Origin of the sequence: Sphingomonas sp. Leaf21 (assembly GCF_916858675.1) — a bacterium.
Taxonomy (GTDB): domain Bacteria; phylum Pseudomonadota; class Alphaproteobacteria; order Sphingomonadales; family Sphingomonadaceae; genus Sphingomonas.
Genome location: NZ_CAKASM010000010.1, coordinates 57,392 through 109,759, shown reverse-complemented (window position 1 = coordinate 109,759; position 52,368 = coordinate 57,392). Strand labels below are relative to the sequence as shown.

39 protein-coding genes and 3 pseudogenes (1 of these 42 running past the window's edge) are annotated in these 52,368 nt (G+C 60.8%); 18 read left to right on the top strand and 24 right to left on the bottom strand.

Annotated features, from left to right (window positions below; genetic code table 11):
* Positions 1-679 precede the first annotated feature (679 nt).
* The 8 genes from LRP66_RS10365 to LRP66_RS10335 form a co-directional block, all read right to left on the bottom strand.
* Positions 680-1,654 (bottom strand): FecR family protein, encoded by a 975-nt coding sequence (locus LRP66_RS10365; protein WP_230482464.1) that lies wholly within the window; start codon positions 1,652-1,654, stop codon positions 680-682.
* The gene (locus LRP66_RS10360) at positions 1,647-2,192 is read right to left on the bottom strand and encodes a sigma-70 family RNA polymerase sigma factor (protein WP_230482463.1); all 546 of its coding nucleotides are present in this window, start codon (positions 2,190-2,192) and stop codon (positions 1,647-1,649) included. The genes LRP66_RS10365 and LRP66_RS10360 overlap by 8 nt, the downstream gene beginning before the upstream one ends.
* Positions 2,193-2,284: 92 nt before the next feature.
* On the bottom strand, positions 2,285-2,914 hold the full coding sequence (locus tag LRP66_RS18360; protein WP_443026684.1) for a TonB family protein: 630 nt from the start codon (positions 2,912-2,914) through the stop codon (positions 2,285-2,287).
* A gap of 80 nt (positions 2,915-2,994) precedes the next feature.
* Positions 2,995-3,411 (bottom strand): ExbD/TolR family protein, encoded by a 417-nt coding sequence (locus LRP66_RS10355; protein WP_230482461.1) that lies wholly within the window; start codon positions 3,409-3,411, stop codon positions 2,995-2,997.
* Positions 3,412-3,459: 48 nt separating this feature from the next.
* The gene (exbB, locus tag LRP66_RS10350; protein ID WP_230482459.1) at positions 3,460-4,245 is read right to left on the bottom strand and encodes a tonB-system energizer ExbB; all 786 of its coding nucleotides are present in this window, start codon (positions 4,243-4,245) and stop codon (positions 3,460-3,462) included.
* Entirely contained in the window at positions 4,242-6,047 is a 1,806-nt protein-coding gene (locus LRP66_RS10345; RefSeq protein WP_230482457.1) for an ABC transporter ATP-binding protein/permease, read from the bottom strand. Before LRP66_RS10345 ends, exbB begins: the two co-directional genes overlap by 4 nt.
* Complete coding sequence (locus LRP66_RS10340) at positions 6,047-8,716, bottom strand: M16 family metallopeptidase (protein WP_230482455.1); 2,670 nt, start codon at positions 8,714-8,716, stop codon at positions 6,047-6,049. The genes LRP66_RS10345 and LRP66_RS10340 overlap by 1 nt, the downstream gene beginning before the upstream one ends.
* A 59-nt stretch (positions 8,717-8,775) precedes the next feature.
* The gene (locus LRP66_RS10335; protein WP_230482454.1) at positions 8,776-11,274 is read right to left on the bottom strand and encodes a TonB-dependent siderophore receptor; all 2,499 of its coding nucleotides are present in this window, start codon (positions 11,272-11,274) and stop codon (positions 8,776-8,778) included.
* Between the two features lie 2,137 nt (positions 11,275-13,411).
* On the opposite strand from LRP66_RS10335, the gene LRP66_RS10325 reads away from it, so the two are divergent.
* Both LRP66_RS10325 and LRP66_RS10320 read left to right on the top strand, forming a co-directional pair.
* Positions 13,412-14,881, top strand: a complete 1,470-nt coding sequence (locus LRP66_RS10325) for a ricin-type beta-trefoil lectin domain protein (protein WP_230482452.1) — start codon at positions 13,412-13,414, stop codon at positions 14,879-14,881.
* Between the two features lie 269 nt (positions 14,882-15,150).
* Positions 15,151-15,417, top strand: coding sequence for a transposase (locus tag LRP66_RS10320; RefSeq protein ID WP_443026682.1), 267 nt, complete (start codon positions 15,151-15,153; stop codon positions 15,415-15,417).
* Positions 15,418-15,697: 280 nt separating this feature from the next.
* On the opposite strand, the gene LRP66_RS10315 is transcribed toward LRP66_RS10320, so the two are convergent.
* From LRP66_RS10315 to tnpA, 4 genes are all read right to left on the bottom strand, one after another.
* Positions 15,698-15,949: a hypothetical protein gene (locus LRP66_RS10315; protein ID WP_230482450.1), complete on the bottom strand. Its 252-nt coding sequence runs from the start codon at positions 15,947-15,949 to the stop codon at positions 15,698-15,700.
* Positions 15,949-17,619, bottom strand: a complete 1,671-nt coding sequence (gene tnpC / locus LRP66_RS10310; protein ID WP_230482449.1) for an IS66 family transposase — start codon at positions 17,617-17,619, stop codon at positions 15,949-15,951. The genes LRP66_RS10315 and tnpC overlap by 1 nt, the downstream gene beginning before the upstream one ends.
* Positions 17,620-17,707: 88 nt before the next feature.
* Complete coding sequence (gene tnpB, locus LRP66_RS10305; RefSeq protein ID WP_268992453.1) at positions 17,708-18,055, bottom strand: IS66 family insertion sequence element accessory protein TnpB; 348 nt, start codon at positions 18,053-18,055, stop codon at positions 17,708-17,710.
* The gene (tnpA, locus tag LRP66_RS10300) at positions 18,052-18,411 is read right to left on the bottom strand and encodes an IS66-like element accessory protein TnpA (protein WP_230482445.1); all 360 of its coding nucleotides are present in this window, start codon (positions 18,409-18,411) and stop codon (positions 18,052-18,054) included. The genes tnpB and tnpA overlap by 4 nt, the downstream gene beginning before the upstream one ends.
* 224 nt (positions 18,412-18,635) lie before the next feature.
* On the opposite strand from tnpA, the pseudogene LRP66_RS10295 reads away from it, so the two are divergent.
* Positions 18,636-19,171: pseudogene (locus tag LRP66_RS10295) on the top strand (IS3 family transposase); the annotation flags it as partial.
* A gap of 584 nt (positions 19,172-19,755) precedes the next feature.
* Here LRP66_RS10295 and LRP66_RS10290 read toward each other — a convergent pair.
* The 5 genes from LRP66_RS10290 to LRP66_RS10270 form a co-directional block, all read right to left on the bottom strand.
* Positions 19,756-20,769 carry a sugar kinase gene (locus LRP66_RS10290; protein WP_230482443.1) on the bottom strand — a complete coding sequence of 338 codons (1,014 nt, stop codon included), beginning with the start codon at positions 20,767-20,769 and terminating at the stop codon, positions 19,756-19,758.
* A complete protein-coding gene (kduD, locus tag LRP66_RS10285) occupies positions 20,766-21,518 on the bottom strand; it encodes a 2-dehydro-3-deoxy-D-gluconate 5-dehydrogenase KduD (RefSeq protein ID WP_230482441.1) in 753 nt (250 codons plus the stop codon). Before kduD ends, LRP66_RS10290 begins: the two co-directional genes overlap by 4 nt.
* A gap of 277 nt (positions 21,519-21,795) precedes the next feature.
* On the bottom strand, positions 21,796-23,085 hold the full coding sequence (locus LRP66_RS10280) for a DUF2264 domain-containing protein (protein ID WP_230482440.1): 1,290 nt from the start codon (positions 23,083-23,085) through the stop codon (positions 21,796-21,798).
* Entirely contained in the window at positions 23,082-24,008 is a 927-nt protein-coding gene (locus LRP66_RS10275) for a DUF4861 family protein (protein WP_230482438.1), read from the bottom strand. The genes LRP66_RS10280 and LRP66_RS10275 overlap by 4 nt, the downstream gene beginning before the upstream one ends.
* Entirely contained in the window at positions 24,005-27,235 is a 3,231-nt protein-coding gene (locus LRP66_RS10270; protein WP_230482436.1) for a glycoside hydrolase family 2 TIM barrel-domain containing protein, read from the bottom strand. Before LRP66_RS10270 ends, LRP66_RS10275 begins: the two co-directional genes overlap by 4 nt.
* Before the next feature lie 172 nt (positions 27,236-27,407).
* Between LRP66_RS10270 and LRP66_RS10265 the strand changes: the two genes are divergently transcribed.
* From LRP66_RS10265 to LRP66_RS10235, 7 genes and pseudogenes are all read left to right on the top strand, one after another.
* Entirely contained in the window at positions 27,408-28,157 is a 750-nt protein-coding gene (locus LRP66_RS10265) for a FadR/GntR family transcriptional regulator (protein WP_230482430.1), read from the top strand.
* A gap of 108 nt (positions 28,158-28,265) precedes the next feature.
* On the top strand, positions 28,266-29,564 hold the full coding sequence (locus LRP66_RS10260) for an MFS transporter (RefSeq protein ID WP_230482474.1): 1,299 nt from the start codon (positions 28,266-28,268) through the stop codon (positions 29,562-29,564).
* The gene (locus LRP66_RS10255; RefSeq protein WP_230482429.1) at positions 29,561-30,715 is read left to right on the top strand and encodes a glycoside hydrolase family 88/105 protein; all 1,155 of its coding nucleotides are present in this window, start codon (positions 29,561-29,563) and stop codon (positions 30,713-30,715) included. Before LRP66_RS10260 ends, LRP66_RS10255 begins: the two co-directional genes overlap by 4 nt.
* Before the next feature lie 54 nt (positions 30,716-30,769).
* Positions 30,770-31,603, top strand: coding sequence for a 5-dehydro-4-deoxy-D-glucuronate isomerase (gene kduI / locus LRP66_RS10250; RefSeq protein ID WP_230482428.1), 834 nt, complete (start codon positions 30,770-30,772; stop codon positions 31,601-31,603).
* A 155-nt stretch (positions 31,604-31,758) separates the two neighbouring features.
* On the top strand, positions 31,759-34,050 hold the full coding sequence (locus LRP66_RS10245; RefSeq protein WP_230482427.1) for a TonB-dependent receptor: 2,292 nt from the start codon (positions 31,759-31,761) through the stop codon (positions 34,048-34,050).
* A 195-nt stretch (positions 34,051-34,245) separates the two neighbouring features.
* A pseudogene (locus LRP66_RS10240) lies at positions 34,246-35,314 on the top strand (IS3 family transposase).
* A 153-nt stretch (positions 35,315-35,467) separates the two neighbouring features.
* Complete coding sequence (locus LRP66_RS10235; RefSeq protein ID WP_230482425.1) at positions 35,468-36,247, top strand: UTRA domain-containing protein; 780 nt, start codon at positions 35,468-35,470, stop codon at positions 36,245-36,247.
* Here LRP66_RS10235 and LRP66_RS10230 read toward each other — a convergent pair whose 3' ends face one another.
* Together LRP66_RS10230 and LRP66_RS10225 are read right to left on the bottom strand one after the other, a co-directional pair.
* Entirely contained in the window at positions 36,248-37,276 is a 1,029-nt protein-coding gene (locus LRP66_RS10230) for a YeiH family protein (protein ID WP_230482423.1), read from the bottom strand.
* Positions 37,273-37,533: a DUF6356 family protein gene (locus LRP66_RS10225; RefSeq protein ID WP_230482421.1), complete on the bottom strand. Its 261-nt coding sequence runs from the start codon at positions 37,531-37,533 to the stop codon at positions 37,273-37,275. The genes LRP66_RS10230 and LRP66_RS10225 overlap by 4 nt, the downstream gene beginning before the upstream one ends.
* An 83-nt stretch (positions 37,534-37,616) precedes the next feature.
* On the opposite strand from LRP66_RS10225, the gene LRP66_RS10220 reads away from it, so the two are divergent.
* Complete coding sequence (locus tag LRP66_RS10220) at positions 37,617-38,120, top strand: Lrp/AsnC family transcriptional regulator (RefSeq protein WP_443026681.1); 504 nt, start codon at positions 37,617-37,619, stop codon at positions 38,118-38,120.
* A gap of 11 nt (positions 38,121-38,131) precedes the next feature.
* Here the strand turns inward: LRP66_RS10220 and LRP66_RS10215 are convergent, their stop codons facing one another.
* Positions 38,132-39,469: a formimidoylglutamate deiminase gene (locus LRP66_RS10215; RefSeq protein WP_230482420.1), complete on the bottom strand. Its 1,338-nt coding sequence runs from the start codon at positions 39,467-39,469 to the stop codon at positions 38,132-38,134.
* Between the two features lie 75 nt (positions 39,470-39,544).
* Between LRP66_RS10215 and hutI the strand changes: the two genes are divergently transcribed.
* Genes hutI through LRP66_RS18355 form a run of 5 tightly spaced genes read left to right on the top strand, consistent with a single transcriptional unit; the run spans position 39,545 to position 44,949 of the window.
* Entirely contained in the window at positions 39,545-40,741 is a 1,197-nt protein-coding gene (gene hutI, locus LRP66_RS10210; protein WP_230482418.1) for an imidazolonepropionase, read from the top strand.
* On the top strand, positions 40,738-42,258 hold the full coding sequence (gene hutH / locus LRP66_RS10205) for a histidine ammonia-lyase (RefSeq protein WP_230482416.1): 1,521 nt from the start codon (positions 40,738-40,740) through the stop codon (positions 42,256-42,258). The genes hutI and hutH overlap by 4 nt, the downstream gene beginning before the upstream one ends.
* Positions 42,255-43,064, top strand: coding sequence for an N-formylglutamate deformylase (gene hutG, locus LRP66_RS10200; protein ID WP_230482415.1), 810 nt, complete (start codon positions 42,255-42,257; stop codon positions 43,062-43,064). The genes hutH and hutG overlap by 4 nt, the downstream gene beginning before the upstream one ends.
* Complete coding sequence (gene hutU / locus LRP66_RS10195; protein ID WP_230482413.1) at positions 43,061-44,716, top strand: urocanate hydratase; 1,656 nt, start codon at positions 43,061-43,063, stop codon at positions 44,714-44,716. Before hutG ends, hutU begins: the two co-directional genes overlap by 4 nt.
* The gene (locus LRP66_RS18355; protein WP_443026680.1) at positions 44,674-44,949 is read left to right on the top strand and encodes a HutD family protein; all 276 of its coding nucleotides are present in this window, start codon (positions 44,674-44,676) and stop codon (positions 44,947-44,949) included. The genes hutU and LRP66_RS18355 overlap by 43 nt, the downstream gene beginning before the upstream one ends.
* A gap of 741 nt (positions 44,950-45,690) precedes the next feature.
* Here the strand turns inward: LRP66_RS18355 and LRP66_RS10190 are convergent.
* The 4 genes from LRP66_RS10190 to LRP66_RS10175 all read right to left on the bottom strand — a co-directional run bounded on the left by LRP66_RS10190 (position 45,691) and on the right by LRP66_RS10175 (position 49,255).
* The gene (locus tag LRP66_RS10190) at positions 45,691-45,915 is read right to left on the bottom strand and encodes a hypothetical protein (protein ID WP_230482412.1); all 225 of its coding nucleotides are present in this window, start codon (positions 45,913-45,915) and stop codon (positions 45,691-45,693) included.
* 93 nt (positions 45,916-46,008) lie between these two features.
* The gene (locus LRP66_RS10185; RefSeq protein ID WP_230482410.1) at positions 46,009-47,223 is read right to left on the bottom strand and encodes an ROK family transcriptional regulator; all 1,215 of its coding nucleotides are present in this window, start codon (positions 47,221-47,223) and stop codon (positions 46,009-46,011) included.
* Positions 47,220-48,380, bottom strand: coding sequence for a hypothetical protein (locus tag LRP66_RS10180; protein WP_230482409.1), 1,161 nt, complete (start codon positions 48,378-48,380; stop codon positions 47,220-47,222). Before LRP66_RS10180 ends, LRP66_RS10185 begins: the two co-directional genes overlap by 4 nt.
* Before the next feature lie 119 nt (positions 48,381-48,499).
* Positions 48,500-49,255 (bottom strand): DUF6528 family protein, encoded by a 756-nt coding sequence (locus LRP66_RS10175; RefSeq protein WP_230482406.1) that lies wholly within the window; start codon positions 49,253-49,255, stop codon positions 48,500-48,502.
* Positions 49,256-49,419: 164 nt separating this feature from the next.
* On the opposite strand from LRP66_RS10175, the gene LRP66_RS10170 reads away from it, so the two are divergent.
* On the top strand, positions 49,420-52,146 hold the full coding sequence (locus LRP66_RS10170) for a TonB-dependent receptor (protein ID WP_230482404.1): 2,727 nt from the start codon (positions 49,420-49,422) through the stop codon (positions 52,144-52,146).
* A pseudogene (locus tag LRP66_RS18350) lies at positions 52,146-52,368 on the top strand (acid phosphatase); its annotated part runs 383 nt beyond the window's last position; the annotation flags it as partial. The gene LRP66_RS10170 and the pseudogene LRP66_RS18350, both read left to right, overlap by 1 nt.

The following is a 52,368-nucleotide window of genomic DNA, read 5'->3' as shown; positions in this document are numbered from 1 at the left end:
GCAGCGGCATGAAACCGGCGGACGCTCCACTTAGCAATCGCGTCGAGCTGTTCAGATGAACCGAGCCACCTCTCTGCTTCAAAACAAACGCGCTCTGCGCCTCGCTGAACTTCGATCTCTTCATCGCTGCCGCCGTCACCTGACCCTCAGTCCTAAATTGGAATTTTTCAGCTCAAAACGGTCCAGGAAACGGGCAGCAGGTCATAGCAGGAACGGGACCACGCCAGCCGCGCGGTCCAAGACCGGGTAACAGTTCAATTCCATCCGGCAGAAGATATTGCCTCTCGTGGGGCGGTTCACAAGGATTTGTGAACACTCTGTAAACTTATCAGTGATACCTTAGCAAACGACTGGAAATACCGATTCCCTGGAGTGATGAATGCCGACCGATCGCGACATGAAATGCCAGACAGGGCACCCAATCAATGGCTCTCGTGTGGAACGCGCTCGCTATTTTATCGCCTTAAGTCGCTGGGCGCGCGGCGGCGAAACTGAGGTAAATGACCAAGCCGATGCCTCGACAAACATTTCTAGCGGATAGCGTGCCGCACCCAGTCGGAGAAACGCGGGGCGCACCGTCGGGACTCGACAGGTACAAAGTCAGTCTTTTGCTTCTCGGATATCCGGAGGGATATCAACGTGCGACCCTCAGTTCGCTCGAAGGGACCACGTGATGCCCTCAGCGGGCTAGCCCACCCGGGTCGAAACCGATGCGAGTGACGAGATTTCCCAGAGTCATGATTCGGATCGGCAACAGTTTGCGCACCAAATCCAGAGCTTCCTCCATTTGGCCTAGGTCGAAGACGCCGCTAAGGCGCTGCTGTGCAACTGCTTCGGCAAGGAAGATCAGGCCAGAACAATAGGGACGGTAGGCATCGATCATGTCCGCGAGGGTTCGGTTCTGCAGAATAAGCCGCCCCTCGCTCCACGCCGATGCGCCCTGCGTTTCCTCCCGGGTCATGCGGGAAAGCGTGACCCCCCGGACAGCATATCCCTCGCCAGCCTTTAGCGCGAACGCAAAACCGCCTCGAATGCCCATTGCGGCATCTCCCCGGACATTAATCACCGATGCGATGGTGGACCGACGCGTCACTATTGACTCGCCATGGTCGACCTTGACGTCCAGAATGCCGCTTCGCACGAGAAATGGCGAAGCTCCTGCTTCAATCGTGACCATCGCCGTGCCTTCCAGCATGTCGATGCCGCGGCGGTCACCATCGAAGTCGAAATTGCAACGGCTTCGAGCATTAAGTAATAGTAGGCTTCCGTCCGGAAGTTCGACGCGCTTTCGCTCCCCTGTCCGGGTGCTTGCATCGGCGATCAGACCGTCCAGGGGATAGACACGTTCGGTGATTGCCAGCGCCGTCGCCGAACTGCCGATCACGGCAGCCGCACTTAGCAGTTCACGTCGCGAGCGCTTGCGGTCTATCACTTCGACTAGGCTCCCCCCCAATCCCGGCACTCGGTCTACGACCTTGAAAGGCGTAAGCGACTTCTGGAGGCTGTCCCAAGCCGTGCGGTGGCGAAGATCGGCATCGAGCCACCGCTGCAGGCCTGCGCTGGCCTCTTCGTCGGCCTGTCCGTCCTGAACAAGGACCATCCAGGCAACGGCCTCATCGACAACGGGATCGTCGACCGCGACGCGCTCATTCATGGGTCAGATAGTCCCGATAGCAGGCCTTGAAACCAGCCGCGATATATTTGCGTACCATGCTGACTGAGACCCCGAGCGTCATGGCGATTTCAGCATGGCGCAAGCCGTCGATCTGGCTGAGGAGAAACGCGGATCGCGCCTTGATCGGCAGCGTTTTCAGGATGGCGTCGACCCGCAGCAGGGCCTCTTGGATAAGGAGCCGGTCTTCAGCCGACGGCTCCAGTGAGGCGGGAAGGTTGGCAATTGTCGACGCATAGGAGCTTTCCACGTCGCTGCGCGCGCGCAGGTCGATCAAAAGTCTGCGGGCGATGGTCGTCATCATGGCCCGGGGTTCCCGGATCGCTTCGCCCGCCGAAACGCGAATCATCCGCAGCATCGTCTCCGCCGCGACGTCTTCGGCAAGGCAATCGGCGGGTGTCCTCCGGCTCAGCCAGCGATTGAGCCAGCCGTAATGCTCACGAAATATCGCATCGACGACGTGTGGACGGGCCGTGCAGTCCGTCGCAATCATCGATTCACTACCGGACACACGATCCACGCCGCGACTCCCTTGCTGTCGCCAGAGCAGACATCCTCCCCCCACCGGCATAGACCCTTGCTTCCCGAGACACACTCCGCATGCCACTTGACCTACTGCCGATTCAAAGTGAACTCGATTGGTACCGTCATCGTCAAGGCCATATCTGGGACGGCAGCAGGCGGAGCCGGCAGGCGGACGCGACGGAGCAGCGATCGGACTTCGCCATCGAGGTCAGGGTACCCGCTGGACTTCACCAGCTCGGCCTGCACCACAGAGCCTTTTCGGTCTACCACGAAACGCGCGTATATCGTCGCTTCCTGATGAGCGAACCGAGCCGAGGCAGGATAGCGTTTTGCGCCTTCCAGTCGTGCGAGGACCGCCGACTCCCATGTCTCCCGCGCTTGGGGATTAGCACTTGCGTCCGACGCAATGCGATTCTGCTCTGCTTGGGCGACGGCAGACGCACGTGGCGGCGTAACAGGACTGTCTGGCCGGGGCGGGGGGGTGTCGTTCGCGCGCGACGGGACGGGTACAGGTACAGGTACAGGGATCGGATCGAGCCCCCGAGGGACGGTAGGTACGTCCGGCGTCGCGGGCCGGGGCCTGGGTCGATCATGCGGCTGAGATGTTACGGGCTTCGGCTGCGCAACCGGGGCAGGAGGTGCATTCAGCAATTCGATCGAAAGGCTCGGCGGAGCCGGTTCGATGCGCTGTGCAGGAAGGACACGCACGAACAGCATGACGAGGACCGCGGCATGGAGCAGCGCCGTTGCCAACACGGCGACCTGCCAGTCGCGTCTAGAAGACCCGGTTGTCGGCGTCATTTGGTCTGCTGCGCGCCTCTGCCCACGAGCCCTACCTGAGAATAGCCTGCTGCTCGAAGGGCATCGAATGCATCCATTAGCGATTGGTAGGTCAGTGTTTGGTCGCCCAAAAGCAGGATGCGATCATCATGCATCGCGTGAACTGCAAGCAACGCCTCGCGCAAGCCGCTTGGCGCAACTATGTGGTTTCCGACCACGAAGGAGCCATTGGCCTTGACCGTCACCGTGATTGGCTTCGGCTTGATCAGCGTGTCAGCCTTTGAAGACGGCAGGTTGACATCCTGCGACACGGCGCTGGTCTGCGCGGCGACCATGAAGATGATGAGCAGCACTAAGATGACGTCGATGAACGGGGTCAGGTTGATTTCGCTGAGATCCTCCATGTCGTCTTCAAGTTTTTCAGCGATACCCATTCGTGATTCTCCCGTCTAATTGCAATCTGGATCGAAGGTGACGCAAGCTTACCGCGAGATATGCCTGCTTTCGACTTCGCGGCCGGTCAGACTGTTCACCATCGTCGCCATGTCGGCAAGGCGATGACGATATTCGGCCAGTCGACGGTTGAGCAGATTGTACATGATGGTTGCCGGGATTGCGGCCACCAGTCCTAGCGCGGTGGCCAGAAGCGCCTCTGCGATCCCCGGCGCCACGACCGACAGGCTCGTCGACTGCGACTTCGCGATCCCGACGAAGCTGTGCATAATGCCCCATACGGTGCCGAAAAGCCCTACGAAAGGCCCGACCGAGCTGACCGACGCCAGGAACGGCACGCCGTTGCGCATCTTCGCGACGGCGTTGCTTTCGACCCGCGATATGCGATCAGCGACGCGTTCGCACGCCCCTGCCGTCCTCCCCTGCAGGATCAGGGCCTCCGACTTGCCGAGTTCCTCCCGGGCGGCTTCCACCATCGCGTCCGATGGCGCGTCGGCGACGTCGATGCTCGCCAGCGTGCGTGCGATGCGCACTGTTTCCGTCGCATCCCCGACTGCCCGACTGCCTCGCGAAATTTCCCGCATCTTGGCGACGAACACCGCCCAAGTGGCGATGGACGCCATCAACAGCAGCATCATGACGGCTTTGACGACGGGAACGGCGGCCCAGAACATTGACGCCGGATCGAAGTCGGTATGATCGATGCCCTGCGCCAAGGCGGGCGACGGCGCGCAAACGAGGAACGCCGCCGTTGTGGCGATCATCGCCAGGCGACGCGATATCGGCTTGTATCGATGACAGGTTCGCATGGTCATATATCCGGTGAAGAGGGAGGGTCGGTGGCAGGGGCAGAGACTGGCCTGATCGACCAGCCGTCCTCCCGGAGATCGAGTATCGAGTCATGGAACGGAATCACGCTGGCGCGATGTGCGACACTGACCATCGTCGCGCCGCTGTCGAGCAACAGGCCATAGAGGTGAGCTTCCATCGGCTGATCGACCGCGCTGGTCGCCTCGTCCAGGAAGACATATTCGGGTGCGTTGACGATGACCCGGGCAAAGCCGATCCTTTGCTGTTCGCCCAGCGAAAGTATCCGCCCCCAGTCCTTTTCGGCAGCCAGGCCCCCGTTGCGTTCCGCGATCCGCGGCAGACGGACGGTATCGAGCGCCGCCAACAGGACGTCATCGCCCACGCTGCCATCGTCCTGCCTGGGATACAGTATCTGGCTGCGCAGCGATCCGAGGGTCATGTACGGCTTCTGCGGCATGAACATCGCACGGTCTAGCGCGGGCATGTGGAGTACCCCTGTGCCGCGCGTCCACAGACCCGCCAGCACGCGGAGGAACGAGCTTTTGCCGACGCCCGTCTGCCCCACGATGAGCATTCGTCGGCCTGGCCGCAGTTCGAGCGAGATGTCCTTGACCAGACTCAGTTCGCCACCCGGCGTCTGGTAAGAGACGTGATCGAGACGGATGGCGTCCGCATTTCCCCGCACTTCGATGCCCGCATCGCCGTGGGCCGAATTGCGATCGCGGCGTCGCTGCTTGAGCGCCTCCGTCTTCTCCAAGATCTGTGCGACGCGGACGATGTTGGGCGCGATTCCGGTAAGCCGAGGAAAGAGATTGATAACGTTGCTCAGGTCGCTCGAGATGAGGAATGCCGCCGCCCCCGCCTGCGCGATGGCTCCAAACTGGATCGTCCCGTTAAAGAACAGCGGCACGACAAAGAGAAAAGGCAATACGAACCAGGCCAGCCTGAATATCTCCATGATTACCGAGATCTGCAGGTCGAACACGATCTTGCGCATTGCCTGCCGGATCACGTGCTCAATACGGGCGGCGAGGTGTTTGCGCTCCGCCGCCTCGCCACTGTAGAAGGCGATGGTTTCAGCATTGTCGCGGACATTCAGGATACCGTAGCGAAGGTCGGCTTCCGCGATCTTCTGGTCCCAGCTGATCGCGATGCCTGGCCGATACATGTACACGCTCGCCGTTACGTGAAGAACGACGTACGCCAGCACCGCAACCGTCATACGTGGCGATATCGCCATCAGAATGCTGATCTGGATGACGCTGGAAAAGCCAAGGCTGAAGATAGTGCGCGGCACCGAAACCAGAACCTCGCACATCGGCCCGACCTCCTCCTGGATCCGCTGGTCGGGATTGTCGATGTCCTGGTCGATGTTGATATCGTAGTAGGAGCGCTGTTCCAGATAGCGATCGATCAGGTCGCCCGTGAGCCATTTGCGCCACTGCGCCACCAGATAGGGGGCGACCGCACTGCTGGTCATTCCGATGAGGAACGTGCCGACCATCACCGCGACCATCAGCCAGGTGGTTGACCAGAACACGTCGACATTACGCCCAACGATCGCGTTCGTCTGCTTGCCCGTCAGGATCGTCATCCAGCCGGAGAGTAATCCGCTCACGGCGCTGATCGCGAAAGTGTAGCCGAACATCGACCACGCCGTCCACGATCCTCGCCGCCACCAGTAGAGCCGGCAAACGAGCAGCATCCGTCGAAAGAACTTCGCATCAATCCGTCTGTCATGCGGATCGATGTAGATGCGCGAGCGCGCCGTCCCGCTTTCGGGCTTTAATCTGGCTTGGCGCGCCATCAGTCCGCCCGGGGAGCGAGCACGGGTGTTGCAAGGTCTGCCGCTCGTAGACTTGCTTCGATCAGGTCGCGATTGCCCGACACCGTTCCGGCCAGCCTGCCACGCTCGGGCAGCAGGCGGAGCGCCGCCGCAGCTAGGAACGCTGGGCTTAGTTCCTCGACGGCATGGCGATAGGCATGCAAATCTCCCTTTCCTGCCCGCTCACGCGTATGCAGATCCTGCATTGTGGAGACCGCCCTTCCGGCGTTTTCGTTCAGGCGGGATAGTCGCTGACGCTCCTGGCGGCGGAAAGCTTCGATCTCCGCATCGGTTGGAGGGGCATCTTGACGAAGTCCGGCGAGCAGATCCTCTATGGCGCGAACCGCCTCACCAACCGCGTCCAGCGACACGTTCGTGGTGATCCGCGCACTCATTGGCCCAATACCGGGCGTCGGTTGACCAGCGCTGCCATTGACGCCGTAGGTCAGGCCTCGCTTTTCGCGAAGAAGCGCATTGGCGCGCGACCCGAAATCGCCGGCCAGGGCATGGACCAGGCATCCCAATGCAGCTTCGTCAGCCAGGCCTTCGATCGGGGCGATCCAGGCCAAGGTTACTGCGACGGCATCGCCCGAAGATTCGACGATGCGAATGCCTGGCGTTGCGGGCGAAACATCGAGCCGCTGGGTCAGCGCCGGCACATGGGTCGATGCCCAGCCCTCCATCATGTCGTCGAACATCTCGCAGACTTCGGTGACGTCCACGTCGCCGGCCAGCAGCACCACCGTGCTCGCTGGGTCCCATGCCTGCGCATGAAAATCAGTAACCGTGGGAACGGTCAGATTGTCGATGAGGTTGGGCGATGCTCCAGCGACTGCGGCGAGACGGTGGCGGTCGCCAAGAAGCAATGCGTATAGTTCGCGCTGCGCTTTCTGGCCGGGGGCACTTGCACCCCTTGCTTCCGTAGCGAGCACCGCGACGCGCCGTTCATAGTCGTTCGAACCATAGCGAGGCCGCAGGATCGCGTCTGCAGCGATTGCCGCCGCAGCGGGCAGCGCAGCAATCAGCCCGCTGACGTCCAGCCAGAGATTCGTCGAAGCGGCGTTCATGGCCACCGACAAACCGGCACGCGTAACGCGTTCTCCGAAAGCGGCGGCGTCGTCCGGTCCTGCGCCGATCAAGGGCACGGATGTGACGAGCGACGCCAAACCCTCCAGGCCTTCTGGTTCGTTCCCTTTTCCCATGGCGCTGAGGACGCGCAGGTGGAAGGCGGGATCGTTTGGCCGGCGCGAGATGCGCAGCCGCGTCCCGTTTCTAAGTCTGGTCTCCTCCCATGCGGGGACGTTCACACGAGTCACTGCGGGATCGCCGGGTTGGGGGACGGTCGTAACCCCGACGGTCACAGCGGGATACGTCCCGTGGGGAAGCACGATCAGCGTCATGGATGGCAGCCGGAGCCATTTGGCCGCCGCGGCACGTATCTCGCTTTCGTCCATTTCGGCGACGAGCCTGGCTTCGTCGAGGAACCAGCCTGCATTGCCATAGAATGCCTCGCTGCTGCAAAGGCGCGCCGCCACCTGCTCGAATTCGCTCATCGAACGGGTCGCAGTGACAAGCCGCCTGATCCGAAGCCGGTCCAGATGCTCGGCATCGACAGGGGTCGAGACGAACGCGTCGATGACGTCGTCTATCTGTCCCTCAAGGCGCGCGCCTTCGGTCGCCAGGGTCGCCTGGGCCATCACCATGCCGTTGGCCCGCCCCGGGGTCAGCGTCACGGCGGCGGCACTCGCCAACCCGAGTCCGTTGACCAGTTTCCGGTGCAGTGGGCTCGCCGTTCCGCTGCCGATCAGGTCCGCGGCCAGCGAAAGGGCAAGGTTTTCACGCGGCGAGGCGACCGCGGACGCGGTATTCCACGTCTGGACATGAAAGCCCGGTCCGTCGATCCAGTCATATGCCCGGACGACGCTCTGGACGGGAGGCGCCTCCACCCGCGCCTCCGTTCTCGGGGGCATCATTCCACCGGGGATCACCCCGAAAAAGCGTTCGATCAAGGCGAACGTCGGTTCTACGTCGAACCCGCCGGTGACCACCAGCACCGCGTTACAGGGGCTGTAATGGGTGGCGTGCCATTCCCGCAGCGACTCGGCCGTATAATGTGCGATATCCGTGGCATGGCCGATCACGGGATGCCGATATGGATGCCCGGCGGATAGCATTCCTTCGGAAAGCCATTGATTTAGCCGGCCGAGGGGACGCCCCTCGTTCTCGCGCTTCTCCTCGATCACCACCTGGCGTTCACGTTCGATGATGGCGGGATCCAGACTGTTTGCGAAGTCGGCCATGCGGTCTGCCTCGGCGAACAGCGCCAGTTCGACAACATGGGACGGCACCGTCTGGAAGTACCGGGTGATATCCCGCATAGTCATCGCGTTTACCTGGGTCGCGCCGGCGTCCAGCATTCGCGTCATGTAGCTGCCCGGCAGGGCCCGGGTGCCCGCGAACATCATGTGTTCGAGAAAATGCGCCAGGCCGCTCTGCCCTGGCCGTTCGTCCATCGATCCGACCCGGTATGCCACCGAGATGTGGGCAAGGGACGTCGTCGTGTCGGGCTGCAAGAGCACCGTCAGTCCGTTCGACAGAATATGGCGCTGGAAGGTGTGGCGCGCCTCGATCAGTGGCATGATGTCGGGCACGCGCAGACGCCATCCCCGAACCGTATCCACCCCCTTCGGTATCGTCGACATGTCGTGCCTCACAACGTACCTCGAAGCGTGAACATCACCGATCGGGGCTCTCCGTAGAAGTTCAGCCCGGCATTGTTCACGATCGCATAGTACTTCGTGTCTGTAACGTTGTTCAGGTTGACCTGCAGATCCACGTTATCGTCGATCTGGTATTTGACCATCAGGTCTCCCCGGACATAACCCGGCCTGTTGGTCGGGATGTACGCGTTGGTGAATGCGCCGTTCGAGAACGTGGACAGAGCACTCCAGGGGTTGATTGACGTCTCGGCGTGCAGGCCGCCGCCGATGGTGAGGGCATCGTCCAGGACAGGCGGCTGCCAGGCGGTCCAGATCTTGATCAGATGTTCGGGCGTGATGCGCTGCGCCGGAAAGCCCGACGACGCGCTTGCCGCCGGGCCGGGCCGCTGTCCGAGCTGGGTATAGGTATAGGACGCATCAATCTTCAGACGGGCCGTCAGGGCGCCTTGAGCCTGGAGTTCTCCGCCGGTGCTGGTCTGATAGGATCCATCGATGCGATAGCAGCAACTCGCACCGGTAGTCGCATTGTTCGGCAGGAAGGTGCTGGGATCGAAAACGGGCGTGTTATTGGTTTCGATGTAGAACAACGATCCCGCCACGTTCAGGGCACCGCCCGCGAACGTGCCCTTCAGGCCGCCCTCGATGTTCTTGCCGACCATGGGTGGCAGGTAAGCCCCCTGCGCGGTGACATAGTTCGCCCGGTCGAAGATGGTGTTGTAGTTTGCGTAGGCTGAAAACCGCTTCGTCAGATCGACAACTAGGCCGAGGTTCGGTACGGTAAGATTGTCGTAGCTGATCGCCGTGTAGCGCTCACTCCCGGAAGGCGCCCGGGAGGTCAGATTGAGGTCGAACTTTGAATAGCGGTCGGATATTGTCAAATGCAGCCAGTCAGCTGGTGAAATTCGCAATGATCCATAAATTCCCAGCTGCCGTTGACTAGAACGGGGGAAGGATCTCCCCGTGAAACCCGGCGTTGCCCCCGCGGGAATCGGAGGAAACGCGTTGGGGTCGAACGGCACGACCGTGTAGTTCCTAAGGAAAAACGTTTTGAGCGGAACGACCGTACGCTGGGTGATGGACTGGGAGTTGCCGCCAGCGGTCAGGTCGACCTTCACCCCCAGGACATGGAAGGTGCCGTCGATGAATGAATCGATGATCTGCTGATTGGACGTCGTCGGGCCGCGCGTGACCGTCAAAACGCCCTGGTTAGGCCCGCCTGGCGTTACACCGATCGTACCCGGCGTGTTCCCAAAGTTAAACGCATCGGCATTTCCGTTCTGCCAGTTGAACGACGAGTTCACTTTGAACGTCCAGCTTTGCCCGATTTTCTGGGCAAGTTGCGCAAATATTTCTCGCGTTTTTGTCGATGAATAGCTCCAAGGCGTGCACAGGCATGTGGCACGTGGCAGGTCCAGCAACTGCCCCTTGTCATTTGCGGGAAGCCCGAAAAAAGGCGTACTACGCTGATAGCTGATCTTTCCGCCGATATTGATTCTCGTCGATGGCGCTGGCTGCACTTCGGTATTCAAATAGAGCTGCCAAAATTTCCGATGCGCGGTGTCATAGAAGAAATCGTTGCTCTGCGCGGTGAACACCCCACGAGCCTTGACCAGTCCGTCCAGCAGCACTGGCGACGACACGTCCACGATGCCGCGGAAATTGTTCCATGATCCAGCCTGCAGGGTGGCTTCCAACGCGGCATGATCGAGCGGGCGCTTGCGTTCCAGGCTCACGGAGCCGCTGGCGCTCCCCACGCCTGTAAACGTTCCGGCGGAGCCACGCTGCATGCTTATGCTGTCATAGATCGAAAGGTCGTCGAGTACGGTGTATCGCGATGCGAAGTTCTGGGTGGTCCCGATCGCCAGTGGCGATCCCCCGTCGATCTGGATGTTGGTGATGCTGTAGCCGCGAGACGTGAGTATGCCGCCCGTCGAAGTGACGCCAGGCAGGACGTCGAGTCCCGCGTTGAACCCGGTGATCACGCGGTCGTCGAGTTGTTGCCGCGTCACCACCGATACCGCAGCGGGCGTGTCCTTTAGCGCCAGCGCACGCTTGGACGCGACGATTGCGCCGTTCGTCGTATAGCTCTTGGTGCCCTCCGTTGCGATCGGATCGCTGCTCCCGTTAGCACCCACGTCAGCGTTTTCGGACGTGCTTGCCGCCACCCGAACCGTGCCCAGCACCTTTCCGCCTGCGGAGATCTGGTCCGGAGCGAGGTCGCGAACGACGATCCAGTTCCCCGACTTGTCCGGTCGCGCGGAAAGTCCGCTACCCTGCAGCACTTGCCGAAGCGCGGCGTCGGCCGACATTGCGCCCTGCAGCCCTGGGACGGTGCGACCTTCGACAATGGACGGATCGAATACAATGCGCCGGCCCGACTGCGCGGCGATCGAGATGAGGGCCTCACCCAAAGCACCTTGGAAAATGTTGAAGTGTACAGTCTTTTCAGCAGCGAAAGCAGGCGTTGATCCTGCCATTATGGCGATCATTGCGCTCGTCGCTCCCCGAAGTTGCTTGCTCCACATTGCGTCCACAGTCGTCCCCCCCCCCCAGCGGCAGCGACTGCAAAAGTCGCTCCACCATGTTTGACGGACGATTACGAAAAAGTGACACTCGGAAGCGTGAGTTTTTTTGCGGGATAGCGCAGGCTGAGCAACCTCCACCGGTCCGTCCGGATAGCTAATTATTGTATTGTCGCCTCCGCCGCCATTGCCGGGCGTAGGTTGAGCGAAGCAGAACCGAAGGCCGGAGCGGGGACCGAATGTCAACTCTTGGGCGATCGTGTTGAAAATGCCGGCCTTAGCGCAGGGTGGACCTGGGCTTGGAAACCGAGGCAGGCGTTCCCGCCGTCCAAGTCGAGAGACCAGTGCTGTTTGAGTCCTTGCGGGATCGCCATAGGGGCTCGCGTCCCAAGCGCGCGCTTGCGGCCGCCACGCGTGCGCACCATCAGCCGCTCCTCACGATACCGCCGGGCTGGTCCGCCGCACCGGAGATGCATTCCACCAGTCGATGTTCTGCTCGCAATCGGCTGAATGCCCGCACCCTGACGTTCAAGCTCGCGATCCGGTCTCTGGAGGACGGCGTTCACTACCGCCGATCTTTAAAACATGCGGTCGATGCGTTGCTTGCCGCAGGGGGACGCGACGTCCGTAAAATATTCCTGAATTTGGCATATAGGTCCGACTATTTCCGCATCGATAACCATTTTCCTACACCATCCGCCCTTGAATCTGTCATACACATTCTTGTGGGCTGCTAGTTTATGAGCCATATTCTGACGGATCCGGCGTCAATCGGCTCCAGTTTACGGTTAGATCGAAGCATGAAACTCATTGCATTTTTCAAAGGCTGGTGGCGGCCGCTTCCCCTATGGCTAAAAGGGGCAACACTTATAGCCGCCTATCCGGCTTGGTTCCTCCTTCTGTATTGCATTCTGACCGGCCAGGCGAGAAACCCCTTAACCGTTGTCGCGTTTGGCATTTACTTGATTGTTGCGCTCCTACACCTCGCATATAATGCATGTGACTGATTTCGTGCCTTCGCTAACACGCCCGGAGCGTGAGCCAAATTGGGTATCGAATCATAGCAGGCAGAGCTTACGACCGCGAAAATCGAATTCGGTGCCGCGCCGATAGCAAAGCCAATCGGGTCACGGAGCCTCACTCGATCGATGCGCTGATCACCAGTGATTTCGACGAGTGCAAATCATATGATATTTGGCATATAGATTCATACCCTTTTACTATTGCCCCCTTGGATCAGGGATTCTGCCGCTAGATATGTAGTATATGTTCTTGCACCGTGATAGCTTTTCGGTCATATTCTGATAAAGCCGGCCTAAGTTCGGCTGCTAATTTAGGGGACTGGCATGTCTTTTTTCAGCTCTACATTCATGGCTCACTCCCCGAATTTCCCCTTAATCATGGGTGGCGCGGATTTCGCTCCAGCTGCTTTCGTCTCCCCGTGCTGCGGCGGCGCAAATAGTCGATGGTTGACGATTTAATGCTTGGGCCGGCCCAAAGGCGCGGATCGTTATCGATCGGAGCGGTCATCGCCAGTATCACGCTGGCGATCGTTTGCGTCACCTTCCTGGTCCGGCGTGGGACCGATGACAGGTCTACCGACACCGACTCGATTACCGTGGTTCATGGAGCCGCGCCGGTGAGGACGACCGACAGCATTCAGATCCGAGGTGGCATTCGAGCTATGCCGCCCCCGCCTGCGGATGAGGTCGCCTTAATGGAGAAGGAGATGGCAGCTAGCCCTCGGGATCAGCGTGCCGCAAGCGATGAAGTCCGCCTTCGCGACATCGTCAAGACGACGTTACCAGGTCTGCGTTCCCCGGTCATCTTATGCGCTGGGCTAACCTGTCGCATATCTGGTGACATGCCCACAGCTATCGATGGACCGCGGGGGGGGTATTTTCGATCGGTCAGCTTCTACGACGCGATCTTCGCTCTGGGTTATTCACCCGGCCCGGACCAATTTAAGACGCAGGGCGATGACACCGCCGTCCTGCTGTTTTTGAAGCACGAGATTTAAGCATCTGCCGATTACCTTCTTAGTCGAGTAAATAGCGTTCCCATCAAAGGAAAATAAAGCAAAGCTTTAGAGAGAGGCGAGAAAATGGCATTATCTTCTTTAGAAATAGCCCAACGGCGTTGTATCGGGCGCCCCCTTATTGGCACCCTATTTGCTATACTATTAGCTTTTTTGGGCTTTGCGACGCCCGCTGCGGCGACAACATCGCAGTTCCGCGGGATGAACTGGGCACAACCGGGCGACAACTTCAGCAAGAGCCCGCTGGTGATCGACGGACTAGCAAGCACCGATAGCTACGCCACCGTCCAGGCGAAGGCCAACGCGCTGTATGACGACATGCAGTCGTCTCTTGGTATCAACACCATACGCCTGCCCATCAACACCCATACGATCAGCTCCGCCTGGTGGAATAATTATCGCGGCGCGATCGACGCCGCGACGGCGCGCGGCTGGAAAGTCATCCTCGCCTATTGGGAGGACGGTGCCGCCTCGGGAGGACGTGTCAGCAATCTGGCTGCGTACAACGCAATGTGGTCGACCGTGATCAGCCAGTACGGCTCAAATAATTTAGTCTACTTCGAACCGATGAACGAGCCTCACGGCTATTCGCCGACGGATTGGCGGAACTTCGCGGCGAACTGGCTTTCGACGCATTCGGCGGCGGTGCGCGGCCGGGTGCTGATCGGTGGCACCGGTTATAGTAACGACCTGCGAGAGGTTTGCAGTGATCCCCGTTTCTCCGATACCTTGTTCTCGTTCCACCATTATGCCTTCTTCTTCGGCACCAACACCTATGATGGGTGGCGCTCGAGCGTCATCAATCGTCTGGGCAATTGCGCTTCCCGTGCGGTCGTAACGGAGTTTGGTGCTCCCATGAATAGCGGGCTCAACTATCGCGACCCGAACAGCACCAATAACTTCGTGAGGCACATCCGCGCGCTGACGCAGGTGATGCGCGAAAACGCCATGGGCGGATCGTACTGGCCGGCACTCGGCGGCAAGCCGGGCGCGATCGGCTACGACTGGTACTCGATGTTTGCCAAGAGCGGCACCGGAACCGATCTCAACTTGGCGCTGCGTAACCCTAATGGCGGAGTCCGGCTGCGCTACGCGTTCGGCGACGCTGTGAGCGGTGACGGCGGTATCGGGACAGGCTCGCTCATCAACCAGAATTCAGGCAAATGTGCTGATATTGCTGGAGGCTCGACCGCGAACGGTGCCGAAGTCACTCAATACACCTGTGGGGCGGGGGCGAATCAGCGCTGGTCGTTGCGGGATGTCGGCAACGGCTACTACCAATTCGTGTCGGGATTGACAGGCAAGTGCCTGGACGTCATCGGCGCCTCGAACGCTGACGGCGCGAAGGTGGCGCAGTATACTTGCTCTAGTGGCTCAAATCAGCAGTGGCAACTCCGCGCGGTTGGGTTATACTTTCAGCTCGTGGCGCGACACTCGGGCAAGTGCCTTGATGTTCCGGCGGGCTCCACTGAAAACAGCACCCGGCTAAAGCAGTATGAATGCAATACCGGCACAAACCAGCGATGGACCATCTGACCTATGCGGGGGAATCGAGGAATCCCCCGCGACTTTCATCGTACGGGGGCCGTTATCGACCGTCCTCTCATCAACCGTGTCGTTTGCTGTCCAACACGGAATTCCGGCCCTAGTGAAGCAACGGGTGGGTTTAAACCCACCCGTTGCTTTTCGAGTTTCGAGTTCGGTGGCGAACGCTGCGGGTGTGGCGTAGCGAGCGAGGAGTGAAGCCTGATCATGGACGAAGTCCAGGCTCCAGCGCTGGTTGGGTAGCGCGAGCAGGAGGACAGGTGGCCCGCGTACTGACGTCCTACCTGTTTTTTAGCCAATTTGAGCGAGAGTTTTCCGGCCTTGAGAAGCCTTCGGGCAAGGAGCTGGGAATGAAGAAATCTAGGTACACAGACGAGCAGATTGCGTTCGCGCTGAAGCAGGCCGAAACCGGCACGCCGGTAGCCGAAGTCATCCGGCGGATGGGGATTTCGGAGCAGACGTTCTACCGCCAGAAGACGCTGTACGGCGGTCGGGGTCGGCGAGCTGAGGCGCCTGAAGCAGCTTGAGGATGAGAACCGGCAGCTGAAACAGCTGGTTGCCGACCTGAGCCTGGACAAGCACTCCTGCAGGACGTTTTGGCAAAAAATGTATGGCCCGCCCCCGTCTGGCAAACATGAAACGCGATAGGCTGCTCAATCTGCGTAAATTAATCCGGCCTGTTTGTGAGACATCTCGATCCCTGGCCATGATGGGATACGCGCACGGTCGTCCTAACAAGCTGGTTCAGCCTTCGTACGCATCCGATAGGGGCCGCGGATTGACGGCTATCGGAGCGGGGCTGGTGCGTCAGTCCTTGTCGAGGAAGGCCTCGAAACCTTCTTCGGCCAGCGCGCTTTGGAAGGCTGCATCAGCCTGCCGATCGGTTTCGAACTGATCGTCCCAGACGATCGAGGTGTTGTGATCGTTGACCACTTCGAGAGACCACCCTCGCTCAGTTGCTAGACGGACGATGCGGACTTCCAGTCGCCTGCCGCCTCGCTCGATCGTCCGGTTCAGCGAAGATTCGATCAGTTCGGGTTCGGGTTGGGGATCAGTCATCAGGCAGCCTCTTGCACGAGCGGCGTTTTACGAAGGCGGGTCCATTCCCAAGGCAGCAACTCGTGAAGCCGGGATTGCGGCAGATCGGCGATACGGACAAGTACGTCGGTAAGCCACGCGAGCGGATCGACGCCGTTGAGCCTGGCGGTGCCGATCAGGCTGTACATCATCGCAGCGCGCTCACCGCCGCGATCCGAGCCGACAAACAGCCAGGCTTTCCTGCCGCGGGCTACGCTGCGCAACTCTCGCTCGGCCGCGTTATTCGTCAGGCAGATCCGACCGTCCTCGAGAAATGTCGTGAATCCGGACCAGTCGTTGAGCAGATAGGCGATCGCTTTGGCGACGGCATCGTGACGCGACAGAATGCCGCGCTTTTCCCGCATCCAGGTTTCCAGTGCTTGGATCAGGGGTGCGACGCGTTCCTGGCGCACGCTCAGGCGCTCGCCGGCAGTCAGCCCGTTGATCTTTTGCTCGATCGCGAAGATCTGGTCGATCCATTCCAGCGCCTCCTTCGCGAACGGCGAAACGAGCGGCACGCCGCCCTTCTGGCGCTTGAGCTGACGCGCCACATCGGCCAGCTCGAAGAACTGCCGACGAGCGTGAGCCCAGCAATTCGCCCGCGTCATCGGTTTGTCAGCCCAGCCATCGCGGAACATGTCGTTGAAGCCGGCATAGCGGTCGACCTGCAAAATGCCGGTATAGCCAGCGAGATGGCCGCGGGGATGTTCGCCTTTCCGGGTCCGCGAGTAATAGCACAGCACTGCCGGCGGTGCTGGACCGCCGAACGGGCGGTCGTCGCGCACGTAATCCCAGATCCGCGCGACGTCGGTCTTGTACTTCGCCAGCCGCGGGACGGTGGTGTCATCGCCGTGGAGACGCTCGGCCGCCAGGACGTGCGCTTCAATTAGCAGGAACAAGGGCCTGGCAGCTACGCTCACTGCGCCGATCTGATCTGCGAGCGTCGACAGGCTCAAGGAGATGCCCTCGCTCTCGAGGCGATCGCGCTGACTGTTGAGCGGCTGGTGCAGACCGTATTTCTGAAAGACCAAACTGGCCAGAAAGTGCGGCCCGAACATGCCCCTCGGGGTGACGTGGAACGGCGCCGGTGGCTGGCTGATCTTCTCGCACCGACGGCAAGAGACCTTTTCCCGCACGGTCTGAATCACCTTGTGGCGGGCGGGCACCTTTTCGAGCGTCTCGGTGATGTCGGCCGGAAGATGGCTAAGGTCGGCAGACCCGCAGCAGGGGCACAGCTCGGGCGCCGGGATGACGACCTGTTCGCGCGGCAAGCCTGGATCGAAGTCGCGACGGGTGGACCGGACGCGGGTGAACGCGGTCACCGTCGTCGCTTTAGCGGCGGCTATTGCGCCGAGGCTCTCGGCTTCGGCAGCGTCCGCCTCGAGTTCCTCGAACGTCAGTTCCAGCTGGTCGATCAGCCGACGGCTGCGCTCCGAGCTGGCGCCGTATTTGTCGCGGCGCATCTTCTCGTTTATCAACTCGAGATGAGCATTGCGGGCTAGCAGATCGGCGTTGATCGCTCTGACGCGCGCCGCTTCGGCTTCGGCTTCGGCATTGAGCGCGTTCGCCTGGCCCTTTTCCGCGAGATCACGAGCGACCGCCAACTCAGTGCGAAGCTGCAAAAGCTCGTCGGAGGCATCGCTCGAAAGCATGCCCGATTATACCAGAACACCTTTGAGGAACCTACGATTTTTGGCAGATTTCAGCCGCTTTTGTCATCCCGGCTGCCGCTGGAATTTGTTACCCAACGTGGGTCGGACGCCACGTTTCCTGCGGGTTGCGCCAGTCGATACCTTCGAGCAGGCATGCCATCGCCGAGCCCGAGATCGCGACTGTGCCGTCCTTTGCAGCTGGCCACACGAAGCGGCCGCGCTCCAGCCGCTTGGCATACAGCGACATGCCCAGCCCGTCATGCCAAAGGATCTTACACAGCGCCCCGCTCTTCCCGCGGAACACGTACAGGTCGCCGGCGTGGACGTCCTTGTTCAGCGCTTGTTGAACCTGCAATGCGAGCGAACGCATGCCACGCCGCATGTCCGTGTGACCCAACGCCAGCCAAACTTTCGCGCCGTTCGGAACAGGTATCATCGGATCACGGACTTGAGCACCGCGGCCACCTGATCGGGCGACGCTGATGCAAAGACGCTCACGCGTCCGCCCCGCGCCAGATCAACGACGATGGTCGGCTGCACGATAGGCAATTCGACAGGGCAATCATCAACGACCACCGCTTCGGCGAAGCCGGCGACCGCAGTCGTCGCATCTGACCGTCGGCAAAGCTTGCGGCGCCAGGTATAGATCAACCCCGTCGAAACATCGTGCCGCCGAGCAACCTGCGCAACAAACGCACCCGGTGCAAAGGCCTCCGCCAGGATTTGCACCCGTTCCTCATCACTCCACCGGCGACGGCGCTCAGGCCCGCCAAAAACCGTGATTTGACCCACAATACCTACTCCTAAGCGTACTCTTAAGAGCGCGCTTAAGACCGGTCCTTCGCCTGACCGGCAAGGCGGCCGCTACCGGAGGCGTACCAGCCTTCAACGGCTGCATTTTTGCTCCGGCTTGGACCGTATCGCCATCGACTGTTTGCCATCACTCCTCGTGCTGCAGACCTGGGTGTTGCGGTTTGAGCGTCAGGCGGCGATCGGCATGCGAGGCCGATACTCTACCCATGGCGTTGGCGCCGAACGAGATGTGGTCGATGGATCTCGTCTCGGACGCCCTGTTCGATGGCCGGCGGTTACGAGCGCTGACCGTGGTTGACGCCTTCACCCGCGAAGCGCTGGCGATCTACGTCGACCAGGGGATCAAGGGCGAGCAGGTGGTCGAGGCGATGGCACGGATCTCGTTGACCTGCGGCGCGCCCAAGACCATTCGCGTGGACAATGGGCCGGATTCATCTCGAAGGCTATCGACCGCTGGGCATACGAGAACGGCGTCACGCTGAACTTCAGCCGACCGGGCAAACCAAGCGACAATGCGTTCGTAGAGTCGTTCAACGGTCGCCTTCGTGACGAGTGCCCGAACGCACATTGGTTCCTATCCATCGCGGACGCTCGAGCCAAGATCGAGGCCTGGCGACGGGACTATAACGAGAGCCGCCCTCACACATCGCTTGGCTGGATGACGCCGGTCGAATATGCTGCTGCAGCGGCTGCCAAGGCGACCGAACGAACGCCGGAAACTCATCCTCAGGTTGGATGAGAAACCGGGGGACCCTCACTATTATAGGGTACTTCCGTCGTCGGTCGCTACAATAAGGGGGGGGGGGGCGGGGCGCGTGCGATAAATAGTGCGTATAGAAAACTCCAAGCGGTCGCGTTTAGCACAAAGTATGGTGCTTGATGAAAATCATCAGAAACCTGCCTCCTCTTGTAGAGAGTGCCATCTTAGTAGCAACAAGGAGTCTTGGATCATGAAGTATATCGCCATGCCAGGTGGCATAGAATTAAGATAGAAATCAAGCATTTTATAAGGGCGCGCGCGGAGTGGATATCATATATAATATTATGATCAGTTCATTGTAGATCTAACTTCCGATACAGTTATGATTTTTACGATATATGCTCGGTGTGAATCTTTTTCATGGTCATTACCAAGACCTACTTTGGATAATGTACCCGAACGAGCGTTTTATTACAATCAGTTAGCCCGCGAAGCAGCGCGTTAAGCTTCGGCATATTTGAGAACCGCCAATATAGAAACCGACGCCCCCGAAATCCTTTGCCTATGCGGCTAAACCGGCGTAATTTATTCGATCAAGTAGATCGTAAGAAGCTGAAAATCTATCAGCGACGAACATCCAGTTGACCAGCGAGATAGGCATCCAGATCGGCCTGTTGGAATAACGAGGCATCGCCTGGCAGCGAATGTTTGAGCGTTGCGAGAGCAAGTCCCGTTCGCGCGATTCCCGCGATGCCTTGTCCGCTTTCCAGCGCGTGCAGCACACCGGCGGCAAATGCATCCCCACCACCAATTCTGTCTACGATGCCAGCAAGTGGCACCTCTTTTTCTTGAACACATTCGGCGCGGGTATCGATTCGAGCGGACAGTCGGTGCCGATCGACATGCTCTATTACTCGCTTCGTCGAAGCTATCATCTGCAACCTTGGAAAAGCAGCAAAAGCTGCCTCTGCAGCCCCACGACGCGGATCGGAGCCATCCCTTAAGAACTCATTGCGGCCCAAGAGCATCTCAATGTCACGATAGTCGCCGAACATAAGATCAGCATATGCAACGATCTCCGAGAGAAATTGACGCGGGTCTCCGTCCCAACGCGCCCATAACTTGCCACGCCAGTTGCCGTCGAATGAAACAGAAATACCGCGTGCCGACGCAGCTTTGACCGCTGCAAGAGCGGTGCGTGCCGAAACTAAACCCAATGCAGGCGTGATTCCGGATAAATGCAGCCGGGTGACGCCCTCTAGCAGGGCAGCCCAATCCCAGACAGTCTCCGGCGCCTCGGCAAAGGCGGACCCCGCACGGTCGTAAAGGACGTCCGTAGCGCGCGAACCTGCTCCTGAAGTGACGAAATAAAGACCGATGCGCTCGCCGCCATAATGGATACCCCGCGTATCGACGCCGTGCCCGCGCAGCGTTGTGATGGCTGCCCGACCAAGATCGTTATCGGGTACTCGGCTGGCAAAGGACACGGCATGTCCGAGCCGAGCCAACTGCGTTGCGACATTAGCCTCTGCGCCCGCTACCCAAACGTCGAGACGGGGTGTCTGCATCAGTAATTCACGCCCCGGAGGTGACATACGCAGCATGATTTCGCCGAATGCAAGAAGTCGGCGACTCATCGCGCGAGCCACCCACCGTCGACCGCAAGGATGTGGCCCTGCACATACGCTGCCGCGTCTGAAGCGAGGAACACCGCAGCACCGCCAACATCGTGGGGATCGCCCCAACGCCCTGCCGGGATCCGGTCGAGGATCGCGGCATTGCGCGCAGGATCGTCCTGCAAAACCGCGGTATTGTTGGTTGCGATATAGCCTGGCGCTATCGCGTTGACCGTTATGCCGTGCTTTGCCCATTCGTTGGCGAGGAGTTTGGTAAGGCCGCCAATGCCTGACTTCGATGCGGTATAGCTCGGTACACGGACGCCACCCTGGAAAGTAAGCATCGACGCGATGTTGACGATCCGGCCGCGACCATTCGCGATCATGTGGCGACCGGCAGCTTGGCAGAGAAAGAACACCGACTTCAGATTGGTATCTATGACAGCATCCCAATCTTCTTCGGAGAAATCGACTGCATCCGCGCGGCGTATTATACCGGCGTTGTTGATGAGAATGTCGAGGCCTCCAAGGCCCGAGACTGTTTCATCGACAATGCGCTGGACGGGATCGATGCTGGAGAGATCCGCCGAGACGATCTGCGCGCGTCGCCCAAGACTGCGGATCGCCAACGCGGTGTCCTCAGCTGGGGTTCGCCCGACGAGGGCAATGTCGGCACCGCTTGTGGCCAATGCGATCGCAATCGCCTGACCGATTCCGGTATTTGCGCCAGTGACGACGGCGATGCGGCCAGAAAGATCGAAGGGGTTCATTGCTGCTCCTGCTTTCCTCCCTGGAAGGGAGTGTGCGGTTTAGGAAGATACGAAGAATATAGTAAATTGGCCGGGTCGCACGTTATCGTAGCATAGCTTCGTTCGCGTCATTTCAAGTGACGCTACCCGAGATTACAGACTGCAAATGCCTGATCCGATCCATCGAGATTATTCTAATACGGGTTCTCACATACCTGTATGGTAGGCAGGACCATCTACCTGAAGTATCTTTGTGCTATCAATAGATAGTGTTTCTGCATCAGAATGCCTAAATCTCTTAGTAGCTCACGTAGTAATCTTTTTGGAAATCTTTTCCTTCGTAGGCTAGCAACATTGTCCACGGCTTCGGCGTGGTCGTCCAATAGATGTCGTCTGCTGGAAGGCCTAGGGAGAGCAGACTTTCAGCAGCAATATACATGCTACCAGCGTTAGAATACCAATCGCCCAATGATGGTTGGTGTCGCGTGAAACCGATCGTCAGAAAGCCGTCAGCGTCAAAATTGGACGGGTCGGCGAACACGCGCCGTTGGGCAGCGACTGTTGCGGCGCGCACTTGACCTGCGGGAAGCGTTGCCGGCAACATTCGGCGCCACGCGAGGAGCCCAATAGGTTGATGCGCGGCAGTGCGATAAGTCAACGATCTGCCGATAGCCGCGTATGCACCGTCTGGTCCGATTGCCCGTTCGATTTGCGCTGCATAGCGCTGCATCCGCTTGATCTGGATCGGGAGCCGATCCTTTGGTTCAAGGCTGTTGAACGGGGCGTTGGTGTTGACCAGCACTTCCAAAATTTGTGTCAGCATCGGGTGAATGACGTAGCTGTTGTAATAGTCGAAGTGGAAATGGACACCGTCGGCATACCAGCCGTCCCCGACATACCATTCTTCGAACTTCCGGATCGCGAGGTCGAGACGCACCGGATCCCATTCCGCGCCGACCGCTAGAAGGAAGGCCTCGTTCATCGCTGCAAACAGGAGCCAGTTGGTATATGGCGGAGAAATTCTGCGAAGGCCCTGAATTTCCGCAATGATCCTGGCCTTGGTCTTAGCGTCAAGAGGCTTCCACAAGGCATCGGGCGCGCGCAACAGCGCGCTCGTGAAATAGGCGGAGTCGACCAGCGGCTGACCTACACCTTGCCACAGCAGATAATCGGGACTCTTGGGATCGACGGCATGCGCGTAGCTTTGCAGCGCTTGCTGTCGTAACTGGCTGCGCATGCGCCCTTCAGGCGTTGTATCGTCGGGGAGCGCAAGCCACGGCGCGATGCCGTCGATCAGTCGACCAAACCCTTCGAGATAGCCAACCCGCGGGTCGCGTCCATCCCATGTCGGACTCAGCTCGAGCTTCCATTCGCGCTGCAGTCGTCCGCGCGCCATGCGTCCAAGTATGGGGCTAGCCATCTTCTCGAGCAACGTAAGCATATAGGCACGATCGGCTGCGCCTCCGGGCAGGGAGGAGGTCAGCTTGTCCGCCTGCGCTTCGGCAGGGGCTGCGTTGAGCATCGCCCCACCCGCCAGACCGCCAGCGAGCGCGGCGAGAAAGCCGCGGCGTTCCAGTCCCTCGTTCATTTGGTATCCTTCGGTACGATGAAGTCTAGCCGTTCACTCGAGGCATAGGCGTCCCAGGCGGCCCGGGTGCGGAAACCGCTGACGCCCTTGTCCCACGTGGAACCTGCGTAATAAACGAATGGCTTGCCCGGGGTGGCCTTTACCAAAACCAGATGATTGTCGGCGTCGTCGCGAACAGCCACGATAGTGGCGGGGTTAACACGGATGGCGATGCCCATCCGACCATGCTCTCCGTCCTGCGGCCCCCACCAGGAAAGGACCCCCGTGACCCGGTCGACAGTCAGGTCGCCACCGGCACCGGTCGTGCGCTTTCCGATACCGATGCCAACAATAATGTCGCCCGGCTTGTCGGAGGACAGGGTCGAAACCATTCGGGTGAAATTGGTGCCGAGCGGCAGAGTAAAGCGTCGCGTCTCCCAAACCTTACGACCGACATCTATAGGCCATGGTGCGTACTCAACCTCGAAATCCGCTGCGGTAGGGCCATCCGACAGGATGCGGTAGGTGCGGTAATTACGTGAGGTCCAAAGCTTGTCGTCATACCAGATGCCAAGGCCACCCATGCCGCGCCCGGTGCCGACATTATAAAAGTCGATTCCCTCGCCGTGGTAAGCGTGCTGGTCGCCGGTACGTAGCTGCCGGTCTGCGAACGGCCAACGCACGTTCTTGCCCCAGGCGTCTATTCCTGATCCTGACGGCGGCTCAGCGGCCTCAAGCGCATGGCCGTAGATGCGGTGAGCGGTACGATCGTTTTCCCAGAGGAGGTCGTCGTAACGATAGTCCGCTAGTGTAACGCGCGACGCGGGTTCGCGTTCGGTGCCGACAGGCGGCGTCAGCGGCTTGGAGATTGGCGGCATGTCCTGCGCATGGGCAATGGCCGCGACCGCGGTCAGCAGCAGCAGCGGCGCAAGCCGAGCAATCATTGCACCACCGTTGCGCTGGCCGGCTGTGCCATGGCAGGCGTTGTGCCGTCGCCAGTGAAAGGATGCAGTACAAAGCCGAAGCTGCGTGGTGCCAGAGAAATGCGATAGGTCATCAAAGGCCTTCCGGTTGCGTCCCAGTTGGTGTTGCCGCCAACGCCGGACTGCGCGGCGTCAATGAGCAGGGTGTTATGGTCATGTGGGGCGATATCGCTGCTCCGCCGTGTACCTGGCGATCGGCGCGAAAGATCATCATACGGGAAGGCGAGGGCGTTCACCGACAGCGGGGCGTTGCCGGTGACGCGCAGTCCGTCGACCCCCGCCTGCGACAACTCCATCCATCGTACGTCTGTCTTGTTACCGGTTTCCTGCGGGCGCATGTAGTCATGGTTCTGGTCCGCGATCCGCCCGCGCCACAGGCCGACCGCTGCCCCCGTCTTGCGATCGGCATAACTTTCATGTGGCCCTCGACCGTACCACTCCACCGTGTCGATCCGCGATGGCATGCTATAGGCAAGTCCGATACGAAGCGGATCGGGCAAACCGGCTTTCAAGGGCGTGAAGTCAGTTTCGACTGCTACCGATCCGTCTCCGCGCATAGTATAGCTGGTGACAAAGCGGGCTGCACCATTACCGAGCGTGTAGCGGACGGTAACGGTAGCGCCACGCGCCTCGATGCCCTCGACGTGGCGCGTATCGGACGCAACCCTCCAGATGTCGTGGGTCTTCTCGACGCCGGTGCCGATGTCGTTGTCGATCAGCGCCCGGTAAAAATTGGGAGAGCCCCCCGTCAGCATCGTGCGGCCCCGGGCGCTATAATCGACAACCAGCCCTGTGTTGCGATCGATCGTTAACGTTGCACCTGCGGCGCTAAGGCGGATCGCCTTGCCCGCGTTCGACAGTACAACCGCTCCTGCCGACGCCACAGCCCGTGCGGGAACAGCATGCCCCCATGCGAATTGCTCCCAACCGATCACCTGCCCGGCGGGTACCAGCGGCACACTATCCGCTTTGGCACGGGCACGGAGCATTAACAGGTATTCGGCGCCAGGCTTGCGTACAAGCGAAGGTAGCTGGAGTGTCACCGCCTCGCGCCCGTGGGCGGGCGTACGCAGCGTCGGCAGCACAGCGTGTGCGACCGAGACACCATCCTCCAGCACGTCCCATGACAGTTCGTAGTTGGAAAGGTTGACGAAGTCGTGTCGGTTGAGGATCATCACCCGGCCACTAACCGCGTCGAAGTCGGCGAACTGGACCGGCGAATAGACCTTTTGTACCTCGAACAGCTGCGGGTTGGGCGTGCGATCGGGCTGGAGAAGACCGTCGCCGAACTCAATGTCCCCGCCTGGATTAGGGCCGTACTCGCCCCCATCGCCCCAATAAGGCTTCCCGTCAGGGGTCGTTCGGTTCATTGACTGGTCGACCCAATCCCAAATGAACCCGCCCTGCATCCGGTCTGGATGCGCATAGATGACGTCCCAATAGTCTTTCAGGTTGCCGCCCGAATTACCCTGCATGTGCGCGTATTCACAAAGGATCAGCGGCTGGCGGTAATTCCAGTTGACCGCATAGTCGACCATCCGCTCCGGGGTGTCGTACATCGGCGCATAGATATCGGTGTAATCGTTGGGCCTGGGATCCCCGACCCACGTCCCCCAACCGAGATAGCTGAGCAGTCGATCCGGATCGCGTGTCCGCGCTGCGGCAGCGGCGTGTGCGAAGGCAGGGCCGATCCCGGCTTCGTTGCCTAACGACCAGAAAATGATCGACGGGTGATTTTTGTCACGTTCGACCATATTGACGACGCGACTGAGGTGCGCGGCATCCCAGGCTGGATCGAAGCCGATCTGAAACTGGCCGCGAACCTCTGGATGCTTGTTGGCATAGTCCATGTAACCATGGCTCTCGATGTTCGCCTCATCCATCACATAGAGGCCGTACTTGTCGGCGAGTTCGTATAGTCGCGGATCGTTCGGGTAATGCGACGTGCGGAGCGCGTTGATGTTGTTGCGCTTCATCAGCTGCACATCCCGTTCCATCGTCTCTGGCGACACAACGTGAAAAGTGTCAGGATCGTGTTCGTGACGGTTAACGCCGCGGATCGTGATCGGTTTGCCGTTGACGGTCACCAGCCCCTTAAGCATCGCGACCGTGCGAAAGCCGATCCGGCTATACGTCGACTGAATGATTGCGCCTTTGGCGTCGTAGAGTTCGACCAGTAGCATGTAGAGCGCGGGGGTTTCGGCGGTCCACGGACGCACACCGGGGACGGTGCCCGTCAGCGTGGCCGTGCGCTCGAAAGTACCCGCGACGATCGGGGCGGAGCGCGTAAGCACAGGCTTGTCGCCATCCAGCAGCGTCATCCGCGCGGAGGTCGCCGCACCAGGTGTCACCGCGACATCGACCGCGAGCGTGCCGTCGCGGTAGCTTGGGTCGAGCCCGGCATGGACGAAGAAATCACGTACCCGCGTTCGGGGCGCCGCCATCAGGAACACTTCGCGTTCGATCCCGGACACGCGCCAGAAGTCCTGGTCCTCCAGATAGCTGCCATCTGACCAACGATAAACCTGGATCGCAATCGTGTTGCGCCCGGGCTTCATGTGCCGAGTAACGTCAAACTCTGACGGCAGCTTGCTGTCCTCCGAGTAGCCGACCTTCACTCCGTTGACCCAGACGTAGTAGGCAGATCCCGCCGCGCCGATGTGTAGGATCACATCGTTGCCCGACCAGTGCGCTGGCATGTCGACGTCGCGGCGATACGATCCGACCGGATTGGTCGCATGTGGGATCAACGGTCGATTGGCAGGGAAGGGGTAGGTGATGTTGTTGTAGCGCGGCTGATCATATCCCTCGGCCTGCCAGTCGGCGGGAACCTTAATCTGCTTCCACGCTGATACGTCGTAATCCGATCGCTCAAATCCGGCGGGCGCGGCATCTGCGCTGGGCGAAAAGGAAAAACGCCACATTCCACTGAGCAAGAGGAAACGGTCGGATTTCGTGCGGTGGCCGGCGATTGCCTTCGCCCGCGTTTCAAAAGGGAAGCCGGTTGCGCGCGCCGGCTCCTTGCCGATTGCAAAGACCGACGGGTTCTCCCACTCAGGGCGTACGGGGGAGGCTTGAGGTTGTATCGGCGGGGCGGGCAGATTCTGCGCGACCACGGCATGCGTTATCGGGACAATAGCAATTACGGTACCTACCAGAATCCGTCGCAATCGCCCCGTTGACCGCATCGCACTCCCTTCCGTAATCGACCTCGTCGTGCGGCAAAGCCACCCGCGAATATTGATAATAAGACAGGGTCGACGCGCTCCTCGTCCACTGTTAAATTGGTCATACAAGAAGAAACATATAATACAAGTGTGCCAGGTAAATCTGCAGACTTCGCTTGGTAAGGAAACGACATTGCCCGGACGCACCTCCTCGCTGACAGACGATCTGTTCGCAAAATTCGAAGCCCGTATCCGTTCAGGCGAGATGCCTCCAGGATCGCGCTTCCCGGCTCAAAAGGACATTTGCGCTGCCGAAAACGTCAGCCGCACGGTCGTGCGCGAAGCCTCCGCAAGGCTTGCAGCGCAAGGCCTGACGACATCGCGGCAGGGATCGGGGGTATTCGTCGCCGAAAATGCAGCTTACCGAGCTTTCCAAGTGACTCGGGAGGAACTTGGCGAACTTGCTGACGTCATCAAGCTGCTTGAAATGCGACTGGCGGTGGAAACGGAGATGGCGTCGTTGGCCGCAGCGCGCCGAACCACCGCGAATATCGGGGAGATCCGTGAGGCTTTGCAGCGAATGGCTGACGTAAGTGACGATCCAGCCGCTGCAGCGCAGGCTGATATCGCCTTCCACTTGGCGATCGCTCGCTCGACACAAAACGATTACTACGTGCGCCTGATCGACTTTCTGGGATTGCGGCTGGTTCCTCCGCGCAGCCTTTACCTGCGTGATCAGTCAACCGAGGCTCATCAGGCATACGCAGCCTTGGTGCGCACAGAGCATGACGCGATCCTCGATGCGATCGTGCGTATGGATTCCCAACGGGCACGCGACGCCGCGCGCCATCACATGCAGGAGAGTCTCAGCAGACACAGTGAACTTAGCCAAACAGCTCAAATGCGCGACGGCGCGATTGACGGGAAGATCGAGGGGTTATAGTACAACATCGTCAGCGCGGCATCAGCTCTCGCGACCAAAAGGAGGTTCGGGGTGGATCAGCGCATCAGGACGAATGACGGCGATGCCGCGCATGCGCCGCCCCCAGATGTGATTGCCCAGGCCGTGCACCGTGCCGGTTCGTATCGCTGGGTAATCTGCGGTCTTTTGTTCGCCGCGACCGCGATCAACTACATTGATCGGCAGATGATCGGGGTACTCAAGCCGCTGCTTCAAAGGGACCTCGGTTGGCGCGAAAGCCAGTATGCCGACATTGTTTTCTGGTTCCAGGCGGCCTATGCGATCGGCTACCTTGGCATGGGTCGGTTCATCGACCTGGCCGGTGCCCGCTTTGGCTACGCCATCACCTTCACGCTGTGGACACTCGCTCACATGGCGCACGGACTGGTCGCCACTGTCGGTCAATTCGGTCTTGTACGGTTCGCACTCGGTATTGGTGAAGCAGGCAATTTTCCTGCAGGGCTGAAGGCCGTGACCGACTGGTTCCCGCAACGTGAGCGCGCGCTCGCGGTCGGCATTTTCAACGCGGGCGCTAACGTCGGCGCAATCGTGACGCCGCTGATCGTCCCCGTAATAGCGCTACGCTACGGATGGCGTGCTGCGTTCCTCGCAACGGGGGCGTTCAGTGTCGTCTGGCTCGTCGCGTGGTTGGCTATCTACCGCCGGCCGGAAGAACATAAGCGGCTTGGTTCACAGGAACTCGCACTGATCCGTAGCGACCCGGTGATGCCGGCGCGTCCTTTGCCGTGGCGGCGGTTGTTTTCGGTCCGGGAAACCTGGGCCTACGCCATCCCCAAATTTTTGACCGACCCTATCTGGTGGATGTTCCTTTTCTGGCTGCCTGATTTTCTCGGCAAGCGTTATGGTCTAGATCTCAAGAGCTTTGGCCCACCGCTGGTCGTGATTTACGTGCTGTCGGATCTTGGCAGCGTGGTTGGTGGTTGGGCTTCGTCACGAATGATCAAGGCGGGTCGCAGCGTGAATGCCGCCCGCAAACTCACAATGCTCGCATGTGCTTTTGCCGTGCTACCGATTGTCACTGTGCAATACATCGACTCTCTTTGGGTCGCTGTGCTGCTGATCGGGCTGGCGACAGCGGGGCATCAGGCATTCTCGGCCAATCTGTTGACGCTACCATCCGATCTGTTCCCCCGTGCCGCGGTGGGATCTGTCGTTGGCATTGGCGGGACAGCGGGGGCGATAGGCGGCATGGTCATCGCAAAGTTCGTCGGTTACGTCCTGGACCTTTCGGGTAGCTATGCATCGATTTTTGCGGTCGCGGGCGGTGCTTATTTCGTTGCCCTGCTCGCGCTTCACGTTCTCAGCCCAAGGCTTGCTGCCACGCGTGCAGGTCTCGATTCCATTCCGACATCGGAGACACTCGCATGATCATGCGATCCATTGCCGTCATTGCTTTGCTTGGCGTGGCCACGCAATCAATTGCACAACCTTCTAGCGTGCGATCCGCCCCGGTACGCGGTCAGCCGATAGCCTTGGCGGTGCAGCTTGCGACGTGGCAATTAGCCCGGCTCGACGCCGCGCACATATCGCGAGTCACCACGGAAACAAAAAACCCCCGTGCCTGGGAACAAGCGGTATTTTGGATTGGTATGACGGCACTTGCCGACGCCGGTGGGCCACCTGCGATCCGGCAGGCAGTGCTCGAAATGGGGAAGCGCAATCAGTGGCTGCCCGCGTCGCGGCCCTATCATGCCGATGATTTGGTTATCACCCAAGCCTATCTTTGGGGGGCGCGCAACGGTGCGGGGCCAGCAGCACTGGCACCGACGCGCAAGGCCTTCGACTTTATTCTCGCCAACCCCCCGCGGGTCGGGCTGCCGTTCTACCAGCCGCCTAGCGGCTATGATGATACCGAGTGCTTGAAGCGCTGGTGCTGGTGCGATGCGCTGTTCATGACGCCCCCCGCGATGCTGGAACTGTCTGCGCAGACCAACGACTCACGTTATCGCGACTACGCGATGCGGGAATATTGGGCGACGGTCGACTTCCTGTTCGATCCCTCAGAGCATTTGTTCTATCGTGACAGTCGCTTCTTCGAACGCCGCGACGAGCGGGCGCGCAAACAATTCTGGTCTCGGGGCAACGGTTGGGTCTTCGCCAGCATGCCGCGGTTAATTCCACTATTGCCGAGGGAAAGTGCTGACCGTCGGAGGATGGAGGCGCTGTTCGTCGAAATGGCGGCGCGGCTGAAGGCGTTGCAGAAGGCAGACGGCTATTGGGCGCCGTCGCTTCTTGCCCCCGAAGGATCCCCGCCTGAATCAAGTGGCACGGGATTCTTCACCTATGGCATGGCGTGGGGCATCAAGGCCGGACTACTGGATGCGCGAACCTACCGACCAGTGGTAAATCGCGGCTGGGCGGCACTCGAACGCGCGATCCAGCCGGATGGGCGGCTCGGATGGGTTCAGCAAGTCAGCGATCGGCCTGAAAAGGTCGAGGCAACCGACACGCAATATTACGGTGTAGGGGCGTTCCTGCTTGCCGCGACCGAAGTAGCCGCGCTCGATCAAGATCGATGAGGGGCCCAGACGGCACTCGTCAAAGACAACATTCAAAGTGATAGGAATTCGTTAGTGTACGAGAAAACTTATTACGCGACGCATCCTGATATGATGGTGGATGCTTCCACTTCGGATTTGCGCGATCGATATCTGGTCGACGGACTGTTTCGCAGTGGCGAAATCGTGCTGACTTATTCGCATGGTGAGCGGTTTATAATTGGTAGCGCAGTGCCTGGAGCAACGCCGCTTATTCTGCCTCGCCAGACCGAGCCGGTCAGCGCCGCCGGCCATTCGCTACTCGAAAGGCGGGAGCTTGGTGTCGTCAACATCGGCGCTCCGGGACGTGTCATTATCGATGGTAGGACGATCACGCTCGACCGCCTGGACGCGCTCTATGTTCCAATGGGGTCCGTCGACGTCAGCTTCGTCGGGGAAGGCGCTCGATTCTATCTGCTTAGCGTGCCCGCGCATCGCGCATTCCCGTTGCGCAAACTAACGCTCGGTGAAGTCGAGCCTATGGAGCGCGGCAGCTTGGAAACGTCGAACGCCCGATCGATCTACCAATTGATCCTGCCGCATACCTGCGCAAGTGCCTCGCTATGCATGGGCATGACGCTGTTGAAGCCTGGAAGCGTATGGAACACGATGCCGCCGCACGTCCACGAACGTCGTTCAGAAATTTACCTGTATTTTGATCTCGCGGATCAAGACCGCGTTTTCCACTACATGGGGCGTCCGGACGATCTCCGTCACATCATAATGGAAAACGAACAGGCGGTAATTTCGCCGCCGTGGTCTGTTCATATGGGCGCTGGGACGAGCGCCTACGGCTTCATCTGGGCAATGGCTGGTGAAAACCTCGATTATGGTGACATGGACGTGCTGGATATCTGCCAGCTCCGCTGACAGACTTGTAATCTAAATATGCCGAATGAGCGGTAATCCAGGTTCATTGCAGGTCAAACATCTATTATTTGTACTATAACTATTGCGTGCGGTAGGTCTAGGTGCTACGGCGCATGCAAGTCGGAGTAGAACCGGCGTTAATTGAAGGGGATGTCATGAAACTGCTTGATTCCACGATTTTGTCGCGTTCGCTGCTGCTCAGCTGCGCGCTTTTAACAAGCGGTCAAGTGCTGGCTCAGGCTGCGCCTACGCAGCCCACGGATGGCCGAGGCACTGGGCCGCAGATGGCCGAGCAGGGCACGGCACAGGACGAAACCAGCAACGACATCGTTGTCACCGCACAGAAGCGCGAGCAGCGGGTACAGGACGTGCCACTAGCGGTTCAGGTGCTTACGGGGGACACCCTCCAGGCACAGGGCGTTCGTCAATTTGCTGACTTGACTAAGGCAAGTCCGTCGCTGGTGATTAAACCCTCCGAACAGCCGGTGAACAACTCCATATCGATCCGCGGCATCGGCACGTTCGCGTTCTCGCCGAGCGTTGAGCCAAGCGTTGCCGTGCAGATCGATGACGTGCCCGTGCAGTTCCTAGCACGTGCATTTGCAGATCTGTCAGACATCGAGCGGGTCGAGATTCTGCGAGGGCCTCAAAGCACGCTCTACGGGCGTTCGGCCTCGGCAGGGCTCATCAACATCGTGACACAAGGCCCGACTAAGACGTTGACCGGCCGGGTCGCCACGCTGGCCACCAGCGATGACGAATACGGTTGGAATATCGCTGGGGCGGGGCCAATCACCGATACGTTAGGGTTCCGGGCAAGCGGCAATTTCGACAAATTCCGTGGCAACGTTCGCAACCTGTTTAACGGTGACAAGGTCAGTGGCTATGAGACTCTGTCCTTGAAGGGGAAACTCGTCTGGGATCCGACCTCCACGCTGAACCTCACCGCGCAAGTCGGCTATATCGACGGGCAGACCACGATTGGGCGCCCCTTCATCCGCGTATCGCCGAGCGCTCGGCTGCGCGGAGTCCCCGCGAACACGCCAGCCATTTTCGCTCCTGGTGTGACGTTCACCGATGCAAACCGGGAGGTTGTCAACAATATCAATTCCGGCACTGATTATCAGGATTTTGCGACGTCGCTCCGTGCTTCGCTTGATCTTGGGCCGGCAACACTGATGTCGATCACGGCGTACGACAAGTTCAAGCAGTTCGATATCCTGGACCAGGACGAGTCAGCGATCGCTTCGTTGGACAATCGCCAGTTCGGCACATTTCGGACGAAGGCATTCTCACAGGAATTTCGTCTCGTTTCTCCTGGCGCGGACCGGTTTCGGTATACACTCGGCTTATTTTACTCAAACCTTGAGCTAACGCGCGACTTTACTCGCGGTCCGTTTTTCTCGCAGGCGCGCTGGTTCGCGTCAAACGGTACCAAGCAGTACGCCTCGTTCGGTCAGCTCGAGTTCGATTTGTTGAAGGGGACAACGCTGATCGGTGGCGTCCGTGCTGGACGTGGTGAAATCGACTATACATTCCGCGACATCGCTAACGGCGGTGCGTTCTTCTCGGGGGCCGATAGCAAAACGTTCGAGACTTATAAGGCGGGTATCCAGCAGCAGGTTGCGCCTGACGTTATGACGTTTCTCACGTATGCGACAGGCTTCAAAGGTCAGGCATATGATATTGGGACTGGGTTCAATCTGCTCCGTCAACGTACCGGACCAGTTCAGCCTGAGACGTCAAAAGATTTGCAGTTCGGTGTAAAAAGTCAGTTTTTCAATCGACGATTGACTTTGAATGTCACGTTGTTCGATACTAAATTTGATAATTTTCAAGCTCAGGGCATTGAAACGCTGCCTGATGGCACAATCAACTTTCGCTTGGCAAACGTCGGCAAGCTCCGGACGCGTGGTGTTGAAGTCGAAAGTAGCGTCCGCCTGTCGCAGACGCTTAATATAACCGGGGGCGCGACCTACAACGACGCGGAGATCACTTCCTTCCCCGAGGCGCAATGCTACCCAGGTCAGTCGGCCGCGCAGGGATGCGTTGGCTCGCCAGGCCGTCAGAACCTCGCTGGCTTCCGTCCAGCACAGGCGCCGGAATGGAAAGTTGCCGTCAGCGGCGACTTTACCCCTCGCCTGACTGACAATCTGAATGGGCTGCTGCAAGCAGCAGCGACGTACCAGAGCCGGATCAACTACTCGATCTCACAAGATCCGCAAACCGAGCAGCCGGGCTACACTATCGTGAACCTTTCGGCTGGCATTCGGCAGGCTGACCGTCGCTGGGAAATTGTAGGGTTTGTAAACAATCTGACAAACAAGCAGTATTTTTCGAACTTGGCAAATTCATTTGGCAACCAGGGAAATGCATTGGCAACGCAAAGCTATCTACCTCGCGATTTTCGGCGGTATGGCGGTATCCGCGCTTCTTATAATTTCTGATCCTCTTTACTGGCCAGATTTAATGAGAATTTGGCCAGTACTAGCAGTTAATATGTTCTCACCAATAGCTAGTTAGGTCAGGAATAGTGATGTCCCGCCTGTTTTTTTGGTCCATTTTGAGCGAGAGTTTTCCGGCCTTGTGAAGCCTTCGGGCAAGGAGGTGGAAATGAAGAATGTAGGTACACGGACGAGCAGATTGGCTTCGCGCTGAAGCAGGGGGAAACCGGTACGCCGGTGGCGAGGTGATCCGGCGAATGGGGATCTCGGAGCAAACGTTCTACCGCTGGAAGAAGGTGTACGGCGGTCTCGGCGTCGGCGAGCTGACGCGCCTGAAGCAGCTCGAGGATGAGACCCGGCAGCTGAAACAGTTGGTCGCCGACCTGAGCCTAGACAAGCACATCCTGCAGGACGTCCTTTCAAAAAAGCTCTGACGCCTGGACGACGACGCGAGCTCGTCGCACACGTCCAGGCGTCCCACGCCGTAAGCGAACGGCGCAGTTGCTCGGCGCTGGGCGTCGAGCGGTCTTCGGTGCGCTAAATCTCGCACAAGCCGGATCAGACGCCGCTGGTGATGCGCATCCGTGATCTGGCGGCGACGCGGACGCGCTATGGCTATTTCCGGATCTACATCCTGCTGCGCAGGGAAGGATGGGCTGTGAACCACAAGCGCGTCTATCGGCTATATCGAAATGATGGACTGAGCCTTCGGCTCAAGAAGCCCCGGCGCAAAGCCAGCGCTGCCAACCGCTAGCGGCAACCTGCGGCGTTGGCGGCGAACGAGATGTGGTCGATGGATTTCGTCTCGGACTCTCTGTTCGACGGCCGGCGGTTACGAGCGCTGACCGTGGTCGACGCCTTCACGCGCGAAGCGCTGGCAATTGACGTCGACCAGGGCATCAAGGGCGAACAGGTAGTCGAGGCGATGGCACGGATCTCGTCGATCCGCGGCGCGCCCAAGACCATTCGTGTGGACAATGGACCGGAGTTCATCTCGAAGGCAGTCGACCGCTGGGCGTACGAGAACGGCGTGACGCTGGATTTCAGCCGACCGGGCAAACCAACCGACAATGCGTTCGTAGAATCGTTCAACGGTCGCCTTCGCGACGAGTGCCTGAACGCACACTGGTTCCTGTCCATCGCCGACGCCCGCGCCAAGATCGAGGCCTGGCGACGGGACTATAACGAGAGCCGCCCTCACACATCCCTTGGCTGGATGACGCCGGTCGAATATGCTGCTGCCGCGGCCATCAAAGCGGCCGAATGAACGCCGGAAACTCACCTCCAGATTGGATGAGAAACCGGGGGACCCTCACGTGATCCTTATGAAATAAATGGGCGCGGGTTTGCCGAAGGGCGTGGATTGATGCAGCATACGGCAACGTCCACATCGCAGGATGGAATGAAAGTAGGAGCCTGGATGCTTACGGACACGCAAGAGCGAGAGCTGGTCGATCACGTGCTGCCCGCCGCGCAGATCCCTTCGCTTGACGGCGAGGGTCCACTTTGGCTCCAGATTCGTCGTTCCATGGCGATGGCAATCCTGACTGGCGAATGGCCCGCCGGGACACGCGTGCCGACAGAGATTTTCCTGGCGAGCTATTATTCAACGTCGCGGATGACAGTGCACAAGGCAGTGCAAAGTCTCGCTGGCGAAGGGCTCGTTGAACGCCGCCCGAAGATCGGCACGGTCGTGACCGCCCGGGCACGCGAGCGCCCCGTCTTCGAGATTTGGGACGCGGCTGACACGGTTCGCCAGACCGGGGGACATTACAGCTATCGTCTGCTCGGGTGCGCCATGGTCCCGGCCATATCTCCGTTGCGGACGGAGCTTGCTGTGGATGCGGACACGCCGATGATCCGTATGCTGTGCCTGCACCTGTCTGACGGCAGGCCGTTCCAGCTTGAAGAGCGCCTCATCAATGTCGACGCCGCACCCAAGATCACCTGCCAGCCGCTTGAAGACGTTAGTCCAGGCCAGTGGCTGCTTGCCAACGTTCCCTGGACGGAAGCACGCCATGCGATCTCCGCGCGCGCGGCAACACCGATGGTCGCGGAGCACCTCGCGCTTGACGAGGGCAATGCCTGTCTGGTGGTCGAACGGCGAACATGGAATGGCGTGGTTCCGGTTACGCTGGGTCGCTTCTGGTACCCCGGCGCCGACCACAGCCTGAAGGGACAATTCCATCCCTCCTGGTAACTAGTGCACAGCGAACAGCGCGGCGAGCAGTGACAATCCGAACGCAGCAAGTGTGGACGCGGCGATCACCATCAGGGGGCGCGGCCCCGCCTCGAGCAACTTTGGTAACGGTGATTTGATCGCGGTCGCCGTGACGGCCGCAGCAAGGAACGCGGTAGCGATCTTGGCGGACCCTGCTGCGGCAACGGGCGGGATCAATCCGAACGAGTTGATGCCTGCAAGAACGAAGAAGCCGACGACGAACCAGGGCAGGGTGGTTCCCTTTGCTTTGCTGCCATTGCCGGGCAGAAAGAAGGCGACGATCGCGAGAACCGGCGCAAGCAGGGCAACGCGGGTGAGCTTTACGATCGCAGCAATCTGGCCTGCAGCATCCGAATAGGCGTACCCGGCACCAAGCGCCTGCGCGACGTCGTGGATGGACGCGCCGAGCATGAAGCCTGCGCTGAGATTTGACATCGACAGCGCATGGGCAGCGACAGGGTAGAGCACCATCGCCGCGGCACTCATCGCCGATATGCCGACCAGAACCAGGGTGAGCTGTGCTTCGTTGATCCGCCGACTGCCGAGCGTTGTCGCAAGCGCCATGGCAGCCGAGGCGCCGCAGATCGCGACCGATCCGCCCGCCAGGATCCCGAAACCGGTATCGAAGCCGAACTTGCGTGCGGCAACGACCCCAACACCGATCGTCACCGCCACGATGGCCACAACGCAGAGAAGCGCGACAGGGCCAAGCCCAATAATCTGCGTCGCCGTCACTCTCGCCCCGACCAGGACGATTCCCCACCGTAGAAGCGAGCGTGATGCAAGCGCGAGCCCTGACGCCAGTCGCCCGTCGCTGGAGAGGAAATTCAGCGAAAGCCCCAGAAGCAGCGCCATCAGGGTCAGGGGAGCGCCATAATGATCGGCGATGAAGCCGGCAGCGAGCGTCCCGAGCGTAACGACGACAAGGCCCGGCACGAATTCGCGCCATGTGTCACGCTTCAGTGGCGGCACGTCACCATATAGGTCGGCCGCCATACCCCTCGTCATGCAGCTTCGCTGCTTACCGGTGCGCCGCCCGGCTGAGCGGGAATGCCCACGCGTCGCCGATTGCGGATCATGCGACCGTGGAGATGTTCGATGGTCTTGCTGCCGGTGCGCTCGAACAGGCACGGCACGACCGCGTGCACCAAGCAGGCGAGGCCGGCACCGACCATCGATACGCCGAAGCTGCCGGCTACCAGCAGATGCTCACCGTAGCTCTCGCCCACGGAGCGGGGGTGCTTGAAAAGCAGCCGATCGATCATGCCATCCTCCATCTGATTCCAATGGCGACATCCTAATCGACCAGGGCGAAACGCGATTTCTAATTTGCATATACAAGTGCTTAATGGGAGAAGGCAGCTACTGCGGAAGGGGATATATGGAGAAGATCATTCTCGACTTGGTCGATCGTCGAATCCTGGCGGTGCTGCAGGAAGACGCGACGGTGCCGATCGCCGATATCGCGGAGCGGGTCGGTTTGTCCCAGACGCCCTGCTGGAAGCGGATCAAGCGGCTCGAACACGAAGGGGTGATCGAGAGCCGCGTGGCGGTCCTCAATCGCGACCGGCTCGGCCTCGGGGTGACTGTCATCGTCGCGATCCGTACGGCGCAGCATACCGACGACTGGTTGCAGACGTTCGCGGAAGGCGTCGCCCGAATTCCGGAGGTGGTCGAGTTCTATCGAATGAGCGGCGAGATCGATTATTTGCTAAAGATCGTGGCACGGGACATTGCCGATTACGATCGCATCTATCGCAAGCTGACCAAGGTCGCGCCATTGCACGACGTGAGCTCGTCGTTTGCGATGCAGGAAATAAAATCGACCACCGCGCTGCCGTTGTTCGATTAATCCTTGTTCGACTAGGACAGGAGGCGCCGTGCGACGGCCTCGAACCGTTCGCTGATTGCGCCGCGATGTCGGTGCCGTCCGCCGGCAACGACCTCCTGGCCGGCGCGCCATACCCGGTCGACGCGGCCGGTTCCAAAAATCCAGTGATCGAGCGCCCGGTCTCCGGTGTCGATCACCGCGGGTGCGAGTTCGACAAGATCGGCCTGCTCCCCAACGCGCAGCATCGCACCACCGGCGAGTGCCGTGCGTCCACCGGATACGACATTGTCGAACAGGACGCGGCCATTCGACTGATCGGGAGTGGCCAGAACCGTGCGCTGGCGTCGCGTCAGTCGCTGGCCGTACTCCAGCAGTCGCAGTTCCTCGCCAAGGTCGATGCGTACATTGGAATCGGTTCCGATTCCGAAGGCGCCCCCTGACGTCAGAAAGGCTGCCGCGGGAAAGGCGCCGTCGCCCAGATTTGCCTCGGTGATCGGGCAGAGGCCTACCACTGCCCCGCTGTTCGCCACAGCCTGGCATTCGGCCTCGGTGACGTGGGTCGCATGGATCAGGCACCAGTGCGGGTCGATCGGATACCGGTCGAGCAACCACTCGACCGGACGTTGACCACTCCAAGCGAGGCAATCGCTCACCTCCTTGGTTTGTTCGGCGATGTGAAGATGGATGGGTCGATCAGGGAACATGCAGACGAGCGCTGAAAGTTCGTCGGCTGTCACGGCCCGTAACGAATGTGGCGCAATACCGAGTACCGCATCGGGCAGCGAGGACACCGCGCGCGCGCTGGCATCGCATAGGCGAGAGAACGCATCGATGTCGGTCACGAACCGTCGCTGCCCGACGTTGGGGGGCGAACCGCCAAACCCGGCATGAGCGTAGAAAACCGGCAGAAGCGTCAGGCCGATGCCGGTCTGCTCTGCGGCGGCAGCCAGCGCCCCCGCCATCTCGCCGATGTCATCATAAGCCCGGCCGTCGGGCTGGTGATGGAGATATTGAAATTCGCCGGTCCGTGTGAATCCGCTTTCCAGCATCTCCATGAACGCCATCGCTGCGATAGCCGCCAGGTCTTCCGGGGAGATCGCTGAGACGAGCCGGTACATGAGATCGCGCCAGCTCCAGAAGTCGTCGCCCGCAGGTCCCGAGCGCACCTCGGCAAAGCCCGCCATGAGCCGCTGGAACGCATGACTGTGAAGGTTGGGCGTGCCGGGCACCGCGGTACGATGCCTGACCTCGCGGGGTGCCGGGTCCACATCCGTTTCGATACCGGCAAAGCGGCCGGCCTCGATCTGAAAGCGAACCGACGAGCACCATCCCGAAGGGAGGAGTGCCTGCTCGAACCACAATGTCCTCATCTGCGCCTCCGCTCGTGTTGGGGCTGGACAGTAATCGTCATTCGTGGTTTTGTATAGACAATTGGAAGGGGAGCGATGGCGAACCGAGTTTGGCGCAATGCGCAGTTGGCAACAATGGCAGATGACGGAATCGGCATCGTTGCCGACGGCCTCGTCGCTGCCGCAGACGGCAAGATCGTCTATGTCGGGCCGGCTGCGTCCGCGCCCGCCTTTGCCAATGCCGAGGTGATCGATTGCGAGGGGCGCTGGATCACGCCAGGATTGATCGATTGTCACACCCACCTGGTCTTCGGTGGCGATCGTGCCGGTGAGTTCGCGGCACGCTTGGAGGGGGTGACGTACGAAGAGATTGCCCACGCGGGTGGGGGGATCGTCTCGACGATGCGGGCGACCCGCGCGGCCAGCGAAGCCGAGTTGATCGCCCAGACGCTGCCACGCCTCGACGCGCTGTTGGCCGAGGGCGTGACGACGGTCGAAGTAAAGTCGGGTTACGGCCTCTCGCTTGATGACGAACTGAAGATGCTCCGGGCGGCGCGTGCGCTGGGCCGTGAGCGCGACGTGCGTGTGGTTACCACATTCCTTGGCGCGCACGCCGTTCCACCCGAATTCGCCGATGACGTGGAAGGCTATGTCAATGCCGTTGTCGATCGCATGCTGCCTGCGGTCGTAGAAAGCGACCTTGCCGATGCGGTCGACGCCTTTTGCGAGGGCATCGGTTTTACGACAGCGCAAACGGAGCGTGTGTTCGTCGCGGCCGCGGCACACGGATTGCCGGTGAAGCTCCACGCCGAGCAGCTGTCACCGCTCGGTGGTGCCAGTCTCGCCGCACGCTTCGGTGCGCTCTCGGCTGACCATCTCGAGCATGCTACCGATGAAGACGTCGCTGCCATGCGGGCCGCAGGAACCGTCGCGGTGTTGTTACCAGGCGCCTACTATTTCATGCGAGAAACAAAGCTGCCGCCAATCGCCGCACTGCGGGCGGCGGGCGTGCCGATCGCGCTTGCGACTGATTGTAATCCGGGGACGTCACCGCTCACCTCACCACTCCTTGTACTCAACATGGCGGCCACGCTGTTTCGATTGACCGTCGTCGAGGCGTTGCGGGGGGTGACCGTCAATGCGGCAAAGGCGCTCGGTCTCGGGGACGCAATCGGCTCTCTGGAAGTCGGCAAGTCGTGCGATCTCGCGATCTGGTCGATCCAGGACCCCGCCGAACTGGTCTACCGGATCGGTTTCAATCCCCTCCACACTCGTATCAGGAACGGCCGATGATCCTTCGCCCGGGCAACGTGCCCTATGCCGACTGGCGTGCCATCTACCACGGCGCCGTACTCATGCTCGACGAGGATTGTCGTGGGTTGATCGCAGAAAGTGCCGCTGCGGTGGAGCGGATCGTGGCGCAGGGCGAGCCGGTCTACGGCATCAACACCGGCTTTGGAAAACTCGCCAGCGTCCGGATCGACACCGCGGACTTAGTCACGCTCCAGCGCAATATCGTGCTGAGCCACGCGGCCGGGGTAGGCGACCCAATGCCTGTCGCTGTGGTGCGGTTGATGATGGCGCTCAAGCTCGCCAGCCTCGCCCAAGGCGCCTCGGGCGTCCGGCCTGCGACGGTCACCCTGCTTGAACAGATGTTGGCCAAGGGGCTCGTCCCTGTTGTGCCGGCGCAGGGCTCGGTCGGCGCTAGCGGCGATCTGGCGCCGCTAGCGCATATGACATCCGCGATGATCGGCGTCGGTGAGATCATCGTGGACGGGCTGTTCAAGCCCGCCGCAGCAGCACTGGAAGAGGCTGGCCTTGCACCCATCGAACTTGGTGCCAAGGAAGGACTGGCGCTTCTCAATGGTACGCAATTCAGCACAGCCTATGCCTTGGCGGCCCTTTTCGAGGCGGAGCGCATTTTTCAGGCCGCACTCGTCACCGGCATCCTTTCGACCGAAGCGGCAAGAGGGTCCGATGCGCCTTTCGATCCGCGCATCCATGCGTTGCGTGGCCATCGGGGTCAGATCGATACGGCAGAAGCACTTCGCTCGATGATGGAAGGCTCGGCGATCCGGGCAAGCCACCGTGAGAACGATGTCCGCGTCCAGGATCCCTATTGCCTGCGGTGCCAGCCGCAGGTGATGGGCGCCGTCCTTGACCTACTCCGGCAAGCCGGCGCCACACTGATCGTCGAGGCAAATGGCGTCAGCGACAATCCGTTGATATTTCCCGAGACGGACGAGGCGGTATCCGGGGGGAATTTTCACGCCGAGCCCGTCGCCTTCGCGGCAGACATGATCGCCATAGCGTTGTGCGAGATCGGCAGCATCACCGAACGCCGCATCGCCATGCTGGTGGATCCAGCGCTCTCCGGACTCCCCGCATTCCTGACGCCGAAGCCCGGTCTCAATTCGGGGTTCATGATCCCGCAGGTTACGGCTGCGGCGCTCGTGAGCGAGAACAAGCAACGCGCCTATCCCGCGTCGGTCGACTCCATTCCGACGTCGGCCAACCAGGAAGATCATGTTTCCATGGCGGCGCACGGCGCACGCCGCCTCCTGGCGATGGCGGGGAACGTCGATGCCATCATCGGCATCGAACTTCTGGCGGCCTGCCAGGGGTGTGATTTCCACGCGCCGCTAAGCTCGAGCGACGCGGTCGAGGCGGTTCGTCTGCGCCTGCGTCGTGATGTCCCAACTCTTGCCGACGACCGCTACATGGCACCCGACATGGCGGCCGCTACGCTGCTGGTGACGGACAACGTTCTTGCCGAACTCGTGGCCGGGTTGCCGGGCATCATCGCATGACGCCCCCCTGGCTCCATGTGCATCGGTCCGACACGCCGTTGATCCTCGCGATGCCACACGGCGGGACTGAACTTCCGGACAGTCTTGAAGAGGCGTTTCGCTCGCCATGGCTCGCGCGGCGCGATGCGGATTGGCATATCAAGGCGCTGTACAGCGGGCTGGTCGATGCGACGATCGTCGGCACCGACGTTTCGCGCAGCATTATCGACGTCAACCGTGACCCCTCGGGGGCATCGCTCTATCCCGGTCAGGCGACGACGGAACTCTGCCCGACAACGACCTTCGACGGCGAGCCCCTTTACCTGAGCCCGACTGTAGCGCCGGACGAAGCCGCCATCGCTCACCGGCGTGCGATTTGGTTCGATCCATACCACGCCGCGCTGGCCGGTGAGATCGCGCGCCTTCGCGCGCTGCATTCCCGCGTCGTCGTCTACGATTGCCATTCCATCCGCGGTCATATCCCGAGGTTGTTCGACGGCGAACTGCCGGTGTTCAACATCGGGACCAATGGTGGCACGACCTGCGATCCCGAGCTTCGGGATATGGTTGTTCAGACCTGCGCAGCCTCGGAGGAATGGTACGTCGTCGATGGCCGTTTTCGGGGCGGCTGGACCACCCGTCACTACGGCCGGCCAGATAGCGGCGTCCATGCGATCCAGATGGAGCTGGCGATCCGCGGTTACCTGGCAGAGCCGCCATCGCCGTCGCCGGAAAACTGGCCTCCGCCTTTCGATCCCGCGTTCGCCACGCCGATGCGAGCGACCCTTTCCAATATATTGACCGCTTGCCTGGAGTTCGCCCGATGAACCGCCTTGATGCCACCCGCACCATTCGCCCAGCGACCAGCACGTCGATCACTGCGAAAAGCTGGCAGACCGAAGCCGCGATGCGGATGCTGATGAACAACCTTCATCCCGACGTTGCCGAGAACCCGCACGAGCTCGTGGTGTACGGAGGCATCGGTCGGGCGGCGCGCGACTGGGCAAGCTACGACAAGATCGTCGAGACCCTGTTAAAACTGGGCGACGATGAAACCCTGCTGGTGCAGTCGGGCAAGCCTGTCGGGGTATTTCGCACCCACCGCGATGCACCACGCGTGCTGATCGCCAATTCGAACTTGGTGCCGAAATGGGCGACCTGGGAGCATTTCGATGTGCTCGATCGCAAGGGGCTGGCGATGTACGGCCAGATGACGGCCGGTTCTTGGATCTACATCGGCACACAGGGCATCGTGCAGGGCACTTACGAGACCTTCGTCGAGATGGGGCGCCAGCATTATGACGGCGATCTGTCCGGCAAATGGTTGCTCACCGCCGGTCTGGGCGGGATGGGCGGTGCGCAGCCGCTTGCCGCCGTAATGGCCGGTGCATCCTGCCTCGCGATCGAGTGCCAGCAGAACCGTATCGATATGCGGCTGCGCACCGGCTATCTTGACCGCGCCACCGACAGCCTCGACGAGGCATTGGCTCTCGTCACCGACGCGACGTCGCCGATCTCCGTTGGGCTGCTCGGCAATGCCGCTGAACTTCTGCCTGAAATGCTCAGGCGCGGGGTGCGCCCAGATCTCCTTACCGATCAGACAAGCGCTCACGACCCGGTAAACGGATATTTACCCGAGGGATGGAGCGTAGAGCGCTGGCAGGCGACGCGCGAGCAGAACCCGGCTGCGGTGGCCGAAGCGGCGAAAGCCTCAATGGCGCGCCATGTCGAAGCCATGCTCGCGTTCCAGGAACTGGGCATACCTACGGTCGATTACGGCAACAACATCCGCCAAGTCGCCAAGGATGAAGGCGTAGAAAATGCCTTCAACTTTCCGGGTTTCGTGCCGGCTTATATCCGGCCGCTCTTCTGTCGAGGGGTCGGACCGTTCCGCTGGGTCGCGCTTTCGGGTAATCCCGAGGACATCTACAAGACCGACGCCAAGGTGAAGGAGTTGCTGCCCAACAACGCGCATCTGCATCGTTGGCTCGATATGGCGCGCGAGCGAATACAGTTCCAAGGACTGCCGGCACGCATCTGCTGGGTGGGTCTGGGTGATCGCCACCGGCTCGGCCTAGCCTTCAACGAGATGGTGGCGAACGGCGAACTATCGGCGCCGGTAGTGATCGGACGAGATCACCTCGATTCCGGCTCCGTGGCAAGCCCCAATCGTGAAACCGAGGCGATGCGGGACGGCTCAGACGCGGTAGCCGACTGGCCGTTGCTGAACGCGTTGCTGAACACTGCGTCTGGCGCAACCTGGGTCTCTCTGCATCACGGCGGGGGCGTTGGCATGGGGTACTCTCAACATTCCGGCATGGTGATCGTGGCCGATGGTACCACCGAAGCGGCAGTACGGCTCGGCCGGGTATTGTGGAACGATCCAGCCACGGGGGTTTTGCGGCACGCGGACGCCGGTTATCCGATCGCGGTAGAATGCGCTCGCGAGAAGGGGCTCGACCTGCCGGCGATCCTCTGATGAGCGCGCCGGCCATGCTAACGGCCGCGATGCGGGAGCTACGGCCTTGGAAGAACGGTGGCGGGCGCACTAGCGAGGTCGTCAGCTTGCCGATTGGGGCCAGGCTTAATGACTTCGGGTGGCGGATCAACATCGCAGATATCGACGCGGACGGCCCGTTTTTTGGTCTTTCCGATGGTGGAACGGCACCTCGTAATCCTGGCGGGGACGCTATGTGTAGTGGCTCGCACTGATAATCGGCCTGCACTCCAATACAGTGCAGTTTCCTGCTCGCATTGCGCGAGACAGATCGATGCGGGAAACGCACGCTCTGTGAGGAAGAAGCCACACTCGGTGCGACGGACGCACATTGCTGATCCGTTCGCGTACGGAAGTAGATCCGTTCCTAGCTCGGTGGTGGAAGGCAGCCGCGAATGAAGCTGGGATTGATCCGATGGATGCTTGGTCATCGTCATGAAGGCATTTCGTGTGGCATGAGTTTTGGATAACAGGGTAACGAGACAGGTATGGCCGATCAGGGCAGATTGAAATCGGATGCGACGGAGCAACTGAGAGAGCTCACCGAAATGGCGCTTCGTGGTCGCTTCAGCATCATAAACATCGGTCCAATCATGCTTATATGGAGAACAGCGCTCATTATCGCCGCTTTGGCAAAGCGCTTGTCGCAACACTCGGTCGACACCGTCGCTGCGTGGATCGTTCCGGTCCTCTTGGCCTATCGATCGGACCAGCGCAATTGCGATGGTCAGGGAAGATGTGGGTGTCAGCCTCGTGTGGGAATCGACACTGCCTGAACCACGGAAGGGCCTGCGAACGGTACAACTCGATGCACCGCTCTACCGTCGGTTCGGTTTGATGGGCTCACCGGTACGGAACCGCTCGCGGGCGGTAAATCTGCTGATTGAGCTGGCTTGGCTGCAATAGACCTCGCAGACCAAAGCGCATTGAGACGAAGATGCCCGACCATACGGCAGTCAGGATTTGCGGCTTTCCGGCGGATGCACCGATCGGATCATCGCGTCGGCGAGGTCCAGCAAATTCTTGAGGGCAGGACTAGGGTTGCGCGGCGACCACACCGCGCGGAATCCGGCCGCGTCAGACTCGCCGGCTTGCGTCCGGAAGACGACGCCGGGAAACGGCACGTGCGTGGCCGCGGCGGCCGTGAGGGTGATCCCTTCGCCGATAGCGACCATGTGCATCAAAGTATTCTCCCCGACCTTGAGCCTCCAATCTCTACCCCCTGCATCAGCGATTAACAAAGTGCGCGTCTCACTTAATCTGGCCGCTGTACATTAGTCTGACACAGACTTACGGTAGGAAGGCTGATGTTTTTCCTCAGAACGAGCGTTGTTCACCGGATCAAAAAAGGCTGCACGTAGTGGAAGGGTTGCAGCGCCAATGGCTGCGGCATCGCCGTCGATCGCCGATGCCACGACCCGTGGCGATGGCCGGTGGAAGCCGCGGCGTTCCGGGTTGATAAGGGCGATGCGCTCGATCATGCGGGATGCCAGAACCGCGGGCAGGCGCCCGCCCAAGACGATCATGTCGGGATCGAGCGTGGCGGAAATGGCAGATGCGATCAGGTCTATCGAGGGCATTACGGTATCCAGCCATGCGTCCACCGCGGGATGACCGGGATCGAATCGGTCGAGCATTGAATGAATATCGTGATAAGTCACGCCTGCCGCCCCGAAGGTCTCACGCAAGGTTTCCAGATTGGGCTGCGGCCAGCCGGTCGGCAGAATCGACGCGAATTCGCCGGCATTGCCGTTCCGCCCCCTGAGCGGTCGGCCTGAAGCCACGACTCCCCCGCCGAACCCCGCCGAGAAATAGAGATAGGCGAAGTCTGCCGTGGTTCGGCCATGGCCAAGCGAGGTTTCTCCCAGCGCCGCGACGTTCCCGTCATTGTCGACCCAGACCTTATTATCGAACGCGTCGGCCAACACCGTGTCGAGCGGGATCAGCGCCCAGGGATCGAGCAGTCGTGGCGGATTGAGCCGGGCGCCATCGCCGATGAAATAGCCGGTGACGCCGAATCCAATCCCGACCAGCGCAGCCTGGTCCCAGCCTGTATCGGCGATGGCGGCATCGAGCATCTGCCGGATCTGCGCGCAGGCAGGAGCGATCGCGGTGTCGGCGAGCCGTGCGCTACAGCTGGCGGCGATGGTGCCGGCAAGATCCAGGAGCACCAGCGACACCGCGTCGGTCATTACCGATACGCCAGCCGAAAATGCCGCGGCTCCGTTCAGCGTTAGCTTGGCGCTCGGCTTTCCTCGACCGGCGATGATCGGTGCGGCTTCGTTAAGCAGGCCGCGGACCAGGAGCGGTTCGACAAGGCGGGTGATCGAATGTGGTGCGAGTCCCGTCAGCCGCGCCAGATCGGCCCGGCTTGCGCCACCTCTCCGCGACAGTAGGTCCATGACGACGCCTTCGTTTTCGGTCGCGGTACGCCATCCATCGGCGCGCAGGAAACGTGTCGGGTAATCGCCCGCGGTGATGCCGGTCATGGCACTGCAAAGCCGTCGCGCCGGAGCGAAGTCAAGCGCTGTACCGCCAACAGTGCCGCGGCTGCGCAGGCGAGCCCGGCAAGGACGGCAAAACCCGCAAATGCATCGGGCGTAAAGGTCGGCACACGTCCCAGCCCGCCGGCGAGCGCGAGGCCGGCCGCGCCCAGCGCGAGCTTGGAGGCCATGGTGTAGACGCCAAAGCCGCGCGGTCCCTGCGCCAGCGCTGGCAAGAGCGCCCAGCCGATCAGGTTGGTCGTCCCCATTGCCAGGCCGAGCAGCACCAGCATCGCCGGCGCCGCGCTCCACGCGAACCCGGCCGCGACGATCCCGGCGGCGAGATAGGCAGCAGCCAGAAGTGCCAGGCCGTGGCGTGGTGATGATCCTAGACGTATCGGGATCAGCGCCGCAGCGCTCCGCCCGACGATCAGCAGCACGAGGATCGTCGTGTCCTTACCGGCCGTTAGGGCCATGCCATACGGCAGACCGGCGGGCATGTGAAGCAGTGCCTTGGCGAGTGCGCCCAGCGCGACGATGCCGATCACGTTGGCGGCCAGGAACCGCAGCGGCAGGCCGATCCACCGCACCGCGCCACGCTGTCGATTTTTCGACGCGGACGGAAAAGCGCTCAGCAGCGGCAGCATCGTCGATCCGATCAGCAGCGCGGCACCGGCAATGCCCCACAGCAGATGCGCGGTCGCGACCCGACCCGATCCACTCACGCCCGAAGCCGCAGATATCGAAGCGAGCGCAGTGCCGACCGTCCGTACCCGGGATAGCCAAGCGGCACGCGCCGGGGTGTCCCCGAGCTGGGTCATCAATGCGTTGTGCGGCACGTCGCAGCCGGCGTAGGTGACACGGAACACGACCGTTGCGCCGAGAAGTACGGCCAGGCCGTATGGCGCGAGCAGCACCGTCGCCGGAAAGCTTGCCGCGGCGAGCACCAGCGCGACGCCGGCCACCCTTGCGGCATGGTGCGGATGGCGCTCCAGCCAGATGCCGACGCCGAGATCGGCGAGTGCATTGGCGGCCAGCCCGGCAAGAAACAGCGCCCCGGCGACAATCGGATTGACCCTGTAGACCGACACCAGCAGATACAGCGTCAGCAGGTCGCTCGCCGTCCACAACAGGCTCTTCCCGACATGGGCGATGCCGTACATCGCCCATGTCCGGCGCCAGCTCATCGGATCCAGCGGACCTTGTAGAGGTGCAGCCCCTCCACCGGCATCCGTACCGGGTCGCTGCCATTGACCCGCGCGATCGTGAAGCCCTTCGCCCATCAGCTCTCCTCCGCCTGTACCCAGGCCAGTCGATCGCCCATCATTCCCACCGCCTTGACACGCAACTTCGGGTTGAGCGCCGGCAACGGGGTATAGGTGCCGGTAGCCGGTTCGCCCGCTTCCGGATCGAATGTCCAGACACCGTCGTCGGTGGTCACCAGATAGCGGCCATCGGGGCGGCGTGACAGGTCGTGGCCGTCGCGGCGTCCCGGCAAGGTCCAGCGTGCGGATTCGGCGAGGACGGGTTCGGACCGCGTGCCTGCAATGCCGAAGGCCTGGATCAGGTCATGCGACAGGACGAAGAGACGCGCACGGGTCGCGTCCCACACAGCGCCATGACCCGATGGCAGGGGCAACCGCACCAGCGGCGTCTCGCTGCGGGTCCGGTCATAGACCTCCAGCCGGTCGCCTTCGGGGTTGATCGAGAGGGCCACCGCGATCAGGCCACCGGGTAGCAGATCCGCGGAATGCGCCATCGGCGCGGTTGCACGGAACGTCACCCGACCGGTTGCGCGGTCGATCAGCACCACGCCCCCCGTAGACGCCGTGACCAGAATGCCGCGCGTGTCGTCGACCGGCTTGCAGTCATCAATATGCGCAAGGAGCGTCGTGCGATAGCGCGCCGGCAGGTCCGCCGCTTGGGCCGCGCTCCACCGCCATATTTCGACCGGTCGGCCATTCTCGATCCGGTATTCGCGGACCTGGTCGTCGCCGCAAGCATAAAGCCGCTGCGCTTCGATTCTCGGAGTCGGCAAAGGTCCAACGGATAACAAAGCTGTCATCATCTTGATAAACATAGGAATCCATATCCTGTCTGCTGGTCGTTGCCAGACGATTAATCTACCGTCATAAGTATGTCACCTATAGTGATTAAATGTACCAGCACGTTCGATGCTGTTCGATTAGGGGGGATACCACCATGACGCCGATTGCCTTGCGTAGCCTGTTGCTCGTTTCCAGCGCGCTGTCCTGCATCCCGCTTGCCGGCGCGGCGCGGGCGCAGCAGACGCCACCCGAGCGAGTGGCGGATACCGTAGCCCAACCGTCGGTTGCCGAGGCCGAGGACATCGTCGTCACCGGCGCCCGCCTGCAGGCAGCGCGTGAGATCGAGGCGAAGCGGACCATTTCGGTCATTTCGGACAGCATTAGCGCCGACGAGATCGGCACGCTTCCCGACTTCGGTCTGGGCGAGGCGCTGGCCCGCGTACCCGGCGTCTCAACGGTCCAGAACAATGCGCGTGGCGAGGCGCAGTTCCTGTCGATCCGTGGCCTCAATGCCGATTACAACCTCGTCCAGATCGACGGCGTGCCGCTGCCCGCAAACGAAGTGGGGCGGCGCAACGTCTCGCTCGACGTGATCCCCTCGTCGCTCGCCAACCGGGTCGAGGTCTACAAGTCGGTCAACGCATCGATGAACGGCAACGCGATCGGCGGTATAGCCAATCTGCGGACGCGTAGCGCGTTCGACAAGGGCGGCAAGCCGTTCGTGGGCGGGCGATTCGATATCGGCAAATATGATTTCGGACGGACGCGGGGCAAGGAAACGCCGTCCGGCCAGGCCGAGATCGTCGCATCCACCACCTTCGGGCCGGAGGGGAAATTCGGCGCCGTGGTATCGGGCAGCTATTTCCGTCGCGATTCCGCCTCACTCAACTCGGCGACGGACAATTATCTCTACATCGATCCAACGACCGGCAGCCGCCTCGTATCGCCGACCAGCGACGTGTCGAACGCGCTGGTCGCGCCGGATCGTCGGCGCTGGCTTCATTATGACAATCTTCGCCAGCGTTACGGCGTGTTCGGCAAGCTGGAATTCGACGACCACCGAATGTTCAGGGCAGCGTTCACGCTGGCCGATTTTCGGCACAAGAACGATGAGGAGCGCCAGTCCAACGCGATTATCGCCAATACGGGTGTGACCATCGCGACCAACCGCTACACCAATTTCAGCAATGTCACTGCGGCCGGTGGATTGGTGTCGAACGCCAATGCGCAGGTCGATCTTGCTGGATATGCCCAGCAACGCCGCGTCCGCTACGGCGATTTCCATGCCGAACTATCGCCGGGCAGCGGCATCCACGCCGATCTCGGCGTCAACTACGCCATCTCCACCTATCGGCAGAATGCGACCTTCGCGACTTACCGGATCGCGAACACCAACAGCCTGGCCTATGCCTATACGATCAAGCCGGGCGACTTCACGCGGTTCACGCCAGTCAATGCCGGCTACGCCTTCGACCCCGCCAACTATCGCCAGTTCGAATATGGCACGGCGACCGACGACAACCGCGAACGCGCGCTGACCGCGCAGGGCAATCTGGGCGTCAACAATCAGGCGGAGGATCGCGGGTTCGGCATCCAGACGGGTGCCTATGGCCGGTTCCTCAAGCGTCGGTACGACTATACCGTCCTTAATTATCGCCCGCTCGGCGCGAGCAATTACCTGCTGTCGTCGGTCGATGATGCCGATGCCCGCTATTCGCCGTACAACAGCGGCGGACAACCGATGCTGTTCGTCGATCCCAAAGCCGCAGCCACCTTCTATGCCGCGAACGCGGCGGGCTTCACGCCCAACAGCGCCAATTCAGCAGGTAGCCTGACCCCCGATTACAACTTGGGCGAGGATATCGTCGCCGCCTATGCGATGGGACGGTTCGCGACCGACGCCGTCGAACTGACGGCTGGCGTGCGGTACGAACATACCGATCTGCGGACCGGTTCGGTATCGGGCGCCACGAGGAACGCCGTCACCACTTATACCTATGCGCAGCAGGGCCAGCGTTACGGCTATTGGCTGCCCTCGGCGCAGGCCAACTGGAACGTGACCGATCAGTTGAAGGTGCGCGCGGCGGCAAGCCGGACGCTTGGCCGTCCCAATTACGACGACCTCGCCGCACGCGAAGTCGTATCGATCGCCGGCCAGACCGATGGCGGCGGACGTACGATCACCAGCGGCAATCCCGGCCTGAAGCCACGTATCGCCGACAATTACGACGTCAGCGTCGAATTCTACGCCAATCGTGACATCCTGTTCTCGGCGGGGATGTTCCTGAAGGACATCCGCAACGAAATATTGACGGTCCGCAACCAGGCGACCGAAACCGTCGATGGTCTGCCGACGCTCGTCACCCGGATCCAGCCGGTCAACGCGTCCAGCAGCCGGGTGAAGGGCATCGAGCTGAACGCGGTCGTGTCGCGGATGCGCTTCCTGCCGAGGCCGCTCGATGGGTTTGGCCTGTCCGCCAACGTCACGCTGCTCGACCCGACCCCGCCGACCATCACGCTGGCGGATCGGGTGACGACGCGCCGCCTGACCAACCTGTTCGAAAGCGCGAACACGGTAGCCAACGTCAAGCTGTTCTACACCACCGGCCCGCTCCAGCTTCAGGGCGCGTGGAACCACCTGTCTCCGATCCTCTTCTCGGTATCGACCACGGACCCGTTGCAGGACCGCGTCTACGCCGCGAGCGACCTGTTCGACGCGCAGGTCCGGTTGAGGGTGAACCGCCACCTGACCATCGTGGCGCAGGGCAAGAACCTGACCGACTTCCGGCCGCAGCGCCTGTTCGGACCGGGATACGGGCTGCTGCGCGAGGAGATCGACAACGGGCGGGCTTTCTACATCGGCGGGCTGGTCCGGTTCTGATGCGTGGCGTGATCCTCCTGCCGTTGATGATGCTGGCGACGCCCGCACCGGCGCAACGCTATCTTTCGGGACCGGGTGTGGCGCTGGAGCGGGTACTGCCGCCCGCCCCGAAAATCGGGTCCGTCGAGGATGAGGCAGACCGGGCCTCTTTCCGCGCGACACGCGCGCTGGAAGGATCCGCACGCTGGCTACAGGCGATAGGCGATGCGGACGAAGCGATTC

Coding starts and splice junctions, on each gene's coding strand:
- LRP66_RS10365 (WP_230482464.1), bottom strand. CDS start 1,654: ATGAATGAGCGCGTCGCGGTCGACGATCCCGTTGTCGATGAGGCCGTT.
- LRP66_RS18360 (WP_443026684.1), bottom strand. CDS start 2,914: ATGCTGTTCGTGCGTGTCCTTCCTGCACAGCGCATCGAACCGGCTCCG.
- LRP66_RS10355 (WP_230482461.1), bottom strand. CDS start 3,411: ATGGGTATCGCTGAAAAACTTGAAGACGACATGGAGGATCTCAGCGAA.
- exbB (WP_230482459.1), bottom strand. CDS start 4,245: ATGACCATGCGAACCTGTCATCGATACAAGCCGATATCGCGTCGCCTG.
- LRP66_RS10345 (WP_230482457.1), bottom strand. CDS start 6,047: ATGGCGCGCCAAGCCAGATTAAAGCCCGAAAGCGGGACGGCGCGCTCG.
- LRP66_RS10335 (WP_230482454.1), bottom strand. CDS start 11,274: ATGATCGCCATAATGGCAGGATCAACGCCTGCTTTCGCTGCTGAAAAG.
- LRP66_RS10325 (WP_230482452.1), top strand. CDS start 13,412: ATGGCATTATCTTCTTTAGAAATAGCCCAACGGCGTTGTATCGGGCGC.
- LRP66_RS10315 (WP_230482450.1), bottom strand. CDS start 15,949: ATGACTGATCCCCAACCCGAACCCGAACTGATCGAATCTTCGCTGAAC.
- tnpC (WP_230482449.1), bottom strand. CDS start 17,619: ATGCTTTCGAGCGATGCCTCCGACGAGCTTTTGCAGCTTCGCACTGAG.
- tnpB (WP_268992453.1), bottom strand. CDS start 18,055: ATGATACCTGTTCCGAACGGCGCGAAAGTTTGGCTGGCGTTGGGTCAC.
- LRP66_RS10290 (WP_230482443.1), bottom strand. CDS start 20,769: ATGAGTCGCCGACTTCTTGCATTCGGCGAAATCATGCTGCGTATGTCA.
- kduD (WP_230482441.1), bottom strand. CDS start 21,518: ATGAACCCCTTCGATCTTTCTGGCCGCATCGCCGTCGTCACTGGCGCA.
- LRP66_RS10280 (WP_230482440.1), bottom strand. CDS start 23,085: ATGAACGAGGGACTGGAACGCCGCGGCTTTCTCGCCGCGCTCGCTGGC.
- LRP66_RS10275 (WP_230482438.1), bottom strand. CDS start 24,008: ATGATTGCTCGGCTTGCGCCGCTGCTGCTGCTGACCGCGGTCGCGGCC.
- LRP66_RS10270 (WP_230482436.1), bottom strand. CDS start 27,235: ATGCGGTCAACGGGGCGATTGCGACGGATTCTGGTAGGTACCGTAATT.
- LRP66_RS10255 (WP_230482429.1), top strand. CDS start 29,561: ATGATCATGCGATCCATTGCCGTCATTGCTTTGCTTGGCGTGGCCACG.
- LRP66_RS10245 (WP_230482427.1), top strand. CDS start 31,759: ATGAAACTGCTTGATTCCACGATTTTGTCGCGTTCGCTGCTGCTCAGC.
- LRP66_RS10235 (WP_230482425.1), top strand. CDS start 35,468: ATGCTTACGGACACGCAAGAGCGAGAGCTGGTCGATCACGTGCTGCCC.
- LRP66_RS10230 (WP_230482423.1), bottom strand. CDS start 37,276: ATGACGAGGGGTATGGCGGCCGACCTATATGGTGACGTGCCGCCACTG.
- LRP66_RS10225 (WP_230482421.1), bottom strand. CDS start 37,533: ATGATCGATCGGCTGCTTTTCAAGCACCCCCGCTCCGTGGGCGAGAGC.
- LRP66_RS10220 (WP_443026681.1), top strand. CDS start 37,617: ATGGGAGAAGGCAGCTACTGCGGAAGGGGATATATGGAGAAGATCATT.
- LRP66_RS10215 (WP_230482420.1), bottom strand. CDS start 39,469: ATGAGGACATTGTGGTTCGAGCAGGCACTCCTCCCTTCGGGATGGTGC.
- hutI (WP_230482418.1), top strand. CDS start 39,545: ATGGCGAACCGAGTTTGGCGCAATGCGCAGTTGGCAACAATGGCAGAT.
- hutH (WP_230482416.1), top strand. CDS start 40,738: ATGATCCTTCGCCCGGGCAACGTGCCCTATGCCGACTGGCGTGCCATC.
- hutG (WP_230482415.1), top strand. CDS start 42,255: ATGACGCCCCCCTGGCTCCATGTGCATCGGTCCGACACGCCGTTGATC.
- hutU (WP_230482413.1), top strand. CDS start 43,061: ATGAACCGCCTTGATGCCACCCGCACCATTCGCCCAGCGACCAGCACG.
- LRP66_RS18355 (WP_443026680.1), top strand. CDS start 44,674: ATGCGCTCGCGAGAAGGGGCTCGACCTGCCGGCGATCCTCTGATGAGC.
- LRP66_RS10190 (WP_230482412.1), bottom strand. CDS start 45,915: ATGCACATGGTCGCTATCGGCGAAGGGATCACCCTCACGGCCGCCGCG.
- LRP66_RS10185 (WP_230482410.1), bottom strand. CDS start 47,223: ATGACCGGCATCACCGCGGGCGATTACCCGACACGTTTCCTGCGCGCC.
- LRP66_RS10180 (WP_230482409.1), bottom strand. CDS start 48,380: ATGTACGGCATCGCCCATGTCGGGAAGAGCCTGTTGTGGACGGCGAGC.
- LRP66_RS10170 (WP_230482404.1), top strand. CDS start 49,420: ATGACGCCGATTGCCTTGCGTAGCCTGTTGCTCGTTTCCAGCGCGCTG.